Raw genomic sequence first — 55,624 nt, forward strand, 5'->3', positions numbered from 1 at the left:
GCACCCCTCGCCTACGCGATCCGGGAACGCCTCGACGCCGCCGCGATCCCCACCCGGGTCGCGGGTGATGCGCGGACGCTCGCGCAGCTGCGCGCAGACGCCCTCGCCTCCCTCGCCATCGCGGGCACCGTCACCACCGACGGCAGCCCGATCCCCGCCGACCCCGAGTCCATGAGTGACGTCGCCTGGCTGCCCGGCTCCGCCGCCCCCGCCAGCTGGACCGCACCGGCCAGCTCCGACATCGGACTTCCCGACCTCATCGACGAGCCCGTCGACATCCAGGCCCACATCCGCGCCTCCGTCCACCTCACCGTCCCCGCCCTGAGCATCCTCGGCATCACCGAGGAACCCGGCACCCTCGACGGCTACGGCCCCATCGACCCCGACACCGCTGCACGCCTCACCATCACCGCACCCTCGATGACCCGCATCCTCACCCACCCCGAAACCGGCACCGTCCTCTCCGTCGGCCGCGACCAGTACCGTGTCCCCACCGACCTCCAACGCGCGGTCCGCGTCCGAGACACCACCTGCCGCGCGCCCGGCTGCGCCCGCCCTGCCCGGAACTGCGACCTCGACCACACCACCGCCTGGCAACACCACGGCACCACCAGCCTCGACAACCTCGCCAGCCTCTGCCGACACCACCACCGCCTCAAGCACCACCCCGGCTGGCAACTCCAACAACACCCCGGCAGCACCCTCCACTGGACGACACCCGACGGCCGACGCCACACCACCATGCCCGAGTAGACCGCAATCGGGTCGTCGGCTCTTCGACGAGCTCAGGAACCACCGCCCTGTCCCCGAGCCTGTCGAGGGCGACACCACGCCTGATCATCGACAATGGGTGTGTGCGCTTCCGACGCGCGCCGCACCCGTCAACGCCGACGCAGAGGACACCATGAGAGCCATCCGACTCACCGCCCCGGACTCCGCCGAGATCGTCGAGCGTCCGGCGCCCGAACCGCTGCCGGGCGAGGTGCTCGTGCGGATCGAGCGGGCGGGGCTCTGCGGCACCGATGTCGCGCTCTTCCACGGGACGATGCCGTACCTCCTCGACGGCCGCACCGCGTATCCGTTGCAGCCCGGGCATGAATGGGCAGGTCTGGTGGTCGCCGTGGGTTCACCCGACAGCGACAGCCTGCAGCCCGGTGACCTCGTGACGGGCGACACCTTCATCGGCTGCGACGCGTGCGCCGCCTGTCACGCCGGACGCCACCACCTGTGCACGACGCATGTCGAGCTGGGTGTGCTCGGACAGACCGACGGTGCCCTCGCCGAGTTCCTCGTGGTGCCGGCCCGCGCCGTCCACCGCCTCCCGGACGGCCTCGACGCCGCCCTCGGTGCGCTCGTCGAACCGTCGTCCTGCTCGCTCCGCGGGGTGCGTCTCACCGACGTCTCCGCAGGTGATCGCGTGCTCGTCTGGGGTGCCGGGACGCTCGGCATGCTCGCCGCCCTGTTCGCCGCGCGGACAGGTGCCACCGTCGGTGTCGTCGCCCGCCGAGCCTCGGACCGCGCGTTCGTCGAGGGGTTCGGGCTGCGCTCGATCGACCCGGCGAACCTCGAACCCGGAACATCCGCAGCACCCGACGACCGGTTCGATGTGATCATCGAGGCGACCGGTTCTCCCGACATCACCCGACGACTGCTCGACCACGCGGCACCGGGCGTCCGGATCGCGCTCCTGGGTGTCCCTGGCGAGTCGGCCGGTCTGCCGACCAACGGCCTCATCCCGCTCGACGCGACCGTGCACGCCGTCCTCGGCGGCTCCGCGTTCATCGACGAGGCGGCAGGACTCCTGGCCGAACTGGGCGAGGACGCCCGTCGGCTCATCGGCACGACCGTCACGCTCGACGAGGTCCCGCATGCACTGGCCGCCGGTCTACCGCGCGCTGCTGGCACGGGACCGAAGACGCAGGTGCGGCTCGTCTGAGCGTCGCGCCACCCGGCGGGCGCTCCAGCACCGGTCGTCCGCCCTCCAGCCGACGACTGCTGGTCTGACCAGGCGATGACGGCGTCTACCATGGGAAACCGTGATGACCCGCCGACTCCCGCTCCTCGAGCAGCTGGGTCGACGCATGCCCCTCGACCGGCTGGGCGCTGATTCCGTCGACACGGCCGGATCGACCGCTCCCCTCCGCCGCTCGCTCGGCGTGTGGCAGCTCACGATGATCAGCGTCGGAGCGACACTCGGCACCGGCATCTTCGTCGTGCTCGGCACCGCGGTCCCGCTTGCCGGGCCAGCGGTGTGGATCGCCTTCGCCGTGGCGGGGCTGGCAGCCCTCCTCTCCGCGCTGTCCTACGCGGAGATGGCCGGTTCGGTGCCCGTGTCCGGGTCCAGCTACTCCTACGCCTACGCGACCATGGGCGAGGGCGTCGCCTGGGTCTGCGGCTGGTGCCTGGTCCTGGAGTACGGCGTGTCCGTCGCCGCCGTCGCCGTCGGAGCCGGACAGTACGTGAACGAGGCGCTCACCGTCTTCGGCCTCGCGCTTCCCCCGGCGCTCGCGAACCCGATCGGTGTCGACGGCGGGGTCATCAACCTCCCGGCGGCCCTGCTGGTCCTGCTCGCGATGCTCCTGCTGGTGCGTGGCGCCAAGGAGAGCGCCTGGGCCAACACCGTCATGGTGTTCGTGAAACTGCTCGTGCTGCTCGTCTTCGTCGTCATCGCCTTCACGGCGTTCTCCCTGCAGAACTTCGAGCCGCTGGCACCGATGGGCGTTGCCGGGATCGCCGCCGCGTCGAGTCGACTGTTCTTCTCCTACATCGGTTTCGACGCAGCCTCCACCGCCGGCGACGAAGCCACGAACCCGAGGCGCGACCTGCCCCGAGCGATCATCCTGTCGATGGTGATCGTCACGACCGTCTACATCCTGGTCGCGATCGCGGCGATCGGCGCCAAGCCCTGGACCGAGTTCACCGACGACGAGTCGGCGTTCGTCGGCATCCTCACCGAGCTCACCGGCCAGCCGTTCGTCGCCCTGTTCTTCTCCATCGGCGCGGTCGTCGCCATCGCGAGCGTCGTGCTCACCGTGTATTACGGCCAGACCCGCATCCTGTATCGGATGGCGCAGGACGGCATGGTGCCCCGGTGTTCGGGCGGGTGGGGCGCCGCACCGGGACGCCGGTCGCCGGGACGATCATCGTCGGCGCAGCGGTCGCCGTGGTCGCCGCGCTCATCCCGCTCGGCGAGCTCGCCGACGCGACGAGCATCGGCACCCTGTTCGCCTTCGCGCTCGTGAACCTCTCGGTCATCCTCCTGCGTCGCACGCGTCCCGACCTCGAGCGGTCCTACTCCGTGCCGCTGTTCCCGGTGGTGCCGGCCCTCGGCATCCTCATGTGTCTCGGCCTCATGGTCTCGCTCGGCGGGACGACCTGGCTGGTCTTCGCCGCCTGGATGGTCGCGGGCGTCCTGCTGTACCTCGGCTACGGACGCCGGCACTCCGCCGTCGGGGCGCTGAGCCACGACGCCTACCGGCACGCCATCGAGGCCGAGCGACCGGCCAGATGACGTCCTGTTACGGAATCCTCGATTTGCCAGGTGGCGCTCGGCACCGGTGATGCAGGATCGACCCTATGACCCGTCAGATCCGTTTCAACGCCTTCGACATGAACTGCGTCGCGCACCAGGCCTCCGGCATGTGGCGCCATCCCGACGACCGTTCGAGCACCTACAAGGACCTCTCCTACTGGACGGATCTCGCCCAGCTGTTGGAGAAGGGGAACTTCGACGGCATCTTCATCGCCGACGTCCTCGGTACGTATGACGTGTACGGCGGCAACAACGAGGCAGCGATCCGCAACGGTGCACAGGTGCCCGTCAACGACCCGATCCTCCTCGTGTCGGCGATGGCCGCCGTCACGAAGCACCTCGGCTTCGGTGTCACGGCCGGTACCGCCTACGAGCACCCGTACCCCTTCGCCCGCCGCATGTCGACGCTCGACCACCTCACCAAGGGCCGTGTCGGCTGGAACGTCGTCACCGGTTACCTGCCGAGCGCCGCACGCAACATGGGCCACGACGACCAGCTCGAGCACGACGAGCGCTACGACGTCGCCGACGAGTACCTCGAGGTCCTATACAAGCTGTGGGAGGGGTCGTGGGAGGACGACGCCGTCGTTCGCGACCGCGAGTCGGGCGTGTTCACCGACCCGGCGAAGGTGCACGAGATCGGGCATGCCGGCAAGCACTTCACGGTGCCGGGCATCCACCTGTCCGAGCCGTCGACGCAGCGCACGCCCGTCATCTACCAGGCCGGCGCCTCGCCGCGCGGCATCCAGTTCGCGGCTGGCAACGCCGAGGCCATCTTCGTCGGAGCCTCGACGAAGGCCGGCCTGAAGGCCACCGTGAGCCGGATCCGCGACGCCCTCGAGGCAGCCGGTCGGGACCGCTACTCCGCGAAGATCTACACGCTGCTCACGATCATCACCGACGAGACGAGCGAGAAGGCGCACGCGAAGCACGAGGACTACCTGCAGTACGCCTCCCAGGAGGGTGCACTCGTCTTCATGTCGGGATGGATGGGCATCGACCTCTCCCAGTACGACCCGGACGAGCCGATCGGCAACGTGAAGAGCAACGCCATCCAGTCGGCTGTCGCGAACTACCAGGCGGCGAACGAGGAGGGCGGCGAGTTCAAGGTCAAGGACATCTCCCGCATGGGCGCGATCGGTGGCCTCGGTCCGCGGATCGTGGGCAGCGCTTCGGAGATCGCCGACACGCTGCAGGAGTGGGTGGAGGAGACCGATGTCGACGGCTTCAACCTCGCCTACGCGATCACCCCTGGCACCTTCGAGGACATCGTCGAGTTCGTGATCCCCGAGCTCCGTCGTCGCGGCGCGTACCCCGAGGAGTACACCGAGGGCAGCCTGCGGCACAAGCTGCACGGCCGCGGTGACCGCCTGCCCGAGGAGCACACCGGGGCGAGGTACCGTTACCAGCCTGCGCACTAGCACCGCCCGCTGAGTCGCCCGGAACTGCACGGAATCCCGAGGGAAACGCGCAGATCCGGGCGACTCAAGTCGTGGAGCGCAGACCGGCTAACCTGATGGAACTGCAGAACACGACCCGGGAGTATTCCATGCCAGTGCCCACCAGCTCATCCGACATCGAGCGCCGTTCACTCCGCGACGTCGCCGCCGAGCGGATCCGCGCCGCGATCTTCGACGGCACGCTCGCACCGGGTGAGCATCTGAACGACGGTGAACTGCAGGACTGGCTCGGGATGTCGCGCACGCCCATCCGCGAAGCGCTCAACGACCTGGCGCGCATCGGGCTCATCGAGATGGCCGCGCAGCGCTACACGCGGGTCGCCCTGCCCGATCCGCAGAAGCGCACCGAGGTGCTGCAGACCATCGGCGCGATGCTCGGCGGTGTGGTTCGCGTGACGGTCCCGACCCTCTCTCCGGCACAGAAGAAGCCCCTGCTGCGGTCGCTGGGCACCGTGCTGACGGCTCTTCCGAAGCGCGATGCCGACGAGGTGACGAGTGTCGGCTGGACCTTCGTCCAAGACGTGATCGAGGCCTGCCCGAACCAGTCGCTCGTCACCGCGACCAAGGACATCGTGAACGCCCTGTCGTTCCGGATCGCCGCGACCAACGCGGTCGACGACGTGCCGTGGGACGTCCTCGACGAGGGCTTCGCCCAGCTGCGCGACGCGATCGACGCCGGTGACGCTGTGCAGGCCGAGCTCGCGATCGAGTCGATCTACCGCCTCGGCGAGCTCGGCTAGCACCCGCGCTCAGTCGCCCGGAAGAGCGCGAGAATCGCCGAAAATCGTGCAATCCCGGGCGACTCGGCGACGGCACGATCCGCTACCGTAACGGGATGAGCAAGTCCCACCCGGGGGCTTCGCCTGCGATGCAGTTCTGGGAGACGACGTGGATCCGGTTGCACTCACCGTCGGCGCACTCATCGTCGTAGCTGCTGCGGGCGCGTTCGCGCTCGCGTTCTTCTTCGTCATGGTCCTCAAACGGATGCGTCTGTCGACGATCGTCATCCGCGCCGTCGGCCTCGTGCTCGTCGTCATCGCCGTCTGCGCGCTCGCGATCGCGACGCAACTCGACGCTACGGCGGCCGTCGGTGTCCTGGGCGCCGTGGCCGGCTATCTGTTCGGTGCGGGATCGAGTGGCGACTCCGGTTCGGTGACCGCGGGTGACGTCGGTGACGGGAACACCATCGTCGGTCGAGATCTCAACCAACGTGTCGATGCGCTGAAAGCGGAGACGGTGCACCTCACCCAGGCACTGACGTCCTTGCAGCGATCGACCGAAGCCCGAGCGACGGGCACCACCGTCATCGACCTCGTCACCCCACACGTCGGGCAGATCGCCGACGACGATCTGGCGCGCAAGATCGCTGAGCTCATCGCTCGAGAACACGCCTCCGGCGCGCAGATCCGCGCAACCGTCGGACCGTACCTCTCGCGACGCGACAATTTCATGAGCACACTCCTGGTCTTCGACACCGGGGCGGAGACGTCGGCGGAGTTTCGCACCGTGTACGCCTGCGGCGCGGAACGCCCAGCGCCCCCGCGCGCCCCCGGTCGCTGACGCCCCGTACTGAGTCGCCTTAGATTGCACGGTTTTCCGCGATTTCCGTGCGTTCTCGGACAACTCACGAGACAGCGCGAGGTAAACGTGCTCGACTAGTTGTTATGACTGGTTACGATTCATCGTTCCTCGAGCTCTCCGAATCGGTCGCGCTGCCAACGCCGACGGACGCAGTCGCCGCAGCAGCGCTCCGGCCGCTCACCTACACGCACTTCTCCGTGCTGCTCGATCCGGATCGGCGCCTCGCCGCCGCGACGGGCGTCAACATCGACGGCGCAACGCTCCGTGACCTCGGCCGTGGAGACGACTGGCACCTCGACGACCGCGTGCCGGCGTCGGAGCAAGCCGGTCCGGAACTCTACGCCCGCAACGATCTCGACCGCGGCCATCTCGTGCGACGTCGCGACCCGGTGTGGGGCGACATCGACGAAGCCCGCCGGGCCAATGTGGACACCTTCTCTTACACGAACGCCGCCCCGCAGGCAGCCGAGTTCAACCAGTCGCTGGAGCTTTGGAACGGCCTCGAAGACCTCGTCCTCGAGTACGCGAGCGTCAACCGTCTGCGTCTCAGCGTCTTCACGGGGCCGGTGTTCGCAGACGACGACCCCGTCTACCGTGGCGTGCGGATCCCTCGGCAGTTCTGGAAGGTCGCGGCCTGGTCTTCAGCCGGTGCGCTCTCAGCCGGTGCGCTCTCAGCCAGTGGATACCTCCTCGACCAGACGCCGCAGCTCGACGACATCGACCTCTCGTCGCTTCGCGCGGCCGGCGAGCCGGACACCCCACCGCCACTCGGACCGTTCCGGACGTTCCAGGTACCGATCGTCGACCTTGCGGAGGTCACCGGGTTGGGGTTCGGCGCGCTCGCGGCGGCCGACGTCCTCGAACCCGCACGCGCCGTGCGCCCGGCTCCAGCCGAGTGGATCGAGCTCACCGACCGGGGCGACCTGAGGTTCTGAGACGCCGATGGGCGGTGAGTCGCCCGAAAACGCTCGAACATCGCCGATTTTCGTGCGTTCTGAGGCAACTCAGGGGCGGACGCGGGCGCGGCGCCCGTCGAAGCCGACGATGTCGCCGGGGTGCAGCTGCCGCCCGCGACGGAGATCGACCTCACCGTTCACGGTCACGTCGCCGTCGGCGATCGCCTCCTTCACCGTCCCGCCGGTGTCGAGCAGCCCCGCGAACTTGAGGAACTGGCCGAGGCGGATCATGTCGCCGCCGATCGAGACGTCGTCGATCTGGTCTGGATTGGTCATGCCCGAAGACTAACCGACCCTGCTGTTCCGCCCAGAACAGTGAGAGCCGCTCCGCTCACGCCCAGGCGACCGCGAGCGTCCACCGCCCGTCGGCGTCGCGGCGCAGGTCGAAGCGGGCGGGATCCTCCTCAGCACGCGCGGCGTCGACCCGCCAGGTCTCGATGTCGATGCGCACCCGCGACGGATCTCCGGCCAATGACGGCCGCCGCCCGAAGAGGGCTTGCGGCCGCCCGACGACCCGATAATCGGCCTGTTCCCACACGAACGCGACCGGCTCCCCCACGGCGGAGAGCGTGACCGCCACCTCGACATCCACGATCGTCGACACGAGCAACCTCCCCAACACCCGAACACATGTTCGATGCTGCAAGGCTAGAGCAACCCGCCGACAGTCGGCGCGACGCGCGCTCATTCGTGGACCACGGCGTCGCAGCGGACACCCCTGCCCCACAGCTGGCGGTGGCAGCTCGCCTCTCCATCTCCTATCCTGGCGCGACCGCCGCACACCCGACATGGAGGATTCATGCCGTCCACACCGTTCGCTCTCGCGGGAGTGCTCACCTGCGCCGCTGTGGGCGCCGCGACCATCGTCGTCGCTCGGATGATCGTGCGCGACCGCCCACCGCAGTACGTCACGCTCCGCTCGGGAGCAGACGCTGACAGCGTGCGCCTCGGACTCGACACCGTCACTGCGCTGCCGGGACAGTACGCCCTCGAGTTCGCCACAGGTGAGCGGGTCCTCCTCGGCGAGGTACTGAGCATCGACGACACCGCCCGTGAGGTCCTCCGCCAGGTCATCCGAGGATCCGTCCCTGCGACCGCGACGCACGCTCGCTTCACCGGCACGGCGGTCCTCCCCGAGGACCTCGCTGCTCCGACAGGTCCGATCCCACGCACCGCTTCTGGGTCGTGGAGGCTCGGTGACCCCGGCAGCACGACCTGGGCCGTGCATGTACACGGGCGTGGTGCATCACCGATGTCGACCCTCCGGACCGTGCGGACGACCGAGCGCGCAGGACTTCCGTCACTGGTCGCATCGTTCGGGCACCCCTTCGAAGCTCGACGCACTGGCCTCGCTTCCGATGACATCGACCGTGTGGTCGCCGCCATCGACGACGCCGTGACCCTCGGGGCAGAACGCGTCGTGCTGTTCGGCTGGTCGTTCGGCGCGGCCGTGAGCCTCGCCGCCGCACGCGCCCGCCCAAGCGTGGTCATCGGCGCTGTGCTCGTCGCGCCGATGCTGCACCTCGAACGCACCGTGCTCGCCGGGGCCCAGTCCGCCAGGGTTCCGCGCTGGCTCGCGCGACTGGCCCTGCACTCCCTCCGGTTCCGGCCGACCGCCAGACTCGCCGGCGCACACGGCCCACTCCCGATCCGGGAACTCTCAGACGACAGGGCTCCAGCGATCCCCGTGCTCGCGATCCACTCGCCCGACGACCGGACCATCGCTTTCCGCGAGACGGAGGCCGCCGCAGAACGGTCCGCGCACGTCGACCTGCTCCGCGTCGACGGCGCACCCCACGGCCTCGAATGGAACCGCGACCCCGAACGCTTCGAGCACGAGGTGGCGGGATGGGTGACGCGAGTCGCCGGAATGACGTCGCCCTCGCACGGCTAGGAGCATGTCGCGGCGCAGCACGACCACCGGTTCCTGGTCCTCGTGGGCGATGACGCCCCTGCCGCGTTGAAGACGCAGACGGGGATGAACACCCCCGCGACGACGAGGTTCGTTGCACGGTTCACCAGGGCGGGCAGTGTCAGGGAGAGCAACACCATGAGGCTCGGGATCGCGATGAGCGCGAGGAAGCCGGACAGCAACGCCCCGCTGATGTCGAAGACGAAGATGTCGCCACTCCGGATCGTGTCGATCTCGCCGGGTTGGTAGAGGTGGCGGGGCCCGTTCACCCGGTCGGCGGTAGGTCTGGGGATGCAGGCACACCGCCTGCGTCGTGGACATCGGTTCGCCGGTCACACGGTGACGACGACCTTCCCTCGGGTGTGGCCAGCCCCGACGTAGCGGAGCGCGTCGGCCGCCGCGTCGAGGCCGTAGGTGCGGTCGATGAGCGGCGTCACCTGCCCGGTCGCGATCATGTCGGCCAGAGTGAGCAGGTCCTCCCGCTTCTCGACCGAGAGGAAGGGCTTCAGGCGCTGGCGCGTGAACGCGGACAGGACGCGCGCTGTGACGATCCGCCCGACGGGCCCGAGCCAGCGACCTCCGCGGCCGCTGTTGGGGATGAGGGTGCCGGTGTCCGTCAGCGCGCGGCGCACGGCAGCCAGCGGCTGGGCTTCCACGTTGTCGAGGATGACGTCGTAGCGTTTCCCTGCGAGGGTGACGTCGGACCTCGTGTAGTCGACGACGTGGTCGGCGCCGAGCGACCGGACGAGGTCGACGTTGCGCGTGCTGCACACCCCCGTCACCTCGGCGCCGAGCGCCTTCGCGATCTGCACGGCGAATGACCCCACGCCGCCCGAGGCACCCGTGATCAGCACGGTCTGCCCCGGTCGGACCCGCGCCACGTCACGCAGCGCCTGCAATGCCGTCAGCGCCGACGTGGGTACCGCCGCCGCGTCCACGACCGACAGTTCGGCCGGCACGAGGACGAGGTTGTCGGCCGGGACGCAGGCGTACTGCGCGAGCGTGCCGGCAGTACTCCAACCGAACACCTCGTCGCCGGGCTGGAGCGTGTCGACCCCCTCCCCGACGACTGCCACTCTGCCGGCGAGGTCCCTGCCGGGGATGCCCTGTCGCGGGCGACGGAGCCCGAACGCCAGGCGCACCAGGTATGGCTCCCCGGTCATGACGAAGACGTCGCCGGGATGCACAGCGGCCGCGCTCACCTGGACCAGCACATCGCCTCGACCAGGCAACGGCACCTCGACCTCGGACACCTCGAGCACCGAGGGCGGACCGTAGCGGTGCTGGACAGCGGCCCGCATCATCGCCGTCCCCGCTGGATTCGCGCCGGCCGTCGGGCCTTTCGCCACGTTCGATTGCTCTTCCGTTCCCACCGGGTCCTCCTCGCATCTGAGCCGCGATCCTTGCAGGCTCGTACACTGTACGTCGTACGCTGTACTATGCGCGTACACTGTACGATTGTCAAGCCGCTCGAGCGAGGAGATCCGTGTCTGCAGAGGAACGCCAGGTCACATCCGACGCGGGGCTGAGCAAACCGCGGGTGGTGGCCGAGGCTGTCCGACTCGCCGACAACGAGGGCGTCGACGGGCTGAGCATGCGCCGCCTGGCCGGCGCGCTGGGCGCTGGCGCGATGTCGCTCTACCACTACGTGGCGAGCAAGGAAGAGCTGCTCGACGCCATGATCGACATCGTGTTCCAGGAGATCGAACTCCCGCCCGAGGGCACCGACTGGCAGACGGCGATGCGGAAGCGGACCGCATCCGCTCGCCAGGCCCTGGCGCGCCACCCGTGGGCGATCGGCCTGATGGAGTCACGGACGTCACCGGGGCCCGCGAATCTCCGGCACCGCGAAGCAGTCGTCGCCTGCCTGCGCACGGCCGGCTTCTCGGTCGTGATGGCGACGCACGCCAACTGGCTGCTCGACAGCTACGTCTACGGCTTCGCCCTCCAGGAGGCCAGCCTGCCGTTCGACACGACTGAGGAACTCGCGGACATGATCGAGGACGTCTTCCTCCCCGAGCTTCCTGCCGACGAGTTCCCGTACCTCAACGAGTCCGGCGCAGCGCTCCTCGCGGCCGGCTACGACCCCGCGGAGGAGTTCGGCTTCGGCCTCGACCTCATCCTCTCCGCACTCGAGCCCCTGCGAGCGTCCGCGTCGTCATCGGGACAAGGTGCGGCCCGCGAGAAGCAGGTCGCATCCGCCGGCCGGAGGCGCCGGCAGAACAGATGAGCGTCATGGGGCCGCGTCGTGGCGCTGCGTCGACGTCGCGCTGACGCAGGTCCGTACCGCGAATCAGGACGGAACAGGCCGGTAGCGTACGCTCACCGCACCCGATCGGAACTCCTGTCTCTCGACGGCTTCGAGGCGGATGCTGTCGCTCAGGCCAGCGAGCAGCGTTGGGCCGCGACCAGCGAGCACCGGCTGCACGAGGAACTCGTACTCGTCGATCAATCCAAGCTCGGCGAGAGCTGTCGGGAGACTGACTCCGCCCACCCAGAGGCCCGCCCCTGGTTCCTGCTTCAGCCGCCGCACCGCCTCGGCCCAGTCGGCTCCCAGAAGTTCCGCATTCCAGTCCACATAGCTCAGTGTGCTCGAAACGACGTACTTCTTCTGCTCGTCGATTGCTTCAGCGAACGGAATCTGCCAATCCTCCATCCACTCAGGCCATGCACCTGACGCCGGCTTTCGCCACGCGGACTGCATCATCTCGAACGTGACGCGGCCGAACAGCAGCGCATCGGCGCGCTCCATCTGCGCGGTCCAGTAGCTCATCGATTCGGGGTCAGGCGGTAATCCGGCCTCATGGGAGACAGAACCGTCAAGCGTGACGTTGATTGAGTATCGCAGGGGCCTCATCCTGGTCTCTTCTCTGCCCGTTGGGCGTCACCGACTGGCCGATGCAGGTCGCGGACCTCGCTGCCATGCTCGTGCTCATCACTCTTCTTGTCTTACACCTCTCCGGTCACCCATCGCTCGTTCTCCTGAAGAAGGTGACCACTGGCGATCCTCCGCCGACATCCCTCGTCACCTGCGCGACCACATCGTAGACGTCGGCGATGAGCTCTGCCGTCAGCACGTCGTGAGGCGTCCCGGCGGCGACCACCCGTCCAGCCTGCAGAACGACGACCGTGTCGCAGTACATTGCGGCAAGATTGAGGTCATGGATCGCGATGACCGTCGTGATCGGCAGCGCGCAGACCAGGTCGAGCAACTCCAACTGATGCCGGATGTCGAGGTGGTTCGTGGGCTCGTCGAGGAGCAACTGGCGCGGCTCCTGCGCGAGCGCCCTGGCGATCTGCGCCCGCTGTCGCTCGCCGCCGGAGAGCGTGTGCCACAGCCTGTCCGCTTCACCGAGCAAGCCGACGTGTTCGAGGGCGCGGGTCACCGCCGCGTCATCCGACCTCGTCGTCCCACCGAGCCCCGAGCGGTGCGGGATCCGGCCGAGACTCGCGATGTCCCAGACCGTGATGTCGACCTCAGTGTCGGCGTGCTGTGTGACCGACGCGATGGACCGGGCGATGTGACGTCGACCCACCGTCGACAGGTCCGCTCCATCGAGCGAGACGAAGCCAGCGGTCGGCCTCACCAGTCCGTGGAGCACGCGAAGGAGCGAGGACTTCCCGGATCCGTTCGGACCGAGCAGACCGACCGTCTCGCCGGGCCGCGGTCGCAGGGTCACACCGTCGACGACGAGCGCACCGCCCCTGTTCCACGAGACCTGCTCGGCCCAGAGCGTCATGCGCGCCTCCTCCGTCTCGCCAGCAGTGCGATGAACACGGGGACACCGACGAGGGCGGTGCCGACGCCGACCGGCAATGGCGTCGGGGAGAACACGACTCGTGAGCCGGCGTCCACCCACACCATGAAGACCGCGCCGATGATCGCCGTCGCCGGGATGAGTCGCGCATGGCGCTGTCCGACGAGGAGGCGGGCGGCATGAGGCAGCACCAGGCCGACGAAGCCGATCGCGCCTGCGACGCTGACCAGGGTGGCGGTGATGAGCGCGGTCGCGATGAGCAGGATCGCCCGCGTTCTCACGACGTGGATCCCGAGTGACGCTGCGACGTCCTCGCCGAAGGCGAAGGCGTCGAGCGCATGCGCGTACCGAAGGCACAGCACGGAGCCGACCGCGACGACGATCGCGCAGAGCGCCACGTCGTCCCACCGCACACCCTCGAGCGAGCCGAGCAGCCAGAACATGACACCACGCGTCTCGTCAGAATCGGCGAAGGCGAAGATGATCAGTGAGGTCAGCGCCGAGAACAGCTGGGTGCTGGCGACGCCGGCCAGCACCACACGGTCTGTGCCACCCCCGGAGAGTCGTGCGAGCAGCAGCACGAGCCCGAAGGCGAAGAGGGCCCCGATGAACGCACCTCCGGAGAGTCCGATCGACGCACCGCCGAACCCGAGGATGCCGATGGCGACAGCACCCGTGGAGGCGCCCGAGGAGACACCGAGAATGAAGGGGTCAGCCAGTGGGTTGCGGAGCAGCGACTGCATGATGACACCGCAGAGCCCGAGACCGGCACCGCACGCGGCCGCCACGAGCGCCCGTGGAAGGCGCTCCTCCCAGACGATCGCGTTCTTCGAGACCTTCACCGGGATGTCGGTGAGCCCGAGGTGGTTAGTGACGACGTCGCGGACATTCACCAAGAGCACGTCGGCAGGACCGAGCGTGATCGCCACGCCCACGGACACGAGCAGGAGGAGGACTCCGGCCAGGACGAGGAGACCGGCGGTCAGGGCACGCCTGCCACGCGTCGCCCGCTGCGCGCGCGTCGGCACCTCGGTGGAGGTCAGAGCTCGTCCTCGTGCTCGACCCACCACGCCTTGATCTTCTCGAGCCCGTCGACGAAGCGGATCGACGGGTTGAGTTCAGCGCCGTGCAAGGCGATGTAGCGCTTGTTCCGGACGGCATCGATGGTCTGCGCGACCGGATCAGATTCGAGGAACGCGACCTTCTCGTCAAGGCGGTCCCCTGGGAAGCGGTCGCGCTGCAGATCACCGAGGATCAGCACCTGCGGGTCGCGGTCCACGAGCGTCTCCCACGTGGTGGCCGGCCAGTCGTCGGCGACGTCCGACAGCACGTTGTCGAGGCCGACCGACGATGCGAGGAGCGCGGCCGAGCCGAGCCCGCCGGCGACGTACGGGGTCTTCGTGTCTGCGAACCAGAAGGCGACGGAGGCGCCGTCGAAATCGACGCCCTCGGTCGCCACAGCCGCACGGGTGCGCAGTTCGTCGATCAGTGCCGCTGCACGGTCGGACACGTCGAAGACCTCGCCGAGTTCGGTGATCTCGGCGTAGAGGGCATCCACGGTCAGCATCGTCGTCCGCGTCCCCCCGCCGTTGACGCTGGTGCCGTTGTCGCAGTCCGTCGGTGAGAGGTAGGTCGCTGCACCGGTCTCCGCGAAGCGCTCCCTGGTCGCCACGCCGCCCTCGTTGAAGTGGCGGCCGAACGAGGCGGTGATGAAATCCGGATCGGCGCCGAGGACGACTTCATACGTCGGGGCGTTGTCCGCGAGCCGTGGGACGTCCGCGTTCGCGGCAGCCAGCGACTGCAGCACTGGATCCGTCCAGGACGCGGTGCCGACAACTCGGTCCTCGAGGCCCAAGGAAAACAGGATCTCGGTGGAGTTCTGATCGAGCGAGACGACGCGCTGCGGTGCCGCATCGATCGTGACCTCGGTCCCGCAGTTCTCGAGGACCAGCGGATACTCGGTCGCACCCTGGCCTTCGAGCGCTGGCGAGCTCGGTTCGACCGCTTCGGAAGCGCCGCAAGCGGTCAGGGTTCCGGCGAGCAGGGTCGCAACGGCAAGACTGATGGCGGCGCGTCGAGACACGTCGGGACTCCTTCATTCACAGGGGTGGGCGTGCCGAGCATCGGTGGAGACCTCGACGAGTAGCAAGGATAGCCTTACCTGAACTCGGGTGGCGAATCCAGCACGCCGCACACTGCGTCGCGGCGTAGACCTCGTCGGCGTCGAATCTCATGAGTGTGCGGCCGCCACGTATCGTGGTGTCATGTCGGTGGAGAATCTCGGAGATGATGCGCTGGACCTCGCCTGTCAGCTCATCGCGGTCGATTCCGTCAATCCCGGTCTCGTGCCAGGCAGCGCAGGAGAGGCCGAGATTGCAGCGCTGATCGGCGAGCGGCTCGAGCGGGCTGGTTGCAGCGTCCAGTACGTTCCGGGATCGACCGATCCGCGGCGCGTGAGCGTCATCGCCGTCCACCGAGGCCAGCGGCCGGGCAGGACGATCGTGCTCAACGGGCACCTCGACACCGTCGGCGTTGAGGGCATGGTGGATCCGTTCAAGCCGTACGTCACGGACGGGCGTCTCTACGGTCGCGGCGCCAGTGACATGAAGAGCGGTCTGGCGGGACTGATCGTCGCTGCCGAGCACCTTGCCAGGACCGACCATCCCGGCACGATCGTGTTCACTGGTGTCGCAGACGAAGAGGACGAGAGTGTCGGAGTTCCAGCCGTCTTGGCCCGGCTCACGGAGAGCGGCACGACCGCCGATCTGTGTCTCATCGCTGAACCGAGCTGGCTGAACACCGTTTCGGCGCACCGCGGGTACGCGGTCGTGGAGGTCACACTGCAGGGTGCCGCAGCGCATTCGTCGCAACCGGACCTGGGGGTCGACGCGGTGCGCGCGCTCGGCACGCTGCTGAACGAGGTGGAACGAGCCGATCACGCGCTGCAGAAGCAGCCGGAGCATCCCCTGCTCGGGTTCGGCTCGTTCCGGGCGACCGTCGTGCGCGCCGGGACCGCGCCGTTCACCCTCGCCGCCGAGGCGACCGTCACCATCGAACGCCGCACCCTCCCCGGCGAACGGGCGGAGCACGCCGAACGGGAGGTCCGGGACATGCTCGCGGCCGTGACCGCCCGCACACCGGGGGTGCAGGCGCGCGTCTCGCTGACCCACCATCGTCAAGCCTGGGCGGCAGATGCGCGGGGCCCCGCCTCGCGGTTCAGAGCACTCCTCACTGCACGGATCGCCGAGGGGACCGGTCGCCGCCCGGAGGCGACCGGTGCGCCGTACTGGATGGAGTCCGTCCTCTGGCAGGAAGCCGGCGTCCCGGCGGTCGTGTGCGGGCCCGCGGGCGGTGGACTCCACGCCGCAGTGGAATGGGCGGACGTCGACCAGGTGCGTCAGTTCCCGGTGGCGGTGGCTGCGGCGATCCGCGATTACCTCGAGGCGCCGAGTACGAGGGAATGAGCGCGCTCGCCCTTCCGACGAGCGATGTTCGATGGACAGCGCGGCGATCGACCAGAGAGCGGGCTCAGGTCTCACCTGAAAAGCAGGCGAGCGCACGATCCAGCCCATCCGCTCAGCAGTCCGCTGCCACGTCGAAGCCGAACGGCGGTTCAATCTTCAGGATGTTCATCGGACTCTCGATGGGCTGAGCGATGATGCCCCGCTGGAGCATGCAACGTTTGTCGCAGGGCGTCGATTCGGATCTACAGCGAAAGATTCATCCACGCGCACGTCGACGTTCCAGTCGGCTGCACCGTCCAGCACGCGTACACCAGGTTTGCGCTGCCACTGGTCCGCAGGACTCCCCGAACGGATTCGTACCGACTGATCGTCGGGCGAAGCTCGAAGACGGGATCCGGGAGCCAATGCTCACCCGCATCCTGAATTCTGACCGATGAGAGTTCGATCGTCGTGCCCACCGGATAGCTTTCTGCCGCGTTCAGCCCGATCGACAGGACGACTGACTTCGATTCGAACGTCGGGTCGAAGAGCGTGCCCCGAAGGTGGGCACTCGGGACGGATTCACCGGCCTGGACGGACGATGATCGAAGGTTGACGAGTTTCTCGACGGGGACCTCGTCGATACTGAATCGGGTGATCGTGTCCGTGCCGTCTGCGAACTGGAAGCGATCGAAGACCTGGCACTCCGCCGTCAGGACGTCGACCTGCGGAAAACACACTTTGTAACCGGAATCAATCTGCGTGTATGTTCCGTCATCCACTCCGCCGAGGCCTTCGGCGTACTCCCATCCCTCCCAGATGTACCCCATGATTTGCACGTAGTCATTTGCGGCGGAGCCCGCTTGCGTCATTGCACCGGCCGAGATCTGGGACAACGTCGATGCGTCCACGATCCGGTCCAGAAAGGCCTCGACGGCCGTATTCCTCGCGTCGACCTGACCTCGAATCGGCGCGACGAACGTGAAGACGCTCACTGCGAGTGCAAGTGCTGACAACACCAGGGCGATCACTGCCGTCGCCAAGCCACCCCGCTTCGATCCTGCATGCGTCTCCGTCACGATCGCAGTCTGACAGAACCGCACCCTTCTGAGACACGATGGAGCTCGTGATCTCGCCCCCAAAACATGGGTGCAGCTGGATCCCGACTCCGCACAACGAGTCACGTCCAGCCTCTGTCTTCTCCAGAAGCTGCTTGAGTTTCGCGGCGATGGTGAGCGACGTCGCAGAAGAACGTCAGCGTCCGCTCGGCGGAGTGCCCCCGCTCTGACCCTCGGCGGGTGCCGCACCGGCAGTCGGCGTCGTCGTCGTGTCGACGCGCACCCTGAGCGCCACCTGGTACCCGGCTGTCGAATCGCCCGTCGCCGTGCCGATCTGCAGCGCCCCACTGTCGTCGCCGAAGACGTTGTCCGACGCCAAGGTCACCTGGGAGAGATTCGACGTCGAGCCGTCGTAGCCGGACGTCGCGTAGACGGTCTCGCACGCAGCCTGCGGGAGGGCGACCTGGGAGGTCGCGATCGCGTTCGCCGCATCCGAGATGTCGGGCACGGCGGGATACACCTCGAAATGGATGTGCGGCCACCTGCCCGCATAGCAGGCGGGGAAGATCGATGTGAAGGTGACCGTTCCGGCACTGTCCGCCACCTGGACGCCGCGCAAATAGGTCTCACTCTCGATGCCCTCGGAATACATCGAGTAGTCTCCGGACGCGTTGCAGTGCCACACATACACGGCCGCGCCGGCGAACGGCGCGTCTCCATTCGCCATGTCGAGAATGGTGAGCGTGAGCACCATCGGAACACCGCTCGCAGTGGTCCCGGAACCGATACTGGAGCGGATGTCGCTCCGAACGATGCCCGACTGCTCGAGGACGTCCGCACCGTTCGAGCCATCGCCCGGATACGGTCCGGCGGTCTCGTCGGGGATCTCCCCCGACGGAAGCCCGTCCGTCGTCGGCGTCGCGCTGCTCGTGCCGGGACTCGCGGCACTCGGGCTGGCACCGCTTCCAGACGCGCCGGTCGAGCAGGCCGCCAATGCGACCGCTCCGAGACCGGCACCGACGAGGCTGAGGACGGCTCGGCGGCTGACGAGCGTTCGCACGTCGAACGCGACGCCCTGGTCGACGACCTCCTCGTCCACGTGGTCGAGCAACCGGCCTTCGTACGCCGGCCCGTCCGGGGTGATCTCGGGTTCAGGAATCCTGCTCATGATGCGTCTCGCCTTCGTGGGTGTTCGGTGGTGAGACGAGCATCCGCGCGGACGCTTTGCCCTTCCTATGAACTGCCCCTACCTCGACCAAGCACGTGAAGACATGTGTCGGTCACAACGAGGGCGGCGGTCAGGTCACCATCGCGAGTGTGTTCCACAGCTTGCGCGGCGCAGTACCTCCGGCGATCTTCGCGCCGTAGGCGTACTCCAGGACCGGCACGAGGTCGATGGCGCCGACGATCCCGGAGTGTTCGAGCGTGACACGGACAGCTTCAGTGTCGGGGGCGGCGATGGACTGTACCTCGGTGAGCGGGAAGGATGCGAGACACTCGACTTCCGTCGCGGTGGCTCCCCACAGGGCGAGGGACTCCTCTGTGATGACCAGCGCCGCGATACCCATCGTCGTCTGTACGCGACGGTCACCGTTGGTGTTGAGAATCTGCAGCGCGTCTCCGAGTTCGTCCCCTCCCAGAACCAGCTCGGTGTGCTCGCCTGCTTGACGGCGAGTGCGTGTGAACTCGAACAGCATCGTCGATCGTCTCCGCACATGACGCATCACGAAAGCGACCACACCGCCGCATACCGCAGCGACCAGGCCGACGATCGCGACGATCGTGAGGGCACCCGAGGCCGACATGTTCGAAAACGTCACCACTGCGTAGATCAGGGTCGCCACGCCACCGAGCACGAGAACGGCCGTGCCGAGGGAACGAAGGGATCGACGGTTGAGTCGCATCGGGTGCCGCTCTCGCCGGCTCTCTCGGTCGTGTTGTGCTGAGGGGGTCGACGTCGTGGTCCCTCCGGCCTCGCGGATGACGGCCCCGGTTCGTGGATCACGCTGCGCGACGTGCAGGTGCACCTTCGAGAGGGTCGTGTACCCTGCCCGAATCTCCTCAGCCTCGCGCCGTTTCAACGGGTTGGGCCACACATACTCGATGAACATGAGGGCGAGGAGCGCGATCACCCCCGCGGTGAACCCTGCGAAGAGCATCCAGAGTCCCACTCCGATCTCGACGATCGTCCACACGCCCATCGCGATCGTCAGGTTGCGGAGGCTCCTGGCCGTCCAGCCGTGGACGCGGATGCCACCCCAACCATGTGGATCGTCGATACCAGTCACCGCCTACTCGTCTTCCATTCGAACACGTTGTACCGACTGCCAAAGGCAGTGTGTCTTGTCTACAGCACCGCGGTGCAGCATGTGAACGGCGGTACGCGCGCGACGCTGCGGTTCCACGCGCCGTCGAGCTACCGCGGCTGCTGTCCAGTGCTCGCTCCCCCGAACAGCGCTGAGATTCGCATGCCCCGATGCTATCGGCGGCGGCTACCCAGTTCGCGTCCTTCCTCCGTCCAGAGCGGTGCTTCGCCGGCCGTGACCCCACTGCGGCGGCGCACGGTACACACCGCACGAGAAAGTGGGGCTCCGAGCTGCAAGCTCGAAGCCCCACTTTCACCCGCGCTGCCTACAGGCTCTCCGTTTCGCTCGGCTGAGGTTTCTTCCTCCGGCTAGGCACGAGCAGGTAGATGATCTGAGCGATCATGGCAATCACCACAACGACCACCAGGACCGAATTGGCGTCACCGGCCAGCCCTGTTCCCGCCGCATAGACGGCAACGACGAACGCATTCGCCGCCGCAAGGTACCGCAGCTGTGTCGCTGACATGCCCACTACAGTGAGTTGAATTTGTTCTCGAAGGCAACCATGAAGATCCCCCCGAAGACCGGGGTGAGGAGATTGGCCACCGCCACACGCATGGGCCACTTGATCTGCTGGTACTCCGCACTGCGCAATCCCGCGTGGTACATCTTCACCGCGGCCTGCTGCCCCATGTAGTCGGCCGCACCACCCGCAGCGATCACGGCCGTCACGATCGCAAGCCAGGCGACCCGAGTTTCGGCGTCGCTGTCGGAGGCATTCGACTCCGCCATTGCCACGACGGATGTCGGCTGTACATTGGGCACCGCGGTTGCGGGGCCGACCGCTGTGGCGGCAAGCGCCACCGTCAGCGCCGAAGCGAGCCCCACGCGGCACAGGGTCGAACCAGTCAGCTTCTTCATCATGCACTCTCCTTTGAGTTGCTTAGCACTTGAGATATGTATATCACCTTGTCCGAAGTGTGCGCTACTTGCGCCACAGAGGTCCCCTGGATAGATTCCGCCCTGGGCGGGAGCGCTCTCACCGGACACTGAGTCCGTCCGACACGCCCACGAGCGCGTGGTACCTGCGCTCGACGCCATGGTCGATGCGACGCGATCCGTGGTCGTCGTCACTCACGACGCGGTCGTTTGTCCGACCATCTCCAGCATTGACCCCACAAGCCCCCTGTAGTTCCCACCGCAAGCGAGAGCGAACCGACCCGCACCAGTGGCCGGTCGCTCAGCGTGATCCTTCTTACGGTTTCACGATCGGGTCGACGTCTTCATCCAGTGATTTCTCGACGGAAGAGCTGGAGGCGAAAGCCGCCGCTTTCATCGAGCACTTCTTGTCCCCAGGCGGGATAGGTCCGGTCGATCTTCCGGAATTTGTAGCGTCCAGGAATCGTCAATAGGCCGGCATCGTCAGTTATCGAGTCCGGAGGCTTCTGCGCGATTGCCGACCTTCTGCTTGAGCCAGGCTCGCAGCTGACCGCGGGTCGATTCGACGACACTCCATACCGTGTCGTGTTTGCAGAACCACGGTACAACCGCGAAACCCCAACGCGGTGCGCGCGCGGCGCTGAGGTTCCTCGCGCCGTCGAACTACTGTGGCTGCTGTTCAGTCCGCCAGGTTCATCCGTTGTCGACCTCTGCGGGGTCGGTAGCCATGCCTTGCTCCCGTTCGGACGCGTGCGCCACGCCATCGAGGACGAGGTCGAGTCCGAACGCGAAACTGTCAGCGAAGGCGTACCCGGGCTGCATCGCGTGCTGAACGGTGAATGCTGCGAGCTGCGGATATGCCTCGCCGATGTGGGCGAGGAACTCATCGCCGGGCAGGTCTCCCTCAGGATTGGACGGCAGGGATGCTTCCTGGAGTGCGAAGCCGTAGACGAAAGCATCGATGGCGGCATATGCGTGAGCGGTGAGCTGCAGGCTGAATCCGGCCGCACGAAGGGTGGCAAGCATCGCGTCGTGGTGGGTCAATGTTGCATGGCCGGGCGTCGGGCGGGATTCCATGAGAGCCAGGGCCCATGGGTGACGGTTGAGTGCCGCACGCATCGCGACGCAGCGAGCTCGCACCTCCTCACGCCAGCCGCCAGCCCGAGCCCGATCGGGCCGCGGGAGGTCGATCTCGGCGAAGACGGCGTCGATGATCCCGTCGAGGATCGCGTCCTTGTTGGGGACGTAATGGTAGAGCGACATCGGTTGGATACCGACGGCATCGGCCAATGAACGCATCGTGAGCGCTGCAATGCCGCCGGCGTCTGCGATCTCCACCGCAGCGGCGAGCACCTTCTGCCGATTGAGGTTTGCCTTGGACACGCCGATACATTACCTTACTTTGTATGACTTACAAAGTAAGGTTAGAGGATCGTCCCGCTCCCCTCACCGACCGGACGTCCGCGCTCGTCGCAGCCATCGCGATCCTCGTCATGGCAGTACTCGCGCCACTGTCACTGCTCGGACCGATCAAGGCCGTCGTGAACGGCACCGCACCACCAGAGGGGACCGCCTTCTGGCTCGCGGTCACCGGCGCTGCGCTGATCGCGGTACTCGACGTCGTCGCGGGATGGGCCCTGTGGCGGCTCTTCCGGCCGGCGGACCCTCGGCTCGCCGCACTGACCGGCGGGGCGCGGGTCGTCTATGGAATCGTGTTCCTAATCGCCATCGCCTCCCTCGCCCAAGCGACGCCCGCAGGAGCAGACACGTTCCAGCGAACCTGGGATGGCGCGCTCGGCATCTTCGGCGCCCACCTGGTCCTGCTCGGGATCTTGTCCTGGCGCTCGCGGGTGGTGCCGCGCTGGATCAGCGCGCTCACGTCACTCGCTGGAGCCTCGTACCTTGTCGACGCCATCGGCAACGTGGCATCCTCCGCTTACACCGCCGACATCGCCTCATACCTGTTCGTCGGCGAACCGGTGTTCATGGTGTGGCTCGGATGGTGGGCGCTGCGTCGCAGGGGGTCCCGACGTTCCGAACGGTACGGGCGTCCGAGTTCATGATTCACAATCCACCGCCAGCGTCCCGGTCGGCGTCAAACGGTGCCGAAGGGGTTGTCGATCGCGTAGCGCCACCCTTCGACACCGTCGTAGATGGCGACGTCCGCGGTCCTTCCCGCGAGGGACACTGCGGAGCCGTCAGGCGCGTCTCCCTCAATGGTCCAGTCTGCGATGATCAGCCCGGTGGCGCCGGACTGGAGGACCCGCACCGGAGTCAGGTTGAAGGGGAGTCCGATCGCGAGGAACTGATTCAGAGCTTCGCGCACACCATCCCCCGACACGGTTACTCCTGGCGCAGGAACGAACACCGCATCAGGCGCGAAGAGGTCGAGGAGCGCCTCGACGTCGCCGGCGTTGAAACGATCTGCGAACGCAAGCGGGAGGCTGCTGAGTTCGGTGATGGGAGTGGGCATCGGTGTGGTTCCTCTGTGTGCGGCGCCAGAAGCGTTCTGACGCGGGGCGGACTGTGATGGATGTCGACGGCGCAGTGGCCGGCGTTCCACCTGCACCCCTATTAGTGCATACGCAGCACCAGTAATATCAAGTGCACTAATGGAGATAGGGTCATCATGTGTCCAGAACCGCGGTGTCACCGCTCCCCGATTGTGGAGTCGCACGCTTCCTGATGCTTGCAGACGGCCCATGGGCGACCCTCATCATTCGAGAGCTCCTCACAGGCCCTCGCCGCTTCACCGAGCTGAGGGACGCCCTTCCAGGGATCAGCGCGCACACCCTCACGAACCGATTGCGCCGGTTCGAGGCGCACCGCCTCGTGACTCGGACGGCCTACCCTGAGATCCCACCGCGCGTTGAGTACGAACTCACCGAGCTCGGTGCCGGGATGCGCACAGTGCTCGACGCCATGGGCGCCTGGGCGTCGACCGTCCCTGAAGAGAACTTCGTGAACTGAACGGCGAGAGCGGCGAATACTCCGACTCATTGCGAACGAGTGAGGGGCGGTTCACCGGAATGTGGAGCGCTTCAATACATGCTGAAGGCGCCGGTCGACGACGAGCGTGTCGCCGACCGGTCGCGCCGCTCGGCCTAGGGAGTGCGCACTGAGCTGTCGCGCACGATCAGACGTGGCTTCAACTGCACATGCTCATGGAGGTGATCGCTCGGCCGGTTGATCTCGTCGAGCAGCAGCCGCGTGCCGGTGGCCCCCATCTGCTCGCCCGGCTGATCGATCGTGGTGATCGGAATGATGCTGCTCCAAGCAGACCGGTTGTTGTCGTATCCGGTGATCGCGATGTCGTCCGGTGGCCGCAGGGAGCTCTCCGTCAGCAGGGTCTGGATGACGCCGAGCGCCAAGAGGTCGGCCGCAGCGACGACGCCGTCCGGTCGTTCCTGTTCGGGCATCGCGAGGATCTCGTGCCCGATCTGACGCCCGTCGCCCACCTGCACCTCATGGCTGACGAGCAGATCGAGCGAGACCGCACCGTTGGTCTCCGCAACGGCACGCCGCGCACCGACGTACCGGTCCTTCGCCTGCACGGCCATCTCCGGATGACCGGCGAAGACGAGTCGCCGACGCCCGGTCTCGATCAAGTGTCGCGCCGCGAGGTATCCACCGTGCTCGTTGTCGGTCGTCACCGTGCACGCCGCCCCACTCGCATCGGCGTTCAGGAGGACCATGAGCTCTGCAGATGCGCCACGTCCTCCCCGGCAGGACCGCCGCAAGGAACGCACGCGTGCGGCCTTGATCGGGGCGGCTCAGCGCCTGGTCTCGGAGGGAGAAGACGGGCACGCCAGCATCCAGGCCATTACCGAACTCGCCGACGTCGGGTTCGGCTCCTTTTACAATTACTTCTCCTCCAAGGAGGAACTCTTCGACGCGGCGACGTCCCTGGCCGTCGACGACTACCTCAGCTGGCTCGACGAGCGCACACCTGATGATGCCGATCCGATCAACCGCTTGATCGAGAGCGTGCGCCACACCGGGCGGCTGGCACTCGAGCGGCCGCTGGTCGCCGCGATCCTCGCGCGCCGTCTCCCACTGCTCGAGCAAGCAGACGACCCACGAGGACAGCGGATCCGAGCGGATGTTCGCGCCGCGATCATCGTCGGCGGTTCTGCACCGGAGACCCTCGAGTTCGAGATCCTCGTCACAGCCGCCTTCGGAGCAATCATGGCCGTTCTCCGGCGAACGATCTCACTCTCACCCACCGAGACCTCAGACGCTGCCGAAGTGCTCGCTCAAGCAGTGGTGCGACTGGTCAGCCCTCCCTCAAACGGTTCGGCCCGGTGAGCTGCTCGAATCACGTCGCTGCTGCAGAGATGCGGCACGGCGGCCACGAACTACCCGGTCCAACTCCTGTTTCCCGACGAGGTCGTGCCGATCGCTTCGGAGCATGCCGTAAATGATGAGAGCTCCTGTGAAGGCTGACGTGTATCGCGTATCGGTCGTTCTCGCTGCTTGACCTTCGAGACGGGCGGACGGTTCTTCCTATCCTTTGACCCCTCCGGCGCTCAGGCCAGACTGCCAGAAGCGCTGGAGGAAGAGGAAGGCGACGACGAGCGGGATGATCGACACGAACGAACCGGTCAGCACCGTCGAGAAGAGTACCTGCGCGCCACCGCCTCCGGTCGCAGCCTGTTGCCACTGCGCCAGACCGACTGTCGACGGGAACAGCGAGGGGTCGTTCAGCATGATGAGCGGCAGGAAGTAGTTGTTCCAGGTGGAGACGAGAGCAAAGAGGAGCACGGTGACGAGCCCGGGCGCCAACAGACGCATGGCGATGGTGGCGAAGATCCGCAGCTCACCCGCACCGTCGATGCGAGCCGCCTCGATGAGACTGTCGTCCACCGCATCCGCCGCGTACACGCGCATCAGATACACACCGAACGGACTGACGAGCGAAGGCAGGATGACCGCCCACGGGGTGTCCACCAGGTTCGCCGCACTGAAGAGCAGGTAGGTGGGGATCGCGAGCGCGGTCAACGGCACCATGACCGCTCCGAGGATGAGGCCGAAGATCACTGACCGTCCGCGGAAGGTGTACTTCGCGAGGGCGTAGCCGCACATCGTCGCGAGCAGTGCCGCACCGACGGCGCTCGTCACGGCGTAGAAGATCGTGTTCCCCATCCAGCGCAGGAAGATTCCGTCCTGGAAGGTGAAGAGCTGACCGATGTTCGTGAACAGTTCGAACGTGCGACCGAACCAGAGCCCGAAGGTGCTGAACAGGTCAGCGTTGGTCTTCGTCGACGAGATGACCAACCAGACGAGAGGCAGAAGGAAGTACGCCAGCGAGATCCACAGGATGATCGTCAGGATCGGACTGCGTCGCTTGTCCCGTTCGACGACTGGCCGACGGACTGCCCTGCGGGTGCCACCGACGCGCTCGTTCGCGGACGCCGTGATGATCGAGGCATCGGGTGCGATGGTCATGAGAGACGCTCCTTGCGAGCCGTGGTGAGCTGCACCACATAGCTGATGATCATGATGACGAAGCCGAGGAGGAATGCGATCGCGGCCGCGTAGTTGATGTCCTGGTTCTTGAACGCGACGTTGTAGGCGTAGAGGTTCGGCGTGAAGTCGGAGCCGATCGCGTTCGGCGCGATGGAGTACAGCAGGTTCGGTTCGTTGAAGAGCTGGAACGATCCGATGACGGAGAAGATCACCGTGAGGAGGATGGCCGGCCGGATCGCGGGGATCTTGATGCTCCACGCCACCCGCCACGGACCTGCGCCGTCGATCTCCGCAGCTTCGTAGAGCTCGGCCGGGATCGACCGCAGCGCTGCGTACAGGACGATCATGTTGTAGCCGATGAACTCCCAGCTCACGATGTTCATCGTGCTGCCGAGCACGTTCTGCGGCGACAACAGGTCAGGTGGTTGCAGCCCGAGCGCCCGGAACAGCTGGGCGATGAGCCCCGACTGCGTGCCGTACAGGTACCCCCACATCAGCGTCGCCACCACGCCGGGGACGGCGTAGGGAACGAAGATCGCGAGGCGCACGAACTTGGCGCCCTTCACCCGCCCGGTGTCGAGGGCGAGTGCAACGGCGAGCGCGATCACGAGCATGATCGGCACCTGGACGAAGAGGAAGAGGGCGACCCGTCCGAGACCAGCCCAGAAACTGGGGTCTTCGAGGGCGCGCGCGTAGTTCGCGAGGCCGGAGAACACCTGTCCGCCGACGAGCTGCGAGGTAAACGTACTGAGGTAGCCGGCGTATCCGAGAGGCACGATGAACATCGCGGCGAAGATCAGCAGGAACGGGACGGTGAGCAGCCAGGCGGCGAGGCGCTGCGGCCGTTGCAGCGAGCCGGGCCGACGGACGGTGCGCGTCCGAGATGGGGAGCCGGGGGATTCGCGCCGGACGGGGATGGTGGACATGTTGCTCCTTCGCCTGCGAGGGCGCCGTCTCACGACGACGCCCTCGGTGAGCACTACTTGACGGTGAAACCCTGTTGCTTGGCGTAGGCGACGACGTCGTCCTGCCAGGCCGTGAGGGCTGCTGACATGTCAGCGTGATCGGCAATGGCCTTGCCGAGGGTGTCGTTGAAGCTCGAGTACACGTAGTCCATGAACGGCAGCCACTCGAAGTCGGTGCTCACGGTGTCGGAGACACCGGCGAACAGCTCGTTGACCTTCTGCCCGCCGTAGAAGTCGGAGGCCGCATCGGTGAACTCTGGGCTGGTGAGGGTTGCGGTCGTCGTCGGGAACAGGAACTGCTCGTTTGCGAACGCGAGCGTGGGCTCCGTGGCGCCGTTGATGAACTTCGAGAACTCCGCGGCGACGATTGGGTTCTTGGTGCCGGTGATGACGGCGTCGGACGATCCGCCCCAGTTTCCGGAGACGTCCTCGCCCGCCTTCCACTGCGGGATCTTTGCCGCGGTCCACTTGCCGCTCGTGTTCGCCGCGGTCCCCTGCAGGAAGACCGGTCCCCAAGCCGCAGTCTGCCAGCTGGCGTACTTGCCGGAGGAGAAGCCCTGATACCAGGCATCGTTGAAGTCTGCGTCGGTCGAGACGAGATCCTGGTCGATCAGGTCCTGCCAGAACGTCACGACCTTCTGCGTGTCCGCGGAGTCGAGGTCGATTCCGACCGTCTTATCGCCGTCGTACGAGAACGGCTTCGCGCCCGCCTGCCAGAACAGGCCCATGATCTGACCGGGGTCGTTGCCGGGCAGGTTGGAGATGTACGACTGCGTGTTGGCGCGGATGGTCTTTGCCTGCTCGGCGAAGTCCGCCCAGGTCTCAGGTGCCGCCGTGATACCGGCCGCCTCGAAGATGTCGGAGCGGTACAGATTGCCGAGCGGGCCGGAGTCCTGCGGAACCGACCAGACCCCGTCGTCGGTCGAGACCTGGTTCCAGACCCACGGTACGTACTCGTCTTCGAGCTCGGCACCCCCGTAAGGCGTGAGGTCGACGAGGCTGCCGGTCTGCCGGAACGAGGAAATGTACTGGTACTCGATCTGCGCGACGTCCGGTGCACCCTTGCCGGCTTTGAGCGCCGTGCGAAGCTTCGGGTACTGCACGCTGCCCGTGCCCGTATTGACGAGCTTCACGGTGATATCGGGGTACTTCGCCTCGAACATGTCGACCTGGTTCTGGATGTCGGGCACCCAGCTCCAGAAGGTGATCGTGGTGGGGGTGGTCATCGCCTTGTCGATGTCCGCCTGCGAGACCGGCGCGGTGGAGGAACCGCCACCGCTGGACGATGGAGCGCTGCACCCTGCAAGGGCGAGCGCGCTGACGACGGCGATGGACATCAGCGCCGTTGCTGTGAACCTGGTTTTCATGTTGTTCTTCCTCGGTGTTGGGTGAGTGGTCATGGAGCAGCTATGGAGCGGTCGTGGTGGCGGTGACGCCGTGGTCCGCCTCGACGACCTCGAAGACGCGCGCCGACCGGGGCGCGAGCTCGATGGTCGAACCGGTTTGGTGCACGGTCCCGCTCTCGAGGTCCCGAACGATTCCGGGAGCGGTCGCGGTGCCGGGGGTGCCGGACCAGTTGGACACGAAAGCGACGTCGCCAGCGTCCGGTCTGGTGCCGGTGGTCACGGTGACCGACGCTGATGCATTCCACGCGCGGTGCGCCGTCTGCGGGACGAGCCATCGCGAGATGGAACGTGACAGCTGCGGGTTGGGGACGGTCGCGATGTAGCTGACGCGGCCTTTCCCGATACGGCGGGTCGTCATCGCGGCGGACGCCCCGATCTCGTTCTCGGCGAACCTGAGGAGGACCTCGGCATCGTCGACATGAAGGATGTCGGCCCAGCGGGTCGCTGCCGAACCGTCTTCGAGCTGGATCGCGGCATCGGCGAGGAGCGAGAGCGGTTCATCGAGGTTGCTGTACTCCTCGTACCAGACACCGGCTGCCGTCGCGAGCTTGGCCGGAGCCGGCTCTCTTCGAGCGCGCGCCAGGTGGTCGCCGTACGCCGTACGGATGCCGAGCACCAAGTGTCCACCGGCTTCGGCGTAGGCATCGAGCGCCGCCAGCGTCTCATCGTCCACGACATAGAGCGCGGGGACCACGAGTACCGGCCAACGACGGACCAGCTCAGGGGCAGACTCGCGGACGAACTGCGACACGTGCTGCACGCGCACCTGCGCGCCAGCCTCCGACAGCCCCCGGTAGTGCGCGTCGAAGAGCTGCACGTACGAGTCCGGGTCGGCACTGCCGTCGGGGCGGGCGAGCGGCGGGTAGCTCGTGAACGACCACTTGGTATCGCTCGACCACAGCATGAGCACGTCCGAGGACGGTTCGAAGCCGTCGAGTGCGCTGCCGATGTCGTGAAGCGACTGCCCGAGCGCCGCCACCTCGCGGTAGATGCGCCCCGGCCGCTGGCTGTGCGGGAGCACCCCACCCCAGTAGGTCTCGACGCCGAAGTGCAGCGTGTGCCAGTGCCAGTACTCGATCATCCGGGCACCCCGCGCGATCAACGCGAACGCCGCCTGCTTGATCTGTCCGTCGAACGGCGGATTGTTCTGCCAGGGGCCGCCGATCGACTGGGCGTTGGTCTCTGTCACGAGAAAGGGAGCTTGCGCGGAGGACCAGGCGCGGTCGCCCCATTGGTGCAGAGCCCACACACCGGTGTGCCACCACGCGGCCTCACGAGGGACCTCGACGCCGATGGTGAGACCGTCCTGCATCTTGTAGTACGGGTTCCCGGCCGTGACATCGAGAGCTGCGACGAGCTGGTCGTCCGCCACCTGAGGTCGCGAGTAGGAGATGCAGGTGGTGACGAACTGGTCTGGTCGGGCGTACTCGCGGACGACCTCGGCCTGCCAGGCGATGAGCTCGGTGGCGAGCTCACTCTGGAATCGACGCCATTCGAGGTCGTACTGCGGCATGAGGTTGCCGTCGGGGCGCCACAGCTCGGACCATTCGGTGATGCGGTGCGACCAGTAGACGAGACCCCACTCCTCGTTCACCTGCTCAACCGTGCCGTAGCGCGTGCGAAGCCAAGCGACGAAACGGTCGAAGACGTGGTCGTTGTGCGGCAGTTGCATGCCGGGCTCGTTGTCCACCTGCCAGCCGACGACCGCCGGGTGATCGGCGTACCGGGCGACGACCTTGCGAACGATCCGCTCCGCGTAGAAGCGGTAGACGGGGTGACTCTGGTCCATCTCTTGGCGGCCGCCCCAACCGTTGCGCTTACCCGTCTGCGGCTCGGCGGCGATCTCCGGGTGCCGCACCTGCAACCACGGCGGGACGGCGTACGTGGGGGTGCCGAGGATGACTGAGAGGCCGCGCGCCGCAGCGCCGTCGAGCACCGGTTGCAACCAGTCCAGCTCGAATTCGCCCTCGCGTGGCTCCCAGGTGGACCAAACCGACTCCCCCACACGGATGACGGTGAAGCCAGCCTCCACCATCAGATCGAGATCGCGATCGAGGCTCCCTGGAACCTGGTACTCGACGTAGTAGGCCGCGCCGAACAGGATGCCGGCGTGCGTCGGTGGTGTTGTCATCGTTGACCAATCTGCGTGGGCCATCAAAAAATGTTGTCGATAACATTAGGCCTGTGAGGAACATAATCGACGCCGGCGGAAGGCGCAAGAGGCAGCACGAAATCACCTCAGACTCGCCGTGACCGTGGTGGTCGGAGGGCTTCGGCGTCCGACGGGATCGCGGACGTCAGACTGGGGCTGGCCCTGTCGACGCGCGGGCCACCACGCGTGGGAGCGGGAGCGTCAGACCACCGTGCGCCGGTCGGTGCTCGATCTCTGCAATGAGCGTCGTGACGACGAAGCGACCTTCGAACGCGAAGTCCATGGACACGCTCGACAGCGACGGCACCATGAACTCTGCTTCCGGGACGTCGTCGGTGCCCACCACGCTGACGTCCTCAGGTACTCGAAGTCCAGCTCGCGCGAGCGACGCGAGGGCCCCGTGCGCCATCGCGTCGTTGCCGACGGCAACTGCCGTGAACGATCCGGAGGAGGCTGCGAGCAGCCGTTCGCAGGCGTCGAAACCGGAGCGCGCCGACCAGTCACCCTCCTCGGACACCACGATCGTGCCGGCCGCGGCCGTGAGCGCCTCCTCGAAGCCCGAACGCCTCTCCACCGATGCCGTCCATTGACTCGGGCCCGCAAGGTACGCGACGCGACGGTGACCAAGGGCCACAAGGTGCTCTGCTGCAATCCGGCCCGCGGCACGGTTCATGCTCTCGTTCGTGCTCTCGATCACCAGGCCGAAGTCTCGAGCGACGGGTATCGAGAGCGGTCGTCGTTCGATCGCGGCCCGTCCGGCCTGCGTCTGTGCCGACAGCACGATTCCGGCCACCTGACTCTGTGTGATCAAGTCCACAGCCTCAGTCACCGACTGCTCATCCCCGCCGTCGATGGACACGATGTCGAGCACGTAGTCGAGTTCTCGAGCCGCCTGGGTCGCCCCGAACAGCGTCCGAGACGGGCCGCTCTGGTCCATGCGGTCGGCGAGGAATCCGATGCGGTTGATCTGCTGAAGTCGCAGGAAACGCGCGGCGGAATTCGGCTTGTACTCGAGCTCGGCGAGCGCGACAGTGATCTTGTCGCGCGTGACCGGTCGAATCCCTTCGAAACCGCTGAGGTATCTGCTGACCGTCTGATGCGATACGCCAGCCCGCTTGGCAACGTCGTAGATCGTCGCAGACTTCATGACTACAACATACTGAACGGTTCCCCGCGTGAACCGCGAAATTATGTCAGCGGAGAGGGCCGGTCGTCGTCATCTGCAATCGGGGGTCCCTCTGTGCGACGCATGCGCGCCGCAGGGTGTCGGCGCGCTCGATCGCGGCCTCAACCGCACCTGCGACGCTCCCCGACGCTCCCCGACACTCGCGAGCACAAGGGGTTCAAGCATTCCTCGGCGCACAGCCACGCGCCTGCTGGCGTCTTCCGGTTCTGCACGAGCCGCGGACAACCCTCGAGTTCGCACGCGATGAGAGGACGATGACATCGGTCGGTTCCAGGGCGAATCGTGCAAGCAGGCGAAGTTCGACAAGATGCCCTGACCAGGCATGTGGAGCGGATGACGGGAATCGAACCCGCGCTATCAGCTTGGGAAGCTGAAGTTACCAACTGTTGTCTAACTGATGCTCACTGGAGTGCACTTGCGCGTGATTCCACGGGAGCGTGAGACGTGGTGAGGCATGGTGAGCTCGATTTTGGGGTGAGAAAACCGTGAGGCGATAGACACGTCAGGCGTGGACGGCAGGCGCATAACCCTGTCCAACTCCTGTCTTGCGCCGCTACAACGACCATCGATCGCAGTCGATTGTGTCGACGCCAGATCGTCAGACCTCAGCCGCGCTGGCCTTGCGCCGGAATTCCGCTTGCAGCTCTCGCAGCGCCCCCTCGCCGAACGTCTCGAAGCTGTGCTCGCCGACACGGCCGATGGGCAGTTCGATCTGCGCCGGGACCGGCTGACCAGCTGAGAGGACGCCGATGACGAGAGACTGGAACGTCCGGATGCCGGCCGCTGACGGCCTCGATTCGACGGTCGAGACCGCATGCCGGGGAATGTGCAGCACTTCGTTCGCTCCGGCGACCTGGTCCCACAGCGTGAGATTCGAGTCGTTCCAGGAGAGCACGTACATTGCTCGGCCGTCGCCCCACTTCGCGAGCGATGCCGCATCCACCGCCGAACACTCCTTCCGGAGACCCGGAGTGCTGAGGAACGCGAGCACGCGCTCATTGGGTCGACGCTTCGCGACCGCCGCGACGAGAGCAGCCGTGTCCACGCGCGATCGCCGGGCGGCGAACCACCACAGCACACCGACCAGCATGAACGCCCCGAGGAAGACCAGCACGAAACCCGGCGCAGACGATGGCCCGTTCCCGAACGCATCGGCCGCACGGATACCGAACCCGACGATCGCGACGACCGCTGCAACCAGGATCGGCGCCACAACGACCCACCGAACGTCAGCGAACTTCACGACGCGCCTCCCGCTCACGAGCCCGGCGCTCCGCACGCGGAAGCAGCGGTTCACCAGCACGGCGAATGACCTGACCAGACCGAGGATCGATCTGATCGACATGCGTGTGCCCGATCAAACTCGTCGTGTACCCGCGGCGCAACTCAGCCGGGAACCGACGCGAAGCCAGCAGAACCATCACGCCCCCAGCGAGGACCAGGCTGACGCCTGTGAGAAACGTCGGCACGTACTGCCGCAGTGCGACCATCACCGGGATGAACACGACGACGTAGAGTCCCATAAGCACGCAAAGAACCCAAAAAACCGTAAGAAGCGCACGACCACTGATACCTCGCAGCAGTCGCGAGTCTTTGTTGACCTTCATCGGAACATCTCTCCAACCGACAGGGTGACGCTAAACATACTCACACTCGTCCCGACCGAACCCGCCCCGACGTGCAGCGAGCGACCTGAAAAACGAGTAGCGCCAGCGAATCGCGAACATTGAGGCTGCCTTGCCGAAGGGACCACGTAATCCAACCGCAACTCCGGCGCCGCAGCCCACCCCATCTCGTCTGACACAATCGATGAACGCTTGAGCGCGCGGATCCATCGTGGCGGCAGACTGGTGGGTTCTCGTATGCCCGTTCTTGGGTCCCGACGGCACGACGCAAATGTACGACTTGATCCTCCCCCGCGACCAGAATTTTTACAGCAACGGACGACACATCATCGACAGCCCGATAAGCGGCTCAGTTCGCCCAGCAGGTGTGGGCGGCCTCATCGATCTCGTCACAACCGCGCTCAATGTCACGTGGTTTACAGACGAAGCGACAATGGAAAGGGCGCTCGCCTCCAAACGGGGAAATCCCACGTACCCATGCGAGGATCACTTCATCGGAGTACGAACTCCATAGAACCCCCTACGGAACAATCGGGATCCAGATCAGCCTGAACGAGGCAGTCAGGTCATTCGAACTCAGCTGACGGAACGCAGCGTTGAGAGACACAAGCTCCATTTTGGCGACACTCGATCGGAACGAACTAGCGGAGGACGCAGAGATCTGCCGTTCGGTCGCGTAGCAGAGACCGTAGACACGCGAGCGGGTGAAGAGCTCAACGAAGGCATCTTCCGACAGCTCCGTTCGGCCCTTCGCTACGAGTTGGCCGTGATGCGCTCGAAGCTTCTTGCCGCCCGTCCGCAAATCATTCTCGATGAGCTGCGCCGAAGCAAGAAGCTGTGAGCGGACGTCGCGAATCTTGACATTGAACCCGCGCTTGACGTGCAGGATGTGCAGCACCCCCTCCTGCGCGAAGGAAAGCGTATCGAAGAGTTCAATGTTGTCCGTCAGGATCGTGTCGCCATTGATAGAGAAACTGTGATCGATCGATGTCGTGTTGTAGACGCCCTCGGGGTCTTCGCTTCGCCAGTCGCGCAGACCCACCAGTTGCCGCTCCAAGTCGAGCGTTCCCGCAAGCTCGACGAACTCCCGCTTGATGCTGTCTATGAATGTCGCATCGACTTCGTACCATCGACCTGACAGCAGGAAGTAGGTCTTGTTGTCCATACGTAGCTCGCCGTGAAGATGCGCCGCCAGGTTTGCCCGCGTCGCGAAATAGGCACCGTAGTCTTCATTCGCACTCGTGATGATGATCGATTCGAGGGCCTGCTCGTTTCGATCGCCGTCGACCGTCGCTGCATCCACGATCTCCCGCAAGGTCGGCTCGACCTCAAACTCCGCAAGAACGGTCCCGTCATCAGTCACGACGTACTCGCTCGCGCCGGTATAGAACGAAACGTCGGCGTGGGACAGCGCGAGATCCTCGGTGCGTTTTTCGACGAAGATCTGTCGCGCGAGCTCTATGCGCAGCCGTTCGATCAAGCGCTTCTGCTTGCGAGAGTTGAGCGCCTTGATCGCATCCAAAGCACCCCATGCATCGTCGACCGGCAGTGCCTCATCGACGACCCATCCAAGCCAGGTGACGAGCGCGACCATCTTCTCCAAGGATTCCACTTTCGGTCCTAGCCGGACTGATCCGGTGACACTGATTCGCATCTTCTTCTTCAGTCCGAAAATGCCCTGCAGCCGCCCGTCAGCCAACCACTCCGCCCGCACATCGCCACTCAAGGAACTCCAGACGGTGTCGAGCGACTCCGTCAGCGTGATACGACGCGGATCACGAAAATGCTGATCGCTCATCAAAGTACGGCCGGTGATCTGATTCGCCCTGGCCGATCGCACCTCACCTTTGGCTACCCGGCGACCCACCTCCAGCGGGAAGGCGATGTCAACGTAGCGCTCGAATACAACTGCGGCTTGGCCAGCAGTGAACGCGTAGAGCTCGGCGTCAATCACGACGAAACACAACAGCTGTTGAAACTGACTCGCGATCTCAGGAAGGTCGATGCCTGAGCTTTCGAAGAACTTTACCCAGGCGCTTGTCTGCGGTTGAGAGGTGACGTTGTGGAACAGCTCGATGTAGTGCCCGTCGATCTCCGAGTGCCCTTGCGTCCTGTAGACGATCTGAGACTTCTCAGTGTTGTATGACTGAACGAGCCGCCGCGGAACGTCCGTTAGGCTCACCTCCTCACCGAGAACGTCGAGGAAACCCTGCACATCAATTCGGTAGATCGGAACCGTGATTCCTGCTTTCGCCGCCATTGCTCGCTCCTATCCGGAGACTTCAGCCATCTCCAACAAAGCAAGACTGTCGACTTAGTCTCAAGATCTCCCAAGCTGCCCCTCAGGATTGGCCCAAGATAAAGAGGACACTCGATCGCACCCTCTGCACCGGGTGGCTTCCCAAACCTGCTCCCGGTAACATGGATCGCACGACGGGCTGGTTACCAGAGCGTTGTTCGCCGGATGCCCCGCTCACGCGGGGCTCTCGTGCCTGACCGGCGCCACACCCACACGTGGAGAATGGCTGGCTCGATCGCCGCCCACAGGCGGTCAGCCGCCCGCCGCGATCGTTGGTCCCCGTCAGGGTAATGGTCCAGGCGGCGATACAGATAGGCAACGAGGTCGGCCGCCTGCAGGCCTGGGGTCTGGCCCGAGCGTCGAAACTCGATCGGAACGTTGTTGGCCTCGAGTCGAGCTGAGGCGAGCGTTGGAGCGCCAAGCTCTCGATCGTCGCCGATCGTTCGGTGGTGGGTGAGCTGACCAGGAATCTCGTCCGCGATCACCATGAGGAGAGCGCCGCGGCCTTCGGCCTGCTCGTTCAGCTGAAGACCTTCGCGCGAGAGAGCTAATGCTCTCGACCGTCGCGAGGCGCCGTTCCACTGCGGACGGATTTCTGCGGCCAGTCGTCTAGATCGAGCACGGCCTTGACCGTCCTGATAACTCGTCAACTCTCGGACACTCTTCGCTGTCGCGATGGGTCGATCGCATTCCGTTACGCTCAGCGAATGAGCGAAGTGGATTTTTGGGGCGCTGTTGTACCGGCGTGGTTCGGCGGCGTGGGCGGCATTGCGGCAGCGGTGGTCAGCACAATCGCACTCGTCAAGTCCATTAGGACACAGGGTGGGGTGGAGACCCTGAAAGGCGCGGCGAATACCGGCGCATCTAATGAGCAACTGCGAAGATCTGGCGAAGGCCCAAGAATTACGTCGGACGGACCAATCGTCAGCCCGGTCACCTGGACGACATGGCAGGAGACCAGGAACCGATACCGCCTCCGCAACGATTCAACGCAGAACGGTGCCGCAGCAAGGCTGACCGGGTTCCGGGATGCCACGCCGGGTGGCGATGAGGCGGCCACCTACGCCGGGCCGCTACCGGTGGAACTTGCTCCCAACGACACGATCCCGTTCTCGATCGAGAAGTCACTCGCCAGCCCCAGCGTCACGGCCATCGAACTGACTTGGACAGATGCCGACGGGACCGAACGCAAAAGAACGCTCTACGTCTGACCGAGCACCAAAGCCGGGCGGCACAAATCAACTTTTGCGATCTTCGGCCGACTGCGGAGCGCTGGAAAAGCGACGAATAAACGACAACCTGGGCGAATCAAGCCGGTGTTGACGCATTGGGCGATGGCCCGCGATCCCAGTGGTGGAGCGGATGACGGGAATCGAACCCGCGCTATCAGCTTGGGAAGCTGAAGTTCTACCATTGAACTACATCCGCGTGGCGCCGGAGCGTCCTGTGCAATCGTACATGACCTCGCGGGCAGCACATCGTCGCGGTGGACCCCATGGTCGTGATCGGTGCACAGGCGGCCGCGGTCGCGCCTCACGACAGCGTTTCGGGACTGAGTACAGATATTTGTGACGGTCCGCGACGGTTTGTGACTGCGTACGTCGGCCCGTCTGTGCGCGGCACGCGGAATGCTCCATCATCGTGCGCATGATCCAGCTCGAACAGCTCACGAAGGTCTACGGCCATGGCGACGACGCCGTGACCGTCCTCGACCGACTCGACTTCTCCGTGGAAGCACGCGAGATCTTCGCCGTCGTCGGCCCGAGCGGCGCCGGCAAGAGCACGCTGGCAGCCTGCGTGAACCTGCTCGAGCGCCCGACGTCCGGGTCGGTCATCGTCAACGGCGACGCCCTCTCGCAGCTCTCAGAGGAGCAACTCCGCGTGGCACGGCGCCGCATCGGCACGATCTTCCAATCCGACGGTCTGTTCAGCCGCCGCACGGCAGCGCAGAACGTCGCCCTGCCGCTCGAATACCTGGGCGTCACGAAAGCCGAGACGAAGAAGCGCGTCGCGGAACTCCTCGACCGCGTCGGACTCGCCGACCGCGCGAACGCCTACCCACACCAGCTGTCCGGCGGCCAACGCCAGCGCGTCGGCATCGCCCGCGCCCTCGCCCTCCGCCCGTCGGTGCTGCTCTCGGACGAGGCCACGTCCGGACTCGACCCCGCCTCCACCGCGGCGATCACCTCACTCCTCAAGGAACTGCGCGACGACCTCGGACTGTCCATCCTCTTCATCACCCACGAGATGGAGACGGTACGACAGGTGGCAGACTCCGTGGCACGCCTCGACCACGGCCACATCGTCGAATCGGGCCGACTCGTCGACCTGCTCCGCGATCCCGCATCGCCCCTCGGGCTCGCCCTCAACCCCGTTCGCCCGTCCGTCGTCCCCGCCCCTGGACTCACCGAGTGGATCGTCTCCTACGCCTCGGCCGACGTCCCCGCCGACTGGGTGAGCCGACTGTCGGCGTCCGTCGGCCAGGTCTCACTCCTCGGCGCCGCGATCGAGACGATCGACGGCCAGGCCGTCGGGCACGCGACGATCGCCCTCACCTCCGCGGACGAGCCGCGCATCTCCGCCGCGGCGAGCGCACTCGGCCTCTCGATCCGCTCCGCCGCGCCCCTCACCTCGAAGGAACTCGTCGCATGAGCGCCCTGCACACCGGCCAACTGCACACCGGCCAACTCCACCTCGGCAACCAGGTTCCGCTCGCCGACATCCCCGCCCTGGTCCTCCCCGCTCTCGGGGAGACGCTCATCATGGTGGGCATCGTCATGGCGATCGTGGTGCTCGTCGGCATCCCGCTCGGCGCCGCGGTCCACAACCTGGCTCCCGGCGGGCTGTTCGAGAACCGGGCCGCCCACCAGACGCTCAGCTGGGTGATCAGCGTCGGTCGCTCGCTGCCGTTCCTGATCCTCATGGCAGCGATCATGCCGTTCACCCGCCTCATCACCGGCACCAACATCGGCATCGCAGCGGCGGTCGTCCCCATGTCGATCGCCGGGATCGCGTTCTTCACGCGCATCGTCGAGAACTCGTTGCGCAGCGTGCCCGTCGCCCTCACCCGGGTCGCCCGCGCATCCGGAGCCTCCCGCCTGCAGGTCATCCGCACCGCCCAGCTGAGTGAGGCCGTGCCGCAGATCATCGGCGGACTCACGATCAACACCATCGCCATGATCGAGTACTCCGCGATCGCCGGCACGATCGGCGCGGGCGGCATCGGCTACGTCGCCGTCACCTACGGCTACCAGCGCTTCGACAACACGGTGATGCTCGCCACCATCGTCATCCTCGTCGCGACGGTCGCCCTGGTGCAGCTCGCCGGCGACGCCCTCGTGCGGGCGACGACACCCAGCGCCGTGCGGGGCTCACGGGCCTCCGCTGGCCGCCGCACGCCGCGGCCCGTCACCGTCTAGACCTCCTCCCCGAACACCGCTCCACCTCCCACACCCCAGCGAAAGGCACCACCATGTCCACCGACACCGAGCTCGGCTTCGAGCTGAAGAAGAAGCGCCGATGGCCGTGGATCGCCGGCGGCGCAGTCGTCGCCCTCGGCATCGCGTCCATCATCGCCGTGCCGCAGCTGCTCCCCCAGGCGTCCGCGAACGAGCAGCAGGGCGCGACGCTCTACGTCGCCACCGCCGAGGGCAACGCCTCCGAGCAGGCGCTCGTGAACTTCGTCGCCAAGGAGGTGGCTCCGAAGTACGGCATCACCGTCGAGTTCAAGGGCCTCTCCGACAGCAACACCATCAACCGGGCGGTGAACGACGGCGAGGTCGCGGCCACCGTGTACCAGCACAAGCTCTGGCTCGGTCAGGTGCTCGAAGCCAATCCCGACTTCTCGGAAGAGGCGGCGACGCCGGTGTTCCGCTGGGGCTTCGGGCTGTGGAGCGACAAGTACGGCGACGTCAGCGAGATCCCCGACGGCGGCACCATCTCGCTGTACTCCGACCCCGCCAATGAGGCCCAGGGCCTGTGGCTGCTGCAGAGCGCCGGCCTGATCACCCTGAAGGCCGGCACGGAACCCGGAACGGCGACGCAGGACGACATCGAGTCGAACCCGAAGCACCTGCAGTTCACGCTGCTCGACTTCGCAGCGCAGTCCCGCGCACTCCCCGACCTCGACGCCGCCGTCGGCTACACCGAGTACTACCTGGCGGCGAACATCCCGATCGAGCAGCAGATCTACGCACCGCAGGCACCTGACGACTTCGCCGGTCAGCTGACCATCGGTTCGAAGTACAAGGACACCGAGAACATCAAGCAGCTCATCAAGGCGTTCCAGGACCCGGCCGTGCAGGAGTTCCTCGCGACGGACCCGACGGTGAAGGGCATCCTCCTGCCTCTCGACGCCAAATAGCCGTCGCTCCCACTGAGTCGCCCGGTCCTGCGCGAAAATCGTCGATTTTCGTGCAGGACCGGGCGACTCAGTGCGTTCAGCTGACGCGGATGAGGACCTTGCCGACGGCACCCTGCTCGACGGCGTCGTGCGCAGCGGCGGTCTCCTCGAGCGGGAACCAGACGAGCGGCAGCCCGGCCGCATCGCCGACGGGGAGCGCGCCGTCCTCGAGTGCAGCGACGATGTCGTCCGCCGCTGCCGCGATGGCCTCGGGACCGACGGTGTAGAGGAGCAGGCCCTGCCAGCGCACGTTCTTCGCGAAGCTCGCGACGATCGGCGCGGTGAACTCCTCACCGTTGTTGTTCGCGTAGTAGCCGATGCTGCCGTGGTTCGCGATCACCGCGACGTCGAGCGCCGCGTTCTGGGCGAGCGCGACCTCCACGATGTGGTCGACGCCGGCCGGCGCGATCGCACGGATCTGCTCGGCGAGGTCGTCGGCCGGGTACTGGAGCACGTGGTGCGCGCCGGCCGCACGGGCGAGCTCGGCCTTCTCGTCGGAACTGACGGTCGCGATGACGGTGGCCCCCGCCCACACCGCGAGCTGGATCGCAGCATGTCCAACGGCGCCCGCTCCGCCCTGCACGAGGACGAAGCGCCCGTCGAGCGCCCCAGGCGACAGACGCGCCGGGCCGGACTCGTGGACGGTGAGCGCGCGGTGGGCGGTCATCGCGGGCACACCGAGGCTCGCACCGAGGTCGAAGTCGATGCCCTCCGGCAGCCGCGCGACACGGCTCGACGGGAGCACGGTGATCTCCTGCGCGGTCCCCGTCGGCCGCTCGTGCGCGGCGAGGAAGACCCACACACGGTCGCCGACCCGCACATCCGTGACGCCTTCGCCGACCGTTTCGACCACGCCCGCGCCGTCCTGGTTCGGCACGATGCCGTCGGCATCGACCACCCGGTTGGTGTCGGCGCGCGCCTTCCAGTCGGTCGGATTGACGCCGGAGACGACGACCCGGACCCCCACCTCACCCGCACCTGGTGTCTGAGGGTCACGCTCCTGCAGCCGCAGGACGGACGAATCACCGGTGCTCGTGTACACGATCGCTCTCATGCAGGGTGCAAGGAGTCGGACCTCCCCCGCATTCCCCCGAGTCGCCCGATCATGTTCGAGAATCGCCGGTTTGCCTGCAGTTCCGGGCGACTCAGCGGGTCGCCGGGCGCGCACGACCGGTCCCGCCTGCAAGGGGATGCGGCGGGACCGGCCATTGCACCTGCTTCGCCCAAGGAACCGGGGAGCACCCGGGCGTGCAGCAGGTCGTCGAGGCCTTCGCCCCCGCGTCGACCTCGGTCCTGCACCAACGGTCGGATGTTCGAGCCCCGACCCATCGGCCCGTTCGTTCCTTCGGATCGATGTGAGAGCACGCTAACCCCGCACGCCTGTCCTGCGTCATGGGGGATTCCACTGCACCTGGAGCGCGACACGCGCCGTGGTCAAACGGTCGGGAGGACGACCCGCACGGTCAGGCCGACTCCGGGCCGGTTCTGCAGCTCGACCACACCGCCCGCGCGCTTCACGACCGCCGCGACGATCGCGAGCCCGAGTCCAGCGCCCTGGCCGCCACGCCGCGAGGTGTCCTGGCGGGTGAACCGGTCGAGCGCGTGCGCCTCGAACGCCGGGTCGAGGCCACCGCCGGTGTCGACCACCGTCAACCGCACCGATCCGCCTGCGTGCTCCAGTCGGACGTCGATCGATCCGTCCTGGCCGAGCGCGCGGAGCGCGTTGTCCACGAGGTTGTCGATGACCCGCCCGAAGTCCTCGGCTCGGATCTGCGCCGTCGGCGACTGGGCGTCCACCGGGCGCGTCGTCGCGCCACCGTCGCCCTCGAGACCCTCGTACCGCAGCTCGACCCGCGTGTCATCGGCCCTGAAGCGTGCACGGTCGACAGCCTCCAAGGCCTCCCGATCCAGTTCGAGCAGCGTCGCCCGCTCGACGTGGCCGACGGCCTCGATCGACGACAGTTCGAGCAGCGAGGTGACGAGACCCGACAGCCGGGCGACATTGCGTTGCGCGCCGCGGAGGTCGCGGACGAGCTGGTCGACGGACGAGGCCTCTCGGATCGCCACTTGCAGCTGCGTGTTCAGCAGCGCGATCGGCGTGCGGAGTTCGTGGCTCGCGTCGGAGACGAGCTGCCGCTCTCGGAGCGCGGACGAGCGCAGTCGCTCGATCAGGTCGTTGAGGGTGCGGGCCAGATCGGAGATCTCGTCGTTCGCCTCGCCGACGTCCAGGAGTTCGGTGGACTCCTCCTCGCTCAGCGCCGCCGCAGTCCGACGCATGCGGCGCACCGGGCCGAGCGACACGGAGGTGAGGGCCCACGCGGTCGCGGCGGTACCGAGCGCCATCACTCCGAGCCCGATGAAGACGAGCGCCCGCAACTGGCCGAGCACCGTGCGCTCCTCCACCCCGTCCCGCGCCGCGACGACGGTCCAGTCCTCCCCCGCGACGGAGACCTTGGTCGTGAGCACGACGAAGGAGGTGTCCCCCGCCTCGGCCTCGGTGCTCCCCGCCGTCGCGACGAGCGCCGGCACGCTCGCGGCGAGCGCCGACGGCAGCGTGTCGACGGGGGTCGTCCCGTCGGGCGCGACCACGGCGACGAGTTGCGAGGGGCCCGGCACGTCGAAGGACTCGCCCGGTTCGGTTTCGAGGGCGACGACGTACGGCGCGCTGTCGCTGGTGAGCACCGCCTCGGTGCCGTCTCGGACGATGCGTTCGAGTTGGGCGTTGAACACGACCGCGGCGGCCACGGCGATGAGGATCGCGATGAGGAGGCTGCCTCCCGCGATGCGGGCGCGGATGCCGACGTTCTGGAGGACCGTCATCAGCGTGGTTCGACGATGAGCCTGAAGCCGACGCCTCGGGTCGTGACGATGCGGACTCCGCTGTCCACCTGGTCGAGTTTGCGTCGCAGGTAGCTGACGTACTGGTCGACGATGTTGGGGTCGATGTGTGCGGTGGACTCCCAGACCTCGGCGATGATCGCGGCGCGCGTGACCGTCTCGTCGAGTCGGAGGGCGAGCGTGCGGAGCACGTCGAACTCGGTGCGGCTGAGCGGGACGTCGCGATCGCCGACCCTCGCCCGGTGGCGCGTCAGGTCGATCATGAGCGCACCGGTCTCGATCCGCGTCGGCGCGTGGAGGGCGTCACGGCGACGGACGGCGCGGATGCGGGCTGACAGCTCGGCGAGGTCGAACGGCTTGACCATGTAGTCGTCCGCTCCGGCGTCGAGGCCGCGGATCCGGTCGTCGACGGCGTTGCGGGCGGTGAGGAGGATGATCGCGATCGTGGGGTCGAGCGCTTTGAGGCGTCGACTGAGCTCGAAGCCGGACATCCCGGGCAGCATCACGTCGACGACGGCGAGCTCGACGTCGCCGCCCGACGCGACCCCCATGGCTTCGATGCCGTCATGCGATTCGATGACGTCGTGGCCGTCTGCGGAGAGTCCGCGGGCGAGGAGGTCGGTCATCTCCGGCTCATCATCGACGACGAGGATCTTCATCGGCGCCCCTTCCGCGGGTGGCCGCCACGGCGACGGCGCACCCACATCCTAGGTCCGTCCCCTCGGCGCGACCCTGCACCCCGAGCGCTCAACGGATGCCATGGATGGTCCTGAGCGGGTCGCTCGCGGAATCGGGATCCTGCGGGCATTCGTGTACGAGTTCTCAGGAACGAGGTGCCCGGTCCCACGGTCGCCCCAGCGCGCGTCGCGACGATCAGAGGGTCGGTGTCCGTCCGGATGCCGTGGAGGGACCTCATGACCGTCACGACGCGCGGTACGGCTGTCGGCGAGCCGGGTTCGTCGGCCGCGCCCGCTCGACGGTTCCGCGGACGCTCCACCGCGTGGCGGATCCCACGGTGGCTTCCGGCCCCGGCGGTCGGCGTGGCCGCCGGGGCGCTCGCGTTCACGGGGTCGGGGAACCCGTCGTACTGGGGCGACGAGGCGGCCAGCGTGCTCGCTGCGACACGACCGCTGCCGGTGCTGTGGCAGATGCTCGGTCACGTCGACGCCGTCCATGGCGCCTACTACCTGTTCCTCCACGTCTGGATCGGTTGGTTCGGCAGCGCGGAGGGGGTCGCCCGGTTCCCGAGTGCGGTCGCGACCGGGTTCGCCGCAGCCGGTGTCGTCGTCCTCGCCCGGCAACTGTTCGGCACTCCGACGGGCGTCCTCGCTGGCCTGGTGTTCGCGATCATCCCGCAGGTGACGCGCATGGGCGTGGAAGCCCGCTCCTACGCGTTCGGCATGGCGGTGGCGGTCTGGCTGACGCACTGGTTCATCGTCCTGCTCCGCCGGCGCATCGTCCGTCGGCGCGACTGGGTGCTGTTCGCCGTCGCATCCGCCGCATCCGTCTACCTGTTCCTGTACCTCGCGCTCCTCGTACTCGTGCACCTCGCCGCCGCCATGAGCCTCCGGCCGGGGCGAGCCGTCGTGCGTCGTTGGCTGTGGTCGCTGTCGATCGCCCTGGTCCTGGCGCTGCCGATCCTCATCGCGGGGGTCGCCGAGCGGGGCCAGATCGCCTTCCTCGGGCGTCGCGACTACGCCACGGCGTCGTCGGTGCTCGTCGGGCAGTGGTTCGAACTCCCTGCCTTCGCCATGGTCGCGTGGGCGCTCATGCTCATCGCACCGATCGGTGTCCTGACGTCGCGACGCCGCACGGACGAGCGGTACGGACTCGCGATCATCGCGGTCTGGGTCGTGATGCCGACCGCGATCCTGATCATCGGCAACGAGCTGCTGACCCCCATGTACAACCTCCGGTACGTGACGTTCTGCACGCCGGCCGTCGCCATCCTCATCGCCTTGGGGGTCCGCACCCTCGTCGGCGCGCTGAGTGGCACCCGCACGCCGCTGGCTGGCACCGCACTCACCTTCGCGCTGCTGGCCGGCCTCGCCGCTCCCGCCATCATCGGCCAGCGCGGCGAGTTCGCGAAGGACGACGGCAGCGACCTGCGCCAGACCGCTGACGTCGTCGCCGCACATGCGACGGCCGGTGACGCGATCGTGTTCGACCAGTCGGTCAAGCCGTCACGGCGGTCGCGGCTCGCGATCGACCTGTACCCGACGGCGTTCGCCGGGCTCGACGACGTCGCGCTCACGACCTCCTTCCGCGACCGACCCTCACTGTGGGACGCCGTCCGTCCGCTGGCCGACGTCCACGCCGAACTGCTCGCCCACGACACCGTGTGGGTGGTGGAAGGGTCCTCGGCGACGCCGGACGTGGCGTCGCTCAGAGCCCTGGGCTACACCGTGGAGGCGTCGTACCCCGTCCACCGGAGCATCGTCTACCGACTCGTGAAGGAGCCTCGGCATGTCGATTCGTGATCGGTTCCGGGAGCGGAACGGGCTCCTCCCCGAGCTGCTGCGGTTCGCGGTCGTCGGCGGGGCCGGATTCCTGGTGGACGTCGGGGTGTTCAACATCCTCGCGTTCTTCGTCCTGGAACACAGCGGCAGCGGCGGGCTGATCGCGGCGAAGGCGATCTCCACCTCGCTCGCGATCCTCACGAACTGGATCGGGAGTCGGCTGTACACCTTCTCCGGGCGTGGCCGGAGTGTGGACGTCGTGCGCGAGGCCGTCGAGTTCGCCGGTGTCAGTCTCGCCGGTGGTGCGATCGCCCTCCTGTGCCTCTGGGTGTCGCACAGCGTCCTGCACCTGACGTCGCCGCTCGCGGACAACGTCTCGGCGAACGTCGTCGGACTGATCCTCGGCTCGGTGTTCCGGTTCGTGCTCTACCGGTTCTGGGTGTTCGCACCGCGTCGGGCCGCAGTCCGCGGCGTCACCACCGCCTCCTGAGTCGCCCTGATCTGCGCGGAAATCGCCGATTTCCGTGCAGATTCGGGCGGCTCAACGAGGTCACGGTGACACGATGAGGTAGCACTAAGGCGAGCCTTAGTAAGGGTTACCTTGGTTGATCGCCCCGGGGTGCATAGGATCCGAGAGCGGCCGCAGCAGCGTCCGCATCCCGAAGGAGCGTCCCGTGCACGAACACCGCTTGTCCACCTCCGTCCTCGTCATCGGCACCGGTGGCTCCGGGCTCCGCGCCGCGATCGAACTCGCCGAACGCGGCGTCGACGTCATCGCGGTCGGCAAGCGGCAGAAGGCCGACGCCCACACCTCGCTCGCGGCAGGCGGCATCAACGCGGCCCTCGCGACGATCGACCCCGAGGACTCCTGGCAGCAGCACGCCGCCGACACCCTCAAGGAGAGCTACCTGCTGGCGAACCCCCACACCGTGCAGATCGTCACCGAGGGCGCGGCCCGCGGGATCGAGGACCTCGAGCGGTACGGCATGCCGTTCGCACGGGAGGAGGACGGCCGGATCTCGCAGCGGTTCTTCGGTGCGCACAAGTTCCGTCGCACCGCGTTCGCCGGCGACTACACCGGACTCGAGATCCAGCGCACGCTCGTGAACCGCGCCGCTCAGCTCGACATCCCGATCCTCGACACCGTGTACATCACCAAGCTCCTCGTCCGCGACAACGTGATCTTCGGCGCCTACGGCTTCGACCTCGAGAACGGCACCCGCTACCTCATCCACGCCGACGCCGTCATCCTCGCTGCCGGCGGCCACAACCGCATCTGGCGCCGCACCTCCTCCCGACGCGACGAGAACACCGGCGACTCGTTCCGTCTCGCCGTCGAGGCCGGCGGCCGCATCCGCGACCCCGAGCTCGTGCAGTTCCACCCCTCAGGCCTCATCGAGCCCGAGAACGCCGCCGGCACACTCGTCTCCGAAGCCGCACGTGGCGAGGGCGGCATCCTCCGCAACGGCCTCGGCGAGCGCTTCATGGCGCGGTACGACCCGGAGCGCATGGAACTCTCCACCCGCGACCGCGTCGCCCTCGCCGCGTACACCGAGATCAAGGAGGGTCGCGGCACACCGAACGGCGGCGTGCTCCTCGATGTCTCCCACCTGCCGCGCCAGACGATCATGACGCGCCTGCCGCGCGTGTACCAGACGCTCCTCGAACTGCAGATGCTCGACATCACCACCACCCCGATCGAGATCGCTCCGACCGCGCACTACTCGATGGGCGGCGTGTGGGTGCGACCGGAGGACCACGGCACCGGCGTCGACGGCCTGTACGCAATCGGCGAGGCCTCGTCCGGACTGCACGGAGCGAACCGACTGGGCGGCAACTCGCTCATCGAGCTGCTCGTCTTCGGGCGGATCGTCGGCGAAGCCGCAGCGGAGTACTCGGCGGGCCTCGAGGCGCAGCTCCGGTCGGCCGAGGCCGTCGCCGAGGCGCGTGCCGAGATCGACGAACTGCTCGCCTCCGACGGACCCGAGAACGTGCGCGCGCTCCAACGCGCGATCCGCAACACGATGACCGAGCACGCGGGCGTCGTGCGGGACGAGACCGGGCTGCTCGCCGGGCTGGCGGAGCTCGACGCGATCGAGGCGCGCATCGCCGACGTCGGCGTCCACCCCGACATCGCCGGCTACCAGGACCTCGCGCACGCCTTCGACCTGAAGTCGGCCGCACTGTCCGCCCGGGCGACGCTCGAGGCCGCGCTGGAGCGTCGCGAGACCCGCGGCTGCCACAACCGCGCGGACTACCCCGAGCTCGATGAGCGCCTGCAGGTGAACCTCGTGTGGTCGGGCCCCGGTCGCATCGAACGCGAGTCGATCCCGGAGATCCCCGCTGAGATCGCCGCCCTCATGGAAGAGGTGTCCGTCGCGGGCAAGCTCGTGGAGTAGCCGAGCGAGAGCCGGCCTCTGAGCTCAGGCCCGTCCGGAACGTGCGCTCAGCGCTCGCGCCGCTCCAACGCGTTGCCGATGATGCGCAGGCTCTCGATGAACACCGCGACCTGCTCACGGGTGAGGTCGGCGAGCATCGCGTTCTCGTCCTCGACGAGGCGTCGCATCGCCTGGTCCACGCGCTGCCGGCCGAGCGGCGTCAGCACGACGATCTTGCTCCGGGCGTCGGCGAGGTTCTTCTGCCGGGCGACGAGGGAGCGGGCGGCCAGCCGGTCGAGCTGACTCGCGAGATTGCCGCTCGTCACGTGCAGGCGGGCGGCGAGCATCGACGGCGTCATGCCGTCCCCTCCGTGCTGACGGAGCACCGAGAGGAACTCGAACTCCCAGGTGCGGAGGTTGTTCGCCGCGAACGACGCGCTCCGCACCTCCTGCATCTGCGGCAGCAGACGGCGCAGTCGCGACACGATGTCGAGGGGCGCGAAGTCGACGTCGGGGAGCGCTGCGGCCCATGCGTCGATGACGATGTCGACGTCGTCGTCATCTCCCTTGCCCATGTCGCCTCCCGGTCCTCCGTCCACGCTAGCCGGTCGACCCTGTCGAGTCGCCCGAGAATGCAGCGAAATCGGCGATTTCCGCGCATTTCCAGGCGGCTCGACGGGAGACTGGGCGTTACGCCGCCGGGATGACGAAGGTGCTGAACGAGTCGCCGGGCAGGACGACCTCGAGCGCCTGGCCGCCGCGCGCGATGGTGACGGGCATCTCCTCGGTGAGGTCGTTCTGCATGACGACGACGAGGCTGCCGTCCGGATTCTCGAACGCCAGCTGGTTCTCGTACCCCGACCAACTGAACGCCTCGATGCGGCGAGCGCCGACCTCGACGAAGTGGGCGAGGTGCTTCAGCAGGTGGTACTCGTGGGTGTACTCGAAGGTGTTCGTCTCGGGGTCGACGACGACGAGGGAGTTCTGCTTCCACCCCCATCGGCTCTCGCCACCCTGATCGAGGGCGAGGTTCCAGTAGGTGTACCCGTTGGCACCTGATTCGAAGAAGCGGCGCATGAGGGTCCAGGTGTAGCGGCAGAAGCGCCAGTCGTTCTCCCCGTCACCGCACTCCTGCTCGGTCTGGAGGAGGGTCAGTTCCGGGGCGACGCGGTGCACCTCGGCGATGGCGCCCTTGCCCGCCCATTGGAAGCCGGCGCCCTGGATCCAGCGGCCTGCGTCCGGGTCGTCGAGCACGTCGGTGACCATGCTCGCGTCGGGGCGTTCGAGGGTGCCGAGGAACACCTTCACGCCGAGGCGGTCCATCTCCGGGCCGAGGTGCGAGACGAACCGGGCGAGGCCGGCCGGGGTCCAGGTGCAGCTCGGGAAGACTTGGGGCGAGTTGAACTCGTTCTGGGGCATCACCATCTCGATGTCGATGCCTGCTTCGCGGTATGCCTCGATGAAGCGGCCGAAGTAGCGCGCGTAGGCGGCGAGGTACTCGGGGGTCTGCACCATCATGTCGGTGCCCTCTTCGCCGAGCTGGTCGTCGCGGATGCCGTTGTCGACGTTCGAACCGTCCCAGGGGCGGGCTCCCGCGTAGTGCTTGTTGGTCTTCATCCAGGTGGGCGGGCTCCACGGCGACGCCCACACGCGAAGGTCCGGCTGGTGGCGTTTCGCGGCGGTGATGAAGGGGACGAGGGTGCTGCGATCGTGCTCGATCGAGAAGTGTTCGAGCTCCAGGTCGCCGTCGACCTCGTCGTAGGAGTACCAGTCGGTGGAGAAGTCGTTCGCGCCGACGGGCATCCGGCACAGGGTGAAGCCGGTGCCGATGCCGGGAGTGAACAGTTCGTCGAGGATGCCGTCACGCTCGGCCTCGGTGAGCCGGGACAGCGCCGTCCAACCGAGCTCGTTGAAGCAGACGCCGAAGCCGTCGATGCGTTGGCGCCGTTGTTCGGGGCGGAGCATGACCCCGGGCATCCCGGCGAGTGGCACCCAGGTGGGCGACGGCTGGGCGGTCCACGCCTCGTGCTGGGTGGTGGTCACCCAGGTGATCTCGCGGGTGGGGGTGGGGTTCGACATCATCGTCCTTCGCTCAAGAAGCGTTTGCATGTTGCGATTCACAACATATGTGAATGTAAACCCTAGCGCTAGTCGGTTTTCAGATCCGGCGCACGTTCGACTCGCCCGGGAACGTTCGAAATCCGGCGCATCGCGGGCACATTCGGGCGACTCAGCGCGGAGAAACCGGTACCAGGGACAACCCGTCGACGAGGAGCCCCACGCCGAAGGCGAACGCCTGCGCCTGGTCATCGGCACCCAGGGGGCCTCCTGCGAGCCCGCCCGCGAGCACCCCGACGCTGTCGTACTGCAGGCGCTGCTGCTCGTGCGACACATGCCCGAGGATGAAGTGCAGGAGCGCCGTCCCGGCCCGGCGGCTCGTCGCCTCGTCGAATCCGCCGAGCGAGACCGCGTCGGTCAGCCGATCGAGCGCGCGGCCGGAACCGAGCCCGAGCGCGTAGGTACTGGAGACGACCTCCGCGCCGTCGCGGTACGCGAGCAGGGCGTCACGGAGCGCAGCGGCCTCGTCGCGTGTGCGCTCGCGCCAGTCGGCGTCCGCGTCTGCGTCTGCGTCTGCGTCGGGCCGGGTGACACCTGGGGCCAGACGCCGGTCGACGATGCGATCCGCGAGTTCCGCGATGAGCGTCTGCTTGTTCTCGAAGTGCCAGTACAGGGCGCTCGGCTGCACGTCGAGCTGAGCGGCGAGACGGCGCATGGTGAGGTCGGCGAGCCCGTGGTCGTCGAGGATCCGGAGGGCGACCTCGGCGACATCGTCGCGTCGGTGGCGTCGGAGGGTTTCGGAACCGGCCATGGTTCCAACTATAGTGAACGCTGTTCAAGTGAACACCGTTCAGGAAGGCCCGAGATGAGCAGACTCCGCATCGATGCGACCGACATCGCCCGCATCGCCGTGTTCGCCGCGATCGTCGCGGCCCTCGGGCTCCCCGGCGCGTTCTCCGTGCTCGGCGCCGTCCCGATCACGGCTCAGACCCTCGGCGTCATGCTGGCCGGAGCGGTCCTCGGCGCGTGGCGCGGCATGCTCTCGATGCTCGTCCTGCTCGCCCTCGTCGCGATCGGCCTCCCGCTCCTCTCCGGCGGCCGCGGCGGCATCGGGGTGTTCGTCGGCCCGAGCGCCGGGTACCTGTTCGGCTGGATCGTCGGCGCCTTCGTCATCGGCCTCATCGTCCACGCCGGCGGCCGGAAGCTCCGCTGGTGGCGCACGGCGCTGGGCGTCCTCGTCGGCGGCATCGGCGTCATCTATGCGATCGGCATCCCCGTGCAGTCGCTCGTCACCCGCCTCTCGCTCGGCGAGACCTTCCTGCAGAGCCTCGTCTTCGTGCCGGGCGACCTCGTGAAGGTCGTGCTCGCGACGGTCATCACGATGACGCTCGCCCGCGCCTACCCGCGCGCGTTCCGCCACGCCTCAGGCCCCGCCCTCACGCAGCCGGTCGAGCGGACGCGAGTCGCGTGACCGCAGCCCGCGCGACCGGCGTCGGCCGGATCGTCCCCCTCCGCGGGGCTGATCCGGCTGCCGTCGCGCGTCGGGTCGGAGCGGAGCGCGCCGCCGGACACATCCCCCTCGTCGGCGACGACCGCTGGTCCGACGAGCACTGGCGCACGGTCTGCGTCAGAGCCGAAGCCGCGGGGGCCCAGCCCGGCCAGGCCTGGGCGACGCTCACCTCCGGCAGCACCGGCGATCCCCGCATCGTGCTCCGGACGGCCGACTCCTGGTCGGCGTCGTTCGGTCCGTTGACCGCGCTGCTCGACCTGCGCCCTGGCGACGTCCTCGCGCTCTCGTCCCCGCCTGCCTCGTCGCTCTCCCTGTTCTCCGTCGCACACGCGGCGGAGTCCGGGTTCGCCCTCGCACTCCCCCGAACGCACACGCTCACCGCCGACGACGCGCACGATGCGACGCACTTCCACGGCACCCCGAACGGTCTCCGCACCCTGCTCGACACCGGCACCCTGCGACAGCTGCGGGTCGCGCTGATCGGCGGCGCCGCGCTCGACCCGGCGCTCCGCTCACGCGCGACGGCACTCGGCGTGCGGGTCGTCACCTATTACGGCGCCGCCGAGCTGTCCTTCGTCGCCATCGACGACGGATCGACCCCCGACCCCGGCCTCCGCGCCTTCCCCGGCGTGGAACTCGAGGTGCGCGACGACGACGTGCTCTGGGTCCGCTCCCCGTATGTCGCGACCCGGTATCTCGAGGGTGATGGACCGCTCCGTCGTGACGGCGACTGGTGCACCGTCGGCGACCGGGCACGCCTCGACGACGGCGTGCTCACGCTGCTCGGCCGCGCCGACGAGGCGATCCTCACGGCCGCCGCCACCGTCATCCCCTCCGAGGTGGAGGCGGCGCTGCGCCGGATCGACGGCGTCGACGACGTGGCCGTGCTCGGGCTGCCGAACGGGGGCGTCGGGGAACTGGTCACGGCGGTCGTCGAGTGGCGCTCGGGAACCCGTCCGACGCGTGCCGGACTCCGAGCCGATGCGGCGGCGCTCCTGTCTCCGACGCACCGGCCGCGCCGCTGGTACCTCGTCGACGAGCTGCCGCGCACCGTCACCGGCAAGGTGGCCAGGGCGGCTCTCGTCGACCGCGTCCGTGCCGGGGAGGTGGAGCGCCTTGTCGACTGACCGTCTCGACGCGTCGGCCGTCGTCATCGCCGCCCGTCGCACGCCGATCGCCACCCGCGGTCGTGCTCTCGCCGCGTTCACCGTCGAAGACCTCGCCGTGCCCGTCGTGCGCGCCGTGCAGGACGATGCCGCAGCCCTCCTCGGGCACGCGCCCACCGTCGCCGACGTGGTCCTCGGCAACTGCATGGGCCCGGGCGGCAACCCGGCGCGCGTCGCAGCCCTCGGCGCCGGGCTCGGCGTCGCCGTTCCGGGCCTCACCGTCGACCGCCAGTGCGGGAGCGGTCTCGCGGCGGTCATCGAGGCGGCGACAGCGATCCGCGCCGGTGACGCACGACCCCGGATCGCCGGCGGCGTGGAGAGCGCATCGACCGCACCCGTCCGTGCCGTCGACGGTGTCGCCTACGATCGCGCACCGTTCACCCCCGCCGGTTGGCACGACCCCGACATGACGCGGGCGGCCCAGGACCTCGCCGTGCACGACGACATCTCGCGCGTGCGACAGGATGCCTACGCTTCCCGCAGCACCCATCGTGCGGCGAGCGCCGTCGCGGCCGGGCGGCTCGCGGCGGAGCTCGTCCCGCTCACGGGCGGTGTCGCTGCGGACGAGCCGCCGAGGTCGGGCATCGATCGTCTGCTCCCCCGGTTCACGCCGCTCTTCGCGGGCGGGTCGCTGACGGCCGGCAACACCTGCCGGGTGAGTGACGGAGCCGCCGCCGTCCTGATCGTCCCGGGCGGGCCGCAACACCGCGGTGAGGCTCCCGGCCTGGCGGTCCGCGCGTATGCCGTCGTCGGCTGCGACCCCGCGCTCCCCGGTGTCGGTGCGGCCCCGGCGATCCTCGAAGCACTCGACCGGGCCGGTCTGACGCTCGACGGGGTCGCCGCGTTCGAGATCGTCGAAGCGTTCGCCGCCCAGACCCTGGCAGTGCTCGGCCGTCTCGGCCTGTCCGATGACGACGCCCGGGTCTGTGCCGACGGCGGTGCGCTTGCGCTCGGACATCCCTGGGGTGCGAGCGGCGCCGTCTCGGTGGTGCGGTTGTTCTCCCGCCTGGTCCGCCGTGGCGCACCGGCCGGAACCATCGGCGTGGCGGCCGCCTCCGTGGGTGGGGGCCTCGGCGTCGCCGCGGTCTTCGAGGTCGTGCGATGATTCCTGATGCCATGACCCCCGACCACACGCAGCCAGCCGGCGCACGTCCCGCGATCGTCCTCGACCGGGTCTCGTCGCAGCTCGGCGACACCCTCGCCCTCGACGACGTGTCGGTGCGCCTCGAGGCCTCGCGCGTCGCGGTCATCGGATCGAACGGCTCGGGCAAGTCCACCTTCGCGCGCCTCGTCGGCGGGTTGACGAAGGCGACGGCCGGGACGGTCACCGTGCACGGCGTCGATGCGGCGAAGCAGGCGTCGTCCCTCCGCGCGCTCGTCAGCATCGTGTTCTCGAACCCCGACGCCCAGATCGTGATGCCGACCGTCGCCGAGGACGTCGCGTTCTCCCTGCGCGGCACGGGCAGCTCGAAGGCGCAGATCGGCGAAGAGGTCGCGGCCGCACTCGTGGACTTCCGGCTCACCGAGCTGGCCGACCGCTCCGCCCATGAACTCTCCGGCGGGCAGAAGCAACTGCTCGCCCTCTGCGGTGCGCTCATCCGCCGCCCTGCGCTCCTCATCGCCGATGAGCCGACCGCCTATCTCGACGCCCGCAACAGCCAGGCGGTCGCCGAGCACCTGCTGCACCCGGAGGCCGGGCACCAGCTCCTGCTCGTGACCCACGACCTCGACCTCGCGGCCCGCTGCGACACCGCGCTGCTCTTCGACGAGGGCCGCATCGTCGCGCAGGGTGAACCGGGCGAGGTCATCGACGCCTACCGGGCGAGCCTGCGATGGTGACGCCGTGATCACGCTGTACCGGCCGGGCACGGGATGGTTGCACCGGCTTCCGGCGGGACCGAAGGCGTTCGGCATCCTGGTCGTCGTGCTGGCGATCTCGCTGCTGCCGACCAGCTGGTGGACAGCGGTGATCGCGCTGTCGGTCACGGTGCTCGGGTATCTGGCGTCGGGGATCGGCCTGCGGGAACTCAGCCGGCAGGTGCTGCTCATCCGCTGGATCATCACGATCACGCTCGCCGGCCAGTTGCTCTTCCTCGACATCGAGTCGGCACTCTCGAACACCTCCCGGATGGTCGCCGCGATCCTGTTCGCCGCCCTGCTGGTGCTGAGCACGCGCGTCGCCGACCTCCTCGACGCCTTCGAGCGCGGGTTGCGACCACTCGGCCGACTGGGCATCGACCCGGCGCGCATCGCGTTGATGCTCGCGGTCGCGATCAACACGGTTCCGGTGCTCGCCCGCCTGGCGCTCAGCGTGCGGGAGGCGCAGCGGGCGCGCGGCACGAGGTCGAGCCTGTTCACCTTCGTCGTGCCGTTCCTCGTGGTGTCCCTCAAACATGCCGACGAACTCGGTGACGCCCTGACCGCGAGGGGCGTGCGGTGAGCGATGAGCGCGCCGGCTCCGCTGCGGCGGGCGCGACACCTGTCTGCGTCCTCGGCAAGACCGTCGACACCCAGACGCGGTGCGAGCACTACGCGACCGCGCTCGACGTCATCGCCATCCGCTTCGTCTGCTGCGGCGAGTACTACCCCTGTCACCTGTGCCATGCCGAGTGCGCCGACCACCCCGCCGAGCAGTGGCCACGCGAGGAGCGTGACCGTGAGGCGGTCCTCTGCGGCGTGTGCCGGAGCGAGCTGACGATCGACGCCTATCTCGGCGTCGAGGCGTGCCCGAACTGCGCAGCACCCTTCAACCCCGGCTGCAAGCTG

Annotated in this window: 57 protein-coding genes, 1 tRNA gene and 1 pseudogene (1 of these 59 cut by a window edge); 27 read left to right on the top strand and 32 right to left on the bottom strand. The window is 67.4% G+C overall.

Going from position 1 to position 55,624, the window contains the following annotated elements; translation table 11 throughout:
- From KXS11_RS10350 to KXS11_RS10380, 7 genes and pseudogenes are all read left to right on the top strand, one after another.
- On the top strand, window positions 1-753 hold a 753-nt coding region (locus KXS11_RS10350), incomplete at its 5' end, for an HNH endonuclease signature motif containing protein (RefSeq protein ID WP_437385498.1).
- 151 nt (window positions 754-904) lie between these two features.
- On the top strand, window positions 905-1,936 hold the full coding sequence (locus tag KXS11_RS10355; RefSeq protein WP_437385499.1) for a zinc-dependent alcohol dehydrogenase: 1,032 nt from the start codon (window positions 905-907) through the stop codon (window positions 1,934-1,936).
- A gap of 103 nt (window positions 1,937-2,039) precedes the next feature.
- Window positions 2,040-3,511, top strand: a pseudogene (locus KXS11_RS10360) (APC family permease).
- A gap of 65 nt (window positions 3,512-3,576) precedes the next feature.
- On the top strand, window positions 3,577-4,953 hold the full coding sequence (locus KXS11_RS10365) for an LLM class flavin-dependent oxidoreductase (RefSeq protein WP_437385500.1): 1,377 nt from the start codon (window positions 3,577-3,579) through the stop codon (window positions 4,951-4,953).
- A 128-nt stretch (window positions 4,954-5,081) separates the two neighbouring features.
- Entirely contained in the window at window positions 5,082-5,732 is a 651-nt protein-coding gene (locus KXS11_RS10370) for a GntR family transcriptional regulator (protein ID WP_437385501.1), read from the top strand.
- A gap of 148 nt (window positions 5,733-5,880) precedes the next feature.
- Entirely contained in the window at window positions 5,881-6,552 is a 672-nt protein-coding gene (locus tag KXS11_RS10375) for a hypothetical protein (RefSeq protein WP_437385502.1), read from the top strand.
- A gap of 104 nt (window positions 6,553-6,656) precedes the next feature.
- Window positions 6,657-7,508 carry a DNA/RNA non-specific endonuclease gene (locus KXS11_RS10380; protein WP_437385503.1) on the top strand — a complete coding sequence of 284 codons (852 nt, stop codon included), beginning with the start codon at window positions 6,657-6,659 and terminating at the stop codon, window positions 7,506-7,508.
- A 69-nt stretch (window positions 7,509-7,577) separates the two neighbouring features.
- Here the strand turns inward: KXS11_RS10380 and KXS11_RS10385 are convergent, their stop codons facing one another.
- Together KXS11_RS10385 and KXS11_RS10390 are read right to left on the bottom strand one after the other, a co-directional pair.
- Entirely contained in the window at window positions 7,578-7,805 is a 228-nt protein-coding gene (locus KXS11_RS10385) for an RNA-binding S4 domain-containing protein (RefSeq protein WP_437385504.1), read from the bottom strand.
- Window positions 7,806-7,860: 55 nt separating this feature from the next.
- Window positions 7,861-8,133, bottom strand: coding sequence for a hypothetical protein (locus tag KXS11_RS10390; protein WP_437385505.1), 273 nt, complete (start codon window positions 8,131-8,133; stop codon window positions 7,861-7,863).
- A 195-nt stretch (window positions 8,134-8,328) separates the two neighbouring features.
- Here KXS11_RS10390 and KXS11_RS10395 point away from each other — a divergent pair, with 195 nt between their 5' ends.
- Window positions 8,329-9,423: an alpha/beta hydrolase family protein gene (locus KXS11_RS10395; RefSeq protein WP_437385506.1), complete on the top strand. Its 1,095-nt coding sequence runs from the start codon at window positions 8,329-8,331 to the stop codon at window positions 9,421-9,423.
- On the opposite strand, the gene KXS11_RS10400 is transcribed toward KXS11_RS10395, so the two are convergent.
- On the bottom strand, window positions 9,420-9,710 hold the full coding sequence (locus KXS11_RS10400; protein WP_437385507.1) for a hypothetical protein: 291 nt from the start codon (window positions 9,708-9,710) through the stop codon (window positions 9,420-9,422). The two genes, KXS11_RS10395 and KXS11_RS10400, sit on opposite strands and share 4 nt — an antisense overlap.
- A 63-nt stretch (window positions 9,711-9,773) precedes the next feature.
- A complete protein-coding gene (locus KXS11_RS10405) occupies window positions 9,774-10,814 on the bottom strand; it encodes an NAD(P)-dependent alcohol dehydrogenase (RefSeq protein WP_437385508.1) in 1,041 nt (346 codons plus the stop codon).
- 113 nt (window positions 10,815-10,927) lie between these two features.
- Between KXS11_RS10405 and KXS11_RS10410 the strand changes: the two genes are divergently transcribed.
- The gene (locus KXS11_RS10410) at window positions 10,928-11,671 is read left to right on the top strand and encodes a TetR/AcrR family transcriptional regulator (protein ID WP_437385510.1); all 744 of its coding nucleotides are present in this window, start codon (window positions 10,928-10,930) and stop codon (window positions 11,669-11,671) included.
- 63 nt (window positions 11,672-11,734) lie between these two features.
- Here the strand turns inward: KXS11_RS10410 and KXS11_RS10415 are convergent, their stop codons facing one another.
- The 4 genes from KXS11_RS10415 to KXS11_RS10430 all read right to left on the bottom strand — a co-directional run bounded on the left by KXS11_RS10415 (window position 11,735) and on the right by KXS11_RS10430 (window position 15,282).
- Window positions 11,735-12,298 (bottom strand): dihydrofolate reductase family protein, encoded by a 564-nt coding sequence (locus KXS11_RS10415; RefSeq protein WP_437385511.1) that lies wholly within the window; start codon window positions 12,296-12,298, stop codon window positions 11,735-11,737.
- 106 nt (window positions 12,299-12,404) lie between these two features.
- Window positions 12,405-13,181 (bottom strand): ABC transporter ATP-binding protein, encoded by a 777-nt coding sequence (locus KXS11_RS10420; protein WP_437385512.1) that lies wholly within the window; start codon window positions 13,179-13,181, stop codon window positions 12,405-12,407.
- A complete protein-coding gene (locus KXS11_RS10425; protein ID WP_437385513.1) occupies window positions 13,178-14,266 on the bottom strand; it encodes a FecCD family ABC transporter permease in 1,089 nt (362 codons plus the stop codon). Before KXS11_RS10425 ends, KXS11_RS10420 begins: the two co-directional genes overlap by 4 nt.
- The gene (locus KXS11_RS10430) at window positions 14,239-15,282 is read right to left on the bottom strand and encodes an ABC transporter substrate-binding protein (protein ID WP_437385514.1); all 1,044 of its coding nucleotides are present in this window, start codon (window positions 15,280-15,282) and stop codon (window positions 14,239-14,241) included. The genes KXS11_RS10425 and KXS11_RS10430 overlap by 28 nt, the downstream gene beginning before the upstream one ends.
- Before the next feature lie 181 nt (window positions 15,283-15,463).
- Between KXS11_RS10430 and KXS11_RS10435 the strand changes: the two genes are divergently transcribed.
- Window positions 15,464-16,663 carry a M20/M25/M40 family metallo-hydrolase gene (locus tag KXS11_RS10435; RefSeq protein WP_437385515.1) on the top strand — a complete coding sequence of 400 codons (1,200 nt, stop codon included), beginning with the start codon at window positions 15,464-15,466 and terminating at the stop codon, window positions 16,661-16,663.
- A gap of 242 nt (window positions 16,664-16,905) precedes the next feature.
- Here KXS11_RS10435 and KXS11_RS10440 read toward each other — a convergent pair whose 3' ends face one another.
- The 5 genes from KXS11_RS10440 to KXS11_RS10460 form a co-directional block, all read right to left on the bottom strand.
- On the bottom strand, window positions 16,906-17,721 hold the full coding sequence (locus KXS11_RS10440; protein WP_437385516.1) for a hypothetical protein: 816 nt from the start codon (window positions 17,719-17,721) through the stop codon (window positions 16,906-16,908).
- Window positions 17,722-17,896: 175 nt separating this feature from the next.
- Window positions 17,897-18,868 carry a 3,4-dioxygenase subunit beta gene (locus KXS11_RS10445; RefSeq protein ID WP_437385517.1) on the bottom strand — a complete coding sequence of 324 codons (972 nt, stop codon included), beginning with the start codon at window positions 18,866-18,868 and terminating at the stop codon, window positions 17,897-17,899.
- Window positions 18,869-18,998: 130 nt separating this feature from the next.
- Window positions 18,999-19,988, bottom strand: coding sequence for a hypothetical protein (locus tag KXS11_RS10450; protein ID WP_437385518.1), 990 nt, complete (start codon window positions 19,986-19,988; stop codon window positions 18,999-19,001).
- Between the two features lie 343 nt (window positions 19,989-20,331).
- Window positions 20,332-20,532, bottom strand: a complete 201-nt coding sequence (locus KXS11_RS10455; protein ID WP_437385519.1) for a hypothetical protein — start codon at window positions 20,530-20,532, stop codon at window positions 20,332-20,334.
- 5 nt (window positions 20,533-20,537) lie between these two features.
- Window positions 20,538-20,930, bottom strand: coding sequence for a hypothetical protein (locus KXS11_RS10460; protein ID WP_437385520.1), 393 nt, complete (start codon window positions 20,928-20,930; stop codon window positions 20,538-20,540).
- 154 nt (window positions 20,931-21,084) lie between these two features.
- On the opposite strand from KXS11_RS10460, the gene KXS11_RS10465 reads away from it, so the two are divergent.
- Window positions 21,085-21,198 carry a hypothetical protein gene (locus KXS11_RS10465; protein WP_437385521.1) on the top strand — a complete coding sequence of 38 codons (114 nt, stop codon included), beginning with the start codon at window positions 21,085-21,087 and terminating at the stop codon, window positions 21,196-21,198.
- A gap of 440 nt (window positions 21,199-21,638) precedes the next feature.
- Here the strand turns inward: KXS11_RS10465 and KXS11_RS10470 are convergent, their stop codons facing one another.
- Window positions 21,639-22,328 (bottom strand): TetR/AcrR family transcriptional regulator, encoded by a 690-nt coding sequence (locus KXS11_RS10470; protein WP_437385522.1) that lies wholly within the window; start codon window positions 22,326-22,328, stop codon window positions 21,639-21,641.
- 23 nt (window positions 22,329-22,351) lie between these two features.
- Between KXS11_RS10470 and KXS11_RS10475 the strand changes: the two genes are divergently transcribed.
- On the top strand, window positions 22,352-23,008 hold the full coding sequence (locus KXS11_RS10475) for a DUF4386 domain-containing protein (protein ID WP_437385523.1): 657 nt from the start codon (window positions 22,352-22,354) through the stop codon (window positions 23,006-23,008).
- A 32-nt stretch (window positions 23,009-23,040) separates the two neighbouring features.
- Here KXS11_RS10475 and KXS11_RS10480 read toward each other — a convergent pair whose 3' ends face one another.
- Window positions 23,041-23,418: a YybH family protein gene (locus KXS11_RS10480; RefSeq protein ID WP_437385524.1), complete on the bottom strand. Its 378-nt coding sequence runs from the start codon at window positions 23,416-23,418 to the stop codon at window positions 23,041-23,043.
- A 212-nt stretch (window positions 23,419-23,630) separates the two neighbouring features.
- Here KXS11_RS10480 and KXS11_RS10485 point away from each other — a divergent pair, with 212 nt between their 5' ends.
- Window positions 23,631-23,915, top strand: coding sequence for a winged helix-turn-helix transcriptional regulator (locus KXS11_RS10485; protein ID WP_437385525.1), 285 nt, complete (start codon window positions 23,631-23,633; stop codon window positions 23,913-23,915).
- A gap of 134 nt (window positions 23,916-24,049) precedes the next feature.
- Here the strand turns inward: KXS11_RS10485 and KXS11_RS10490 are convergent, their stop codons facing one another.
- Window positions 24,050-24,640, bottom strand: coding sequence for a substrate-binding domain-containing protein (locus tag KXS11_RS10490; RefSeq protein WP_437385526.1), 591 nt, complete (start codon window positions 24,638-24,640; stop codon window positions 24,050-24,052).
- Here KXS11_RS10490 and KXS11_RS10495 point away from each other — a divergent pair.
- On the top strand, window positions 24,639-25,253 hold the full coding sequence (locus tag KXS11_RS10495; protein WP_437385527.1) for a TetR/AcrR family transcriptional regulator: 615 nt from the start codon (window positions 24,639-24,641) through the stop codon (window positions 25,251-25,253). The genes KXS11_RS10490 and KXS11_RS10495 overlap by 2 nt on opposite strands.
- 198 nt (window positions 25,254-25,451) lie before the next feature.
- Here KXS11_RS10495 and KXS11_RS10500 read toward each other — a convergent pair whose 3' ends face one another.
- From KXS11_RS10500 to KXS11_RS10540, 9 genes are all read right to left on the bottom strand, one after another.
- Window positions 25,452-26,393 (bottom strand): carbohydrate ABC transporter permease, encoded by a 942-nt coding sequence (locus tag KXS11_RS10500; RefSeq protein WP_437385528.1) that lies wholly within the window; start codon window positions 26,391-26,393, stop codon window positions 25,452-25,454.
- A complete protein-coding gene (locus KXS11_RS10505) occupies window positions 26,390-27,340 on the bottom strand; it encodes a carbohydrate ABC transporter permease (protein WP_437385529.1) in 951 nt (316 codons plus the stop codon). Before KXS11_RS10505 ends, KXS11_RS10500 begins: the two co-directional genes overlap by 4 nt.
- A gap of 53 nt (window positions 27,341-27,393) precedes the next feature.
- Window positions 27,394-28,746 carry an ABC transporter substrate-binding protein gene (locus KXS11_RS10510; RefSeq protein ID WP_437385530.1) on the bottom strand — a complete coding sequence of 451 codons (1,353 nt, stop codon included), beginning with the start codon at window positions 28,744-28,746 and terminating at the stop codon, window positions 27,394-27,396.
- A gap of 40 nt (window positions 28,747-28,786) precedes the next feature.
- Window positions 28,787-30,916, bottom strand: coding sequence for a beta-galactosidase (locus KXS11_RS10515; RefSeq protein WP_437385531.1), 2,130 nt, complete (start codon window positions 30,914-30,916; stop codon window positions 28,787-28,789).
- Window positions 30,917-31,082: 166 nt separating this feature from the next.
- A complete protein-coding gene (locus KXS11_RS10520) occupies window positions 31,083-32,084 on the bottom strand; it encodes a LacI family DNA-binding transcriptional regulator (protein WP_437385532.1) in 1,002 nt (333 codons plus the stop codon).
- 637 nt (window positions 32,085-32,721) lie between these two features.
- Window positions 32,722-33,366, bottom strand: coding sequence for a hypothetical protein (locus KXS11_RS10525; RefSeq protein ID WP_437385533.1), 645 nt, complete (start codon window positions 33,364-33,366; stop codon window positions 32,722-32,724).
- The gene (locus KXS11_RS10530) at window positions 33,353-33,730 is read right to left on the bottom strand and encodes a hypothetical protein (RefSeq protein ID WP_437385534.1); all 378 of its coding nucleotides are present in this window, start codon (window positions 33,728-33,730) and stop codon (window positions 33,353-33,355) included. Before KXS11_RS10530 ends, KXS11_RS10525 begins: the two co-directional genes overlap by 14 nt.
- Window positions 33,731-34,268: 538 nt before the next feature.
- A complete protein-coding gene (locus KXS11_RS10535) occupies window positions 34,269-36,008 on the bottom strand; it encodes a DUF6119 family protein (RefSeq protein ID WP_437385535.1) in 1,740 nt (579 codons plus the stop codon).
- 182 nt (window positions 36,009-36,190) lie between these two features.
- Window positions 36,191-36,535 carry a DUF3800 domain-containing protein gene (locus tag KXS11_RS10540; RefSeq protein WP_437386014.1) on the bottom strand — a complete coding sequence of 115 codons (345 nt, stop codon included), beginning with the start codon at window positions 36,533-36,535 and terminating at the stop codon, window positions 36,191-36,193.
- Between the two features lie 219 nt (window positions 36,536-36,754).
- Between KXS11_RS10540 and KXS11_RS10545 the strand changes: the two genes are divergently transcribed.
- Window positions 36,755-37,258, top strand: a complete 504-nt coding sequence (locus KXS11_RS10545) for a hypothetical protein (protein ID WP_437385536.1) — start codon at window positions 36,755-36,757, stop codon at window positions 37,256-37,258.
- Window positions 37,259-37,401: 143 nt separating this feature from the next.
- Here the strand turns inward: KXS11_RS10545 and KXS11_RS10550 are convergent.
- Window positions 37,402-37,475: transfer RNA gene (locus KXS11_RS10550), tRNA-Gly, on the bottom strand.
- A 219-nt stretch (window positions 37,476-37,694) separates the two neighbouring features.
- On the opposite strand from KXS11_RS10550, the gene KXS11_RS10555 reads away from it, so the two are divergent.
- The 3 genes from KXS11_RS10555 to KXS11_RS10565 are packed head-to-tail and all read left to right on the top strand — an operon-like array spanning window position 37,695 to window position 40,410.
- Window positions 37,695-38,699, top strand: coding sequence for a methionine ABC transporter ATP-binding protein (locus KXS11_RS10555; protein WP_437385537.1), 1,005 nt, complete (start codon window positions 37,695-37,697; stop codon window positions 38,697-38,699).
- On the top strand, window positions 38,696-39,466 hold the full coding sequence (locus KXS11_RS10560; RefSeq protein WP_437385538.1) for a methionine ABC transporter permease: 771 nt from the start codon (window positions 38,696-38,698) through the stop codon (window positions 39,464-39,466). Before KXS11_RS10555 ends, KXS11_RS10560 begins: the two co-directional genes overlap by 4 nt.
- Window positions 39,467-39,519: 53 nt before the next feature.
- The gene (locus tag KXS11_RS10565) at window positions 39,520-40,410 is read left to right on the top strand and encodes a MetQ/NlpA family ABC transporter substrate-binding protein (protein ID WP_437385539.1); all 891 of its coding nucleotides are present in this window, start codon (window positions 39,520-39,522) and stop codon (window positions 40,408-40,410) included.
- A 76-nt stretch (window positions 40,411-40,486) separates the two neighbouring features.
- On the opposite strand, the gene KXS11_RS10570 is transcribed toward KXS11_RS10565, so the two are convergent.
- The 3 genes from KXS11_RS10570 to KXS11_RS10580 form a co-directional block, all read right to left on the bottom strand.
- Window positions 40,487-41,503 carry an NADPH:quinone reductase gene (locus KXS11_RS10570; RefSeq protein ID WP_437385540.1) on the bottom strand — a complete coding sequence of 339 codons (1,017 nt, stop codon included), beginning with the start codon at window positions 41,501-41,503 and terminating at the stop codon, window positions 40,487-40,489.
- A 380-nt stretch (window positions 41,504-41,883) separates the two neighbouring features.
- Window positions 41,884-43,269 (bottom strand): sensor histidine kinase, encoded by a 1,386-nt coding sequence (locus tag KXS11_RS10575; RefSeq protein WP_437385541.1) that lies wholly within the window; start codon window positions 43,267-43,269, stop codon window positions 41,884-41,886.
- Window positions 43,269-43,946: a response regulator transcription factor gene (locus KXS11_RS10580; protein WP_437385542.1), complete on the bottom strand. Its 678-nt coding sequence runs from the start codon at window positions 43,944-43,946 to the stop codon at window positions 43,269-43,271. Before KXS11_RS10580 ends, KXS11_RS10575 begins: the two co-directional genes overlap by 1 nt.
- 255 nt (window positions 43,947-44,201) lie before the next feature.
- Here KXS11_RS10580 and KXS11_RS10585 point away from each other — a divergent pair, with 255 nt between their 5' ends.
- From KXS11_RS10585 to KXS11_RS10595, 3 genes are all read left to right on the top strand, one after another.
- A complete protein-coding gene (locus tag KXS11_RS10585) occupies window positions 44,202-45,767 on the top strand; it encodes a glycosyltransferase family 39 protein (RefSeq protein ID WP_437385543.1) in 1,566 nt (521 codons plus the stop codon).
- Window positions 45,754-46,236: a GtrA family protein gene (locus KXS11_RS10590; RefSeq protein WP_437385544.1), complete on the top strand. Its 483-nt coding sequence runs from the start codon at window positions 45,754-45,756 to the stop codon at window positions 46,234-46,236. The genes KXS11_RS10585 and KXS11_RS10590 overlap by 14 nt, the downstream gene beginning before the upstream one ends.
- 184 nt (window positions 46,237-46,420) lie before the next feature.
- Window positions 46,421-48,145 carry an L-aspartate oxidase gene (locus KXS11_RS10595; protein WP_437385545.1) on the top strand — a complete coding sequence of 575 codons (1,725 nt, stop codon included), beginning with the start codon at window positions 46,421-46,423 and terminating at the stop codon, window positions 48,143-48,145.
- Window positions 48,146-48,192: 47 nt separating this feature from the next.
- Here KXS11_RS10595 and KXS11_RS10600 read toward each other — a convergent pair whose 3' ends face one another.
- The 3 genes from KXS11_RS10600 to KXS11_RS10610 form a co-directional block, all read right to left on the bottom strand.
- Entirely contained in the window at window positions 48,193-48,699 is a 507-nt protein-coding gene (locus KXS11_RS10600) for a MarR family winged helix-turn-helix transcriptional regulator (RefSeq protein ID WP_437385546.1), read from the bottom strand.
- Between the two features lie 115 nt (window positions 48,700-48,814).
- A complete protein-coding gene (locus KXS11_RS10605; RefSeq protein ID WP_437385547.1) occupies window positions 48,815-50,203 on the bottom strand; it encodes a glycoside hydrolase family 30 protein in 1,389 nt (462 codons plus the stop codon).
- A gap of 151 nt (window positions 50,204-50,354) precedes the next feature.
- The gene (locus tag KXS11_RS10610) at window positions 50,355-50,993 is read right to left on the bottom strand and encodes a TetR/AcrR family transcriptional regulator C-terminal domain-containing protein (protein WP_437385548.1); all 639 of its coding nucleotides are present in this window, start codon (window positions 50,991-50,993) and stop codon (window positions 50,355-50,357) included.
- Between the two features lie 54 nt (window positions 50,994-51,047).
- Between KXS11_RS10610 and KXS11_RS10615 the strand changes: the two genes are divergently transcribed.
- The 6 genes in view from KXS11_RS10615 to KXS11_RS10640 are tightly spaced (at most 11 nt apart) and all read left to right on the top strand, a layout consistent with a single transcriptional unit that may run on beyond the window.
- Entirely contained in the window at window positions 51,048-51,653 is a 606-nt protein-coding gene (locus tag KXS11_RS10615) for a biotin transporter BioY (protein WP_437385549.1), read from the top strand.
- Window positions 51,650-52,819, top strand: coding sequence for a class I adenylate-forming enzyme family protein (locus KXS11_RS10620; protein WP_437385550.1), 1,170 nt, complete (start codon window positions 51,650-51,652; stop codon window positions 52,817-52,819). Before KXS11_RS10615 ends, KXS11_RS10620 begins: the two co-directional genes overlap by 4 nt.
- Window positions 52,809-53,963: a thiolase family protein gene (locus tag KXS11_RS10625; RefSeq protein ID WP_437385551.1), complete on the top strand. Its 1,155-nt coding sequence runs from the start codon at window positions 52,809-52,811 to the stop codon at window positions 53,961-53,963. The genes KXS11_RS10620 and KXS11_RS10625 overlap by 11 nt, the downstream gene beginning before the upstream one ends.
- 11 nt (window positions 53,964-53,974) lie before the next feature.
- A complete protein-coding gene (locus KXS11_RS10630) occupies window positions 53,975-54,697 on the top strand; it encodes an energy-coupling factor ABC transporter ATP-binding protein (RefSeq protein ID WP_437385552.1) in 723 nt (240 codons plus the stop codon).
- Between the two features lie 4 nt (window positions 54,698-54,701).
- On the top strand, window positions 54,702-55,298 hold the full coding sequence (locus KXS11_RS10635) for an energy-coupling factor transporter transmembrane component T family protein (protein ID WP_437385553.1): 597 nt from the start codon (window positions 54,702-54,704) through the stop codon (window positions 55,296-55,298).
- A protein-coding gene (locus KXS11_RS10640; protein ID WP_437385554.1) for a CHY zinc finger protein crosses the window boundary here: on the top strand, window positions 55,295-55,624 show its 5' portion. Its footprint extends 27 nt past the window's final position; the window shows 330 of its 357 coding nt (coding positions 1-330); its start codon is at window positions 55,295-55,297; its stop codon lies beyond the right edge, outside the window. Before KXS11_RS10635 ends, KXS11_RS10640 begins: the two co-directional genes overlap by 4 nt.

It is taken from the genome of Plantibacter flavus, from assembly GCF_051487245.1.
In the GTDB taxonomy this organism is placed as follows: domain Bacteria; phylum Actinomycetota; class Actinomycetes; order Actinomycetales; family Microbacteriaceae; genus Plantibacter; species Plantibacter flavus_B.

Coding starts and splice junctions, on each gene's coding strand:
- KXS11_RS10540 (WP_437386014.1), bottom strand. CDS start 36,535: ATGGTGATCGCGGACGAGATTCCTGGTCAGCTCACCCACCACCGAACG.
- KXS11_RS10555 (WP_437385537.1), top strand. CDS start 37,695: ATGATCCAGCTCGAACAGCTCACGAAGGTCTACGGCCATGGCGACGAC.
- KXS11_RS10495 (WP_437385527.1), top strand. CDS start 24,639: ATGAGCTCTGCAGATGCGCCACGTCCTCCCCGGCAGGACCGCCGCAAG.
- KXS11_RS10415 (WP_437385511.1), bottom strand. CDS start 12,298: ATGAGGCCCCTGCGATACTCAATCAACGTCACGCTTGACGGTTCTGTC.
- KXS11_RS10370 (WP_437385501.1), top strand. CDS start 5,082: ATGCCAGTGCCCACCAGCTCATCCGACATCGAGCGCCGTTCACTCCGC.
- KXS11_RS10585 (WP_437385543.1), top strand. CDS start 44,202: ATGACCGTCACGACGCGCGGTACGGCTGTCGGCGAGCCGGGTTCGTCG.
- KXS11_RS10505 (WP_437385529.1), bottom strand. CDS start 27,340: ATGTCCACCATCCCCGTCCGGCGCGAATCCCCCGGCTCCCCATCTCGG.
- KXS11_RS10570 (WP_437385540.1), bottom strand. CDS start 41,503: ATGAGAGCGATCGTGTACACGAGCACCGGTGATTCGTCCGTCCTGCGG.
- KXS11_RS10610 (WP_437385548.1), bottom strand. CDS start 50,993: ATGGCCGGTTCCGAAACCCTCCGACGCCACCGACGCGACGATGTCGCC.
- KXS11_RS10530 (WP_437385534.1), bottom strand. CDS start 33,730: ATGAAGGTCAACAAAGACTCGCGACTGCTGCGAGGTATCAGTGGTCGT.
- KXS11_RS10455 (WP_437385519.1), bottom strand. CDS start 20,532: ATGTCAGCGACACAGCTGCGGTACCTTGCGGCGGCGAATGCGTTCGTC.
- KXS11_RS10500 (WP_437385528.1), bottom strand. CDS start 26,393: ATGACCATCGCACCCGATGCCTCGATCATCACGGCGTCCGCGAACGAG.
- KXS11_RS10445 (WP_437385517.1), bottom strand. CDS start 18,868: ATGAGCAGGATTCCTGAACCCGAGATCACCCCGGACGGGCCGGCGTAC.
- KXS11_RS10480 (WP_437385524.1), bottom strand. CDS start 23,418: ATGCCCACTCCCATCACCGAACTCAGCAGCCTCCCGCTTGCGTTCGCA.
- KXS11_RS10580 (WP_437385542.1), bottom strand. CDS start 43,946: ATGAAGATCCTCGTCGTCGATGATGAGCCGGAGATGACCGACCTCCTC.
- KXS11_RS10520 (WP_437385532.1), bottom strand. CDS start 32,084: ATGAAGTCTGCGACGATCTACGACGTTGCCAAGCGGGCTGGCGTATCG.
- KXS11_RS10435 (WP_437385515.1), top strand. CDS start 15,464: ATGTCGGTGGAGAATCTCGGAGATGATGCGCTGGACCTCGCCTGTCAG.
- KXS11_RS10590 (WP_437385544.1), top strand. CDS start 45,754: ATGTCGATTCGTGATCGGTTCCGGGAGCGGAACGGGCTCCTCCCCGAG.
- KXS11_RS10510 (WP_437385530.1), bottom strand. CDS start 28,746: ATGAAAACCAGGTTCACAGCAACGGCGCTGATGTCCATCGCCGTCGTC.
- KXS11_RS10565 (WP_437385539.1), top strand. CDS start 39,520: ATGTCCACCGACACCGAGCTCGGCTTCGAGCTGAAGAAGAAGCGCCGA.
- KXS11_RS10475 (WP_437385523.1), top strand. CDS start 22,352: ATGACTTACAAAGTAAGGTTAGAGGATCGTCCCGCTCCCCTCACCGAC.
- KXS11_RS10545 (WP_437385536.1), top strand. CDS start 36,755: ATGAGCGAAGTGGATTTTTGGGGCGCTGTTGTACCGGCGTGGTTCGGC.
- KXS11_RS10490 (WP_437385526.1), bottom strand. CDS start 24,640: ATGGTCCTCCTGAACGCCGATGCGAGTGGGGCGGCGTGCACGGTGACG.
- KXS11_RS10395 (WP_437385506.1), top strand. CDS start 8,329: ATGCCGTCCACACCGTTCGCTCTCGCGGGAGTGCTCACCTGCGCCGCT.
- KXS11_RS10385 (WP_437385504.1), bottom strand. CDS start 7,805: ATGACCAATCCAGACCAGATCGACGACGTCTCGATCGGCGGCGACATG.
- KXS11_RS10380 (WP_437385503.1), top strand. CDS start 6,657: ATGACTGGTTACGATTCATCGTTCCTCGAGCTCTCCGAATCGGTCGCG.
- KXS11_RS10485 (WP_437385525.1), top strand. CDS start 23,631: ATGCTTGCAGACGGCCCATGGGCGACCCTCATCATTCGAGAGCTCCTC.
- KXS11_RS10460 (WP_437385520.1), bottom strand. CDS start 20,930: ATGATGAAGAAGCTGACTGGTTCGACCCTGTGCCGCGTGGGGCTCGCT.
- KXS11_RS10355 (WP_437385499.1), top strand. CDS start 905: ATGAGAGCCATCCGACTCACCGCCCCGGACTCCGCCGAGATCGTCGAG.
- KXS11_RS10535 (WP_437385535.1), bottom strand. CDS start 36,008: ATGGCGGCGAAAGCAGGAATCACGGTTCCGATCTACCGAATTGATGTG.
- KXS11_RS10365 (WP_437385500.1), top strand. CDS start 3,577: ATGACCCGTCAGATCCGTTTCAACGCCTTCGACATGAACTGCGTCGCG.
- KXS11_RS10600 (WP_437385546.1), bottom strand. CDS start 48,699: ATGGGCAAGGGAGATGACGACGACGTCGACATCGTCATCGACGCATGG.
- KXS11_RS10560 (WP_437385538.1), top strand. CDS start 38,696: ATGAGCGCCCTGCACACCGGCCAACTGCACACCGGCCAACTCCACCTC.
- KXS11_RS10515 (WP_437385531.1), bottom strand. CDS start 30,916: ATGACAACACCACCGACGCACGCCGGCATCCTGTTCGGCGCGGCCTAC.
- KXS11_RS10575 (WP_437385541.1), bottom strand. CDS start 43,269: ATGACGGTCCTCCAGAACGTCGGCATCCGCGCCCGCATCGCGGGAGGC.
- KXS11_RS10630 (WP_437385552.1), top strand. CDS start 53,975: ATGACCCCCGACCACACGCAGCCAGCCGGCGCACGTCCCGCGATCGTC.
- KXS11_RS10615 (WP_437385549.1), top strand. CDS start 51,048: ATGAGCAGACTCCGCATCGATGCGACCGACATCGCCCGCATCGCCGTG.
- KXS11_RS10605 (WP_437385547.1), bottom strand. CDS start 50,203: ATGTCGAACCCCACCCCCACCCGCGAGATCACCTGGGTGACCACCACC.
- KXS11_RS10420 (WP_437385512.1), bottom strand. CDS start 13,181: ATGACGCTCTGGGCCGAGCAGGTCTCGTGGAACAGGGGCGGTGCGCTC.